Annotated in this window: 53 protein-coding genes and 1 tRNA gene (1 of these 54 running past the window's edge); 23 read left to right on the top strand and 31 right to left on the bottom strand. The window is 55.9% G+C overall.

Annotated elements, in window-relative coordinates:
• Both ACXAIA_RS12670 and ACXAIA_RS12665 read left to right on the top strand, forming a co-directional pair.
• Positions 1 to 11 carry the 3' portion of a FecCD family ABC transporter permease gene (locus tag ACXAIA_RS12670; protein WP_475349640.1) on the top strand. 1015 nt of this gene lie to the left of the window's left edge, so the window shows 11 of its 1026 coding nt (coding positions 1016-1026); the start codon falls outside the window, past its left edge; it ends in the stop codon at positions 9 to 11.
• Positions 8 to 1066: a FecCD family ABC transporter permease gene (locus ACXAIA_RS12665; protein WP_475349639.1), complete on the top strand. Its 1059-nt coding sequence runs from the start codon at positions 8 to 10 to the stop codon at positions 1064 to 1066. Before ACXAIA_RS12670 ends, ACXAIA_RS12665 begins: the two co-directional genes overlap by 4 nt.
• Before the next feature lie 28 nt (positions 1067 to 1094).
• On the opposite strand, the gene ACXAIA_RS12660 is transcribed toward ACXAIA_RS12665, so the two are convergent.
• Both ACXAIA_RS12660 and ACXAIA_RS12655 read right to left on the bottom strand, forming a co-directional pair.
• The gene (locus ACXAIA_RS12660; protein ID WP_475349638.1) at positions 1095 to 2069 is read right to left on the bottom strand and encodes an ABC transporter substrate-binding protein; all 975 of its coding nucleotides are present in this window, start codon (positions 2067 to 2069) and stop codon (positions 1095 to 1097) included.
• 101 nt (positions 2070 to 2170) lie between these two features.
• Entirely contained in the window at positions 2171 to 4240 is a 2070-nt protein-coding gene (locus ACXAIA_RS12655) for a TonB-dependent receptor (protein ID WP_475349637.1), read from the bottom strand.
• Between the two features lie 368 nt (positions 4241 to 4608).
• On the opposite strand from ACXAIA_RS12655, the gene ACXAIA_RS12650 reads away from it, so the two are divergent.
• On the top strand, positions 4609 to 5406 hold the full coding sequence (locus ACXAIA_RS12650) for an IclR family transcriptional regulator (RefSeq protein WP_475349636.1): 798 nt from the start codon (positions 4609 to 4611) through the stop codon (positions 5404 to 5406).
• Between the two features lie 83 nt (positions 5407 to 5489).
• Here the strand turns inward: ACXAIA_RS12650 and ACXAIA_RS12645 are convergent.
• Positions 5490 to 5575: transfer RNA gene (locus ACXAIA_RS12645), tRNA-Leu, on the bottom strand.
• Positions 5576 to 5791: 216 nt separating this feature from the next.
• Between ACXAIA_RS12645 and ACXAIA_RS12640 the strand changes: the two genes are divergently transcribed.
• From ACXAIA_RS12640 to ACXAIA_RS12625, 4 genes are all read left to right on the top strand, one after another.
• Complete coding sequence (locus tag ACXAIA_RS12640; RefSeq protein WP_475349635.1) at positions 5792 to 6379, top strand: YqaA family protein; 588 nt, start codon at positions 5792 to 5794, stop codon at positions 6377 to 6379.
• A 43-nt stretch (positions 6380 to 6422) separates the two neighbouring features.
• Positions 6423 to 6929 carry a disulfide bond formation protein B gene (locus ACXAIA_RS12635; RefSeq protein WP_475349634.1) on the top strand — a complete coding sequence of 169 codons (507 nt, stop codon included), beginning with the start codon at positions 6423 to 6425 and terminating at the stop codon, positions 6927 to 6929.
• A gap of 212 nt (positions 6930 to 7141) precedes the next feature.
• Positions 7142 to 8038, top strand: coding sequence for a helix-turn-helix domain-containing protein (locus tag ACXAIA_RS12630; protein WP_475349633.1), 897 nt, complete (start codon positions 7142 to 7144; stop codon positions 8036 to 8038).
• Between the two features lie 147 nt (positions 8039 to 8185).
• Positions 8186 to 10363, top strand: a complete 2178-nt coding sequence (locus tag ACXAIA_RS12625; protein ID WP_475349632.1) for a TonB-dependent siderophore receptor — start codon at positions 8186 to 8188, stop codon at positions 10361 to 10363.
• An 87-nt stretch (positions 10364 to 10450) separates the two neighbouring features.
• Here the strand turns inward: ACXAIA_RS12625 and ACXAIA_RS12620 are convergent, their stop codons facing one another.
• Positions 10451 to 11017, bottom strand: coding sequence for an HNH endonuclease (locus ACXAIA_RS12620; RefSeq protein ID WP_475344422.1), 567 nt, complete (start codon positions 11015 to 11017; stop codon positions 10451 to 10453).
• Between the two features lie 383 nt (positions 11018 to 11400).
• The gene (rpmB, locus tag ACXAIA_RS12615) at positions 11401 to 11694 is read right to left on the bottom strand and encodes a 50S ribosomal protein L28 (protein WP_008889909.1); all 294 of its coding nucleotides are present in this window, start codon (positions 11692 to 11694) and stop codon (positions 11401 to 11403) included.
• A gap of 452 nt (positions 11695 to 12146) precedes the next feature.
• Between rpmB and ACXAIA_RS12610 the strand changes: the two genes are divergently transcribed.
• Positions 12147 to 12335, top strand: coding sequence for a hypothetical protein (locus tag ACXAIA_RS12610; protein WP_475344415.1), 189 nt, complete (start codon positions 12147 to 12149; stop codon positions 12333 to 12335).
• A 95-nt stretch (positions 12336 to 12430) separates the two neighbouring features.
• Here the strand turns inward: ACXAIA_RS12610 and ACXAIA_RS12605 are convergent, their stop codons facing one another.
• From ACXAIA_RS12605 to ACXAIA_RS12585, 5 genes are all read right to left on the bottom strand, one after another.
• Entirely contained in the window at positions 12431 to 14497 is a 2067-nt protein-coding gene (locus ACXAIA_RS12605) for a putative bifunctional diguanylate cyclase/phosphodiesterase (RefSeq protein WP_475349631.1), read from the bottom strand.
• A gap of 126 nt (positions 14498 to 14623) precedes the next feature.
• Positions 14624 to 15463 carry a tRNA glutamyl-Q(34) synthetase GluQRS gene (gluQRS, locus tag ACXAIA_RS12600; protein ID WP_475349630.1) on the bottom strand — a complete coding sequence of 280 codons (840 nt, stop codon included), beginning with the start codon at positions 15461 to 15463 and terminating at the stop codon, positions 14624 to 14626.
• A 19-nt stretch (positions 15464 to 15482) separates the two neighbouring features.
• On the bottom strand, positions 15483 to 17408 hold the full coding sequence (gene cobT / locus ACXAIA_RS12595; RefSeq protein WP_475349629.1) for a cobaltochelatase subunit CobT: 1926 nt from the start codon (positions 17406 to 17408) through the stop codon (positions 15483 to 15485).
• Between the two features lie 51 nt (positions 17409 to 17459).
• Positions 17460 to 18467 carry a cobaltochelatase subunit CobS gene (cobS, locus tag ACXAIA_RS12590; RefSeq protein ID WP_475349628.1) on the bottom strand — a complete coding sequence of 336 codons (1008 nt, stop codon included), beginning with the start codon at positions 18465 to 18467 and terminating at the stop codon, positions 17460 to 17462.
• 212 nt (positions 18468 to 18679) lie between these two features.
• Entirely contained in the window at positions 18680 to 19330 is a 651-nt protein-coding gene (locus tag ACXAIA_RS12585; protein ID WP_475349627.1) for a DnaJ domain-containing protein, read from the bottom strand.
• A 160-nt stretch (positions 19331 to 19490) separates the two neighbouring features.
• On the opposite strand from ACXAIA_RS12585, the gene ACXAIA_RS12580 reads away from it, so the two are divergent.
• The 3 genes from ACXAIA_RS12580 to ACXAIA_RS12570 all read left to right on the top strand — a co-directional run bounded on the left by ACXAIA_RS12580 (position 19491) and on the right by ACXAIA_RS12570 (position 21815).
• Entirely contained in the window at positions 19491 to 19787 is a 297-nt protein-coding gene (locus ACXAIA_RS12580) for a BolA family protein (protein WP_475349626.1), read from the top strand.
• Positions 19788 to 19926: 139 nt separating this feature from the next.
• Entirely contained in the window at positions 19927 to 21180 is a 1254-nt protein-coding gene (locus ACXAIA_RS12575) for a PQQ-dependent sugar dehydrogenase (protein WP_475349625.1), read from the top strand.
• On the top strand, positions 21180 to 21815 hold the full coding sequence (locus tag ACXAIA_RS12570; RefSeq protein WP_475349624.1) for a c-type cytochrome: 636 nt from the start codon (positions 21180 to 21182) through the stop codon (positions 21813 to 21815). The genes ACXAIA_RS12575 and ACXAIA_RS12570 overlap by 1 nt, the downstream gene beginning before the upstream one ends.
• Before the next feature lie 30 nt (positions 21816 to 21845).
• Here the strand turns inward: ACXAIA_RS12570 and ACXAIA_RS12565 are convergent, their stop codons facing one another.
• The 6 genes from ACXAIA_RS12565 to ACXAIA_RS12540 all read right to left on the bottom strand — a co-directional run bounded on the left by ACXAIA_RS12565 (position 21846) and on the right by ACXAIA_RS12540 (position 27912).
• Positions 21846 to 23162 (bottom strand): transporter substrate-binding domain-containing protein, encoded by a 1317-nt coding sequence (locus ACXAIA_RS12565; protein ID WP_475349623.1) that lies wholly within the window; start codon positions 23160 to 23162, stop codon positions 21846 to 21848.
• 153 nt (positions 23163 to 23315) lie between these two features.
• On the bottom strand, positions 23316 to 23885 hold the full coding sequence (locus ACXAIA_RS12560; protein ID WP_475344388.1) for a DUF2889 domain-containing protein: 570 nt from the start codon (positions 23883 to 23885) through the stop codon (positions 23316 to 23318).
• Positions 23886 to 24071: 186 nt separating this feature from the next.
• A complete protein-coding gene (locus tag ACXAIA_RS12555; RefSeq protein ID WP_475349622.1) occupies positions 24072 to 24521 on the bottom strand; it encodes a CBS domain-containing protein in 450 nt (149 codons plus the stop codon).
• Positions 24522 to 24774: 253 nt separating this feature from the next.
• Complete coding sequence (locus tag ACXAIA_RS12550; RefSeq protein WP_475349621.1) at positions 24775 to 26049, bottom strand: HlyC/CorC family transporter; 1275 nt, start codon at positions 26047 to 26049, stop codon at positions 24775 to 24777.
• A gap of 131 nt (positions 26050 to 26180) precedes the next feature.
• Complete coding sequence (aroB, locus tag ACXAIA_RS12545) at positions 26181 to 27296, bottom strand: 3-dehydroquinate synthase (protein WP_475349620.1); 1116 nt, start codon at positions 27294 to 27296, stop codon at positions 26181 to 26183.
• A 4-nt stretch (positions 27297 to 27300) separates the two neighbouring features.
• Positions 27301 to 27912 carry a shikimate kinase gene (locus ACXAIA_RS12540; RefSeq protein ID WP_475349619.1) on the bottom strand — a complete coding sequence of 204 codons (612 nt, stop codon included), beginning with the start codon at positions 27910 to 27912 and terminating at the stop codon, positions 27301 to 27303.
• 400 nt (positions 27913 to 28312) lie between these two features.
• On the opposite strand from ACXAIA_RS12540, the gene ACXAIA_RS12535 reads away from it, so the two are divergent.
• The 6 genes from ACXAIA_RS12535 to ACXAIA_RS12510 all read left to right on the top strand — a co-directional run bounded on the left by ACXAIA_RS12535 (position 28313) and on the right by ACXAIA_RS12510 (position 34324).
• Positions 28313 to 28450, top strand: a complete 138-nt coding sequence (locus ACXAIA_RS12535; RefSeq protein WP_167722791.1) for a hypothetical protein — start codon at positions 28313 to 28315, stop codon at positions 28448 to 28450.
• 1 nt (position 28451) lies between these two features.
• Positions 28452 to 28727, top strand: a complete 276-nt coding sequence (locus tag ACXAIA_RS12530; protein ID WP_475349618.1) for a hypothetical protein — start codon at positions 28452 to 28454, stop codon at positions 28725 to 28727.
• Positions 28728 to 30794: an antifreeze glycopeptide gene (locus ACXAIA_RS12525; RefSeq protein WP_475349617.1), complete on the top strand. Its 2067-nt coding sequence runs from the start codon at positions 28728 to 28730 to the stop codon at positions 30792 to 30794.
• Positions 30795 to 30837: 43 nt separating this feature from the next.
• Positions 30838 to 31794, top strand: coding sequence for a site-specific tyrosine recombinase XerD (locus ACXAIA_RS12520; RefSeq protein WP_475349616.1), 957 nt, complete (start codon positions 30838 to 30840; stop codon positions 31792 to 31794).
• 252 nt (positions 31795 to 32046) lie between these two features.
• Positions 32047 to 33846, top strand: coding sequence for an EAL domain-containing protein (locus ACXAIA_RS12515; RefSeq protein ID WP_475349615.1), 1800 nt, complete (start codon positions 32047 to 32049; stop codon positions 33844 to 33846).
• Positions 33847 to 33973: 127 nt separating this feature from the next.
• On the top strand, positions 33974 to 34324 hold the full coding sequence (locus ACXAIA_RS12510) for a hypothetical protein (protein WP_475344369.1): 351 nt from the start codon (positions 33974 to 33976) through the stop codon (positions 34322 to 34324).
• Positions 34325 to 34337: 13 nt separating this feature from the next.
• Here ACXAIA_RS12510 and ACXAIA_RS12505 read toward each other — a convergent pair whose 3' ends face one another.
• Genes ACXAIA_RS12505 through ACXAIA_RS12485 form a run of 5 tightly spaced genes read right to left on the bottom strand, consistent with a single transcriptional unit; the run spans position 34338 to position 37928 of the window.
• Complete coding sequence (locus ACXAIA_RS12505; RefSeq protein ID WP_475349614.1) at positions 34338 to 34997, bottom strand: DUF459 domain-containing protein; 660 nt, start codon at positions 34995 to 34997, stop codon at positions 34338 to 34340.
• A complete protein-coding gene (locus ACXAIA_RS12500) occupies positions 34997 to 36352 on the bottom strand; it encodes a CCA tRNA nucleotidyltransferase (RefSeq protein WP_475349613.1) in 1356 nt (451 codons plus the stop codon). The genes ACXAIA_RS12505 and ACXAIA_RS12500 overlap by 1 nt, the downstream gene beginning before the upstream one ends.
• Positions 36353 to 36382: 30 nt before the next feature.
• On the bottom strand, positions 36383 to 36670 hold the full coding sequence (locus ACXAIA_RS12495; RefSeq protein WP_475344359.1) for a hypothetical protein: 288 nt from the start codon (positions 36668 to 36670) through the stop codon (positions 36383 to 36385).
• A gap of 35 nt (positions 36671 to 36705) precedes the next feature.
• The gene (locus ACXAIA_RS12490) at positions 36706 to 37350 is read right to left on the bottom strand and encodes a CoA pyrophosphatase (protein ID WP_475349612.1); all 645 of its coding nucleotides are present in this window, start codon (positions 37348 to 37350) and stop codon (positions 36706 to 36708) included.
• Complete coding sequence (locus ACXAIA_RS12485; protein WP_475349611.1) at positions 37347 to 37928, bottom strand: DUF1285 domain-containing protein; 582 nt, start codon at positions 37926 to 37928, stop codon at positions 37347 to 37349. The genes ACXAIA_RS12490 and ACXAIA_RS12485 overlap by 4 nt, the downstream gene beginning before the upstream one ends.
• Positions 37929 to 38041: 113 nt before the next feature.
• Here ACXAIA_RS12485 and ACXAIA_RS12480 point away from each other — a divergent pair, with 113 nt between their 5' ends.
• From ACXAIA_RS12480 to ACXAIA_RS12465, 4 genes are read left to right on the top strand one after another with little or no spacing between them, the layout of a single operon-like run.
• Entirely contained in the window at positions 38042 to 39082 is a 1041-nt protein-coding gene (locus ACXAIA_RS12480; protein WP_475349610.1) for an AAA family ATPase, read from the top strand.
• Entirely contained in the window at positions 39083 to 40036 is a 954-nt protein-coding gene (locus tag ACXAIA_RS12475) for a DUF58 domain-containing protein (RefSeq protein ID WP_475349609.1), read from the top strand.
• The gene (locus tag ACXAIA_RS12470) at positions 40033 to 42744 is read left to right on the top strand and encodes a DUF4159 domain-containing protein (protein ID WP_475349608.1); all 2712 of its coding nucleotides are present in this window, start codon (positions 40033 to 40035) and stop codon (positions 42742 to 42744) included. The genes ACXAIA_RS12475 and ACXAIA_RS12470 overlap by 4 nt, the downstream gene beginning before the upstream one ends.
• Positions 42741 to 44816 (top strand): hypothetical protein, encoded by a 2076-nt coding sequence (locus ACXAIA_RS12465; RefSeq protein WP_475349607.1) that lies wholly within the window; start codon positions 42741 to 42743, stop codon positions 44814 to 44816. Before ACXAIA_RS12470 ends, ACXAIA_RS12465 begins: the two co-directional genes overlap by 4 nt.
• A gap of 18 nt (positions 44817 to 44834) precedes the next feature.
• On the opposite strand, the gene ACXAIA_RS12460 is transcribed toward ACXAIA_RS12465, so the two are convergent.
• Complete coding sequence (locus ACXAIA_RS12460) at positions 44835 to 45800, bottom strand: LysR family transcriptional regulator (RefSeq protein ID WP_475349606.1); 966 nt, start codon at positions 45798 to 45800, stop codon at positions 44835 to 44837.
• A gap of 159 nt (positions 45801 to 45959) precedes the next feature.
• On the opposite strand from ACXAIA_RS12460, the gene ACXAIA_RS12455 reads away from it, so the two are divergent.
• Positions 45960 to 46919 carry a glutathione S-transferase family protein gene (locus ACXAIA_RS12455; protein WP_475349605.1) on the top strand — a complete coding sequence of 320 codons (960 nt, stop codon included), beginning with the start codon at positions 45960 to 45962 and terminating at the stop codon, positions 46917 to 46919.
• An 83-nt stretch (positions 46920 to 47002) separates the two neighbouring features.
• On the opposite strand, the gene ACXAIA_RS12450 is transcribed toward ACXAIA_RS12455, so the two are convergent.
• The 9 genes from ACXAIA_RS12450 to ACXAIA_RS12410 form a co-directional block, all read right to left on the bottom strand.
• Positions 47003 to 47506 (bottom strand): F0F1 ATP synthase subunit B family protein, encoded by a 504-nt coding sequence (locus tag ACXAIA_RS12450; RefSeq protein ID WP_475349604.1) that lies wholly within the window; start codon positions 47504 to 47506, stop codon positions 47003 to 47005.
• A gap of 4 nt (positions 47507 to 47510) precedes the next feature.
• Entirely contained in the window at positions 47511 to 47996 is a 486-nt protein-coding gene (locus ACXAIA_RS12445) for a F0F1 ATP synthase subunit B family protein (RefSeq protein WP_475349603.1), read from the bottom strand.
• Positions 47997 to 48070: 74 nt separating this feature from the next.
• On the bottom strand, positions 48071 to 48295 hold the full coding sequence (locus ACXAIA_RS12440) for an ATP synthase subunit C family protein (RefSeq protein WP_007089066.1): 225 nt from the start codon (positions 48293 to 48295) through the stop codon (positions 48071 to 48073).
• Between the two features lie 60 nt (positions 48296 to 48355).
• A complete protein-coding gene (locus tag ACXAIA_RS12435) occupies positions 48356 to 49078 on the bottom strand; it encodes a F0F1 ATP synthase subunit A (RefSeq protein ID WP_475344331.1) in 723 nt (240 codons plus the stop codon).
• Between the two features lie 21 nt (positions 49079 to 49099).
• Positions 49100 to 49465 (bottom strand): AtpZ/AtpI family protein, encoded by a 366-nt coding sequence (locus tag ACXAIA_RS12430; protein ID WP_044827151.1) that lies wholly within the window; start codon positions 49463 to 49465, stop codon positions 49100 to 49102.
• Positions 49466 to 49915: 450 nt separating this feature from the next.
• A complete protein-coding gene (locus ACXAIA_RS12425) occupies positions 49916 to 51247 on the bottom strand; it encodes a class I SAM-dependent methyltransferase (RefSeq protein WP_475349602.1) in 1332 nt (443 codons plus the stop codon).
• An 88-nt stretch (positions 51248 to 51335) separates the two neighbouring features.
• Complete coding sequence (smc, locus tag ACXAIA_RS12420; RefSeq protein WP_475349601.1) at positions 51336 to 54869, bottom strand: chromosome segregation protein SMC; 3534 nt, start codon at positions 54867 to 54869, stop codon at positions 51336 to 51338.
• A gap of 73 nt (positions 54870 to 54942) precedes the next feature.
• On the bottom strand, positions 54943 to 55539 hold the full coding sequence (locus ACXAIA_RS12415) for a thioredoxin domain-containing protein (protein WP_475344325.1): 597 nt from the start codon (positions 55537 to 55539) through the stop codon (positions 54943 to 54945).
• Positions 55540 to 55771: 232 nt separating this feature from the next.
• Positions 55772 to 56383 (bottom strand): DUF721 domain-containing protein, encoded by a 612-nt coding sequence (locus ACXAIA_RS12410; protein WP_475349600.1) that lies wholly within the window; start codon positions 56381 to 56383, stop codon positions 55772 to 55774.
• Positions 56384 to 56452: 69 nt separating this feature from the next.
• Here ACXAIA_RS12410 and mutY point away from each other — a divergent pair, with 69 nt between their 5' ends.
• Positions 56453 to 57532: an A/G-specific adenine glycosylase gene (mutY, locus tag ACXAIA_RS12405; protein ID WP_475349599.1), complete on the top strand. Its 1080-nt coding sequence runs from the start codon at positions 56453 to 56455 to the stop codon at positions 57530 to 57532.
• Positions 57533 to 57671 lie beyond the last annotated feature (139 nt).

Genomic DNA, 57671 nt, shown 5'->3' with positions numbered 1-57671 from the left:
GGGCGGCATGAAGCTTCACACCACACTGGGCGGACGCCGTGTCTTGCGTTTACCCACCGGTCAGGAAATACGCGCCGCCAATCTGGTATCTGTCGCGGGCTTGCTCACCCTCACATTGATCATTGCATTCCTGTCACTGCAGATCGGAACGACCGAGATTTCACTGGCATCGGTTTTTGATTTTCTCAGCGGGTCGGGGCGGCTTGAGGCGGATCAGGTTTTCGCCCTCGAAATTCGTATCCCGCGCATTATCCTTGGCTTTATGGCCGGGGCTTGTGTGGCCATGTCGGGTGCGCTTTTGCAGGCCCTGTCACGCAATCCATTGGCCGACCCGGGCCTGTTCGGGTTCGGGCAAGGGTCGATGGTGGTGATTATTCTGCTGCTGGTCTTTGTGCCGACAATCCCCAAATCGCTTGTCCCGATTGCCGCCCTTGCCGGCGGGATGCTTGTGGCCGGACTTTTGATCTGGCTATCGGGGGGCGGCCGGGCCAGTGGCCTTGCCATCCTTCTGATGGGGATTGCGATCGAAACCGTTTTGTCCTCGGTAACGGCAATCCTGATCCTTTATACGCCCGGCGAAATGTCGCTTGCGCTGGCCGACTGGCTGGCCGGATCGCTGTTTGATGCAAGCTGGCCGGTTATTCTTGCCTTTCTGCCCTGGTGCCTGTGTGGCTTGCTCGCCGCCATATTTCTCGGCAGGAGCGTTTCTGTCTATGAGTTGGGCGAGCATATGGCAATGGCCCTTGGCGAAACCGTCCAACGATCCCGCCCGATAATTCTGATATGTGCGGTTTTGTTGAATTCGGCTGCCGTGACCGTGGTTGGCCCGCTCGCATTTCTGGGTATGATCGCGCCCAATCTTTCGGGCTTTATCACCCAGGGCAATGATCGCTTCCGGCTGATCATTGCCGCGATGACGGGTGGGATTCTGGTGATGGCGGCAGATGGGTTGAGCCGGATGCTGTCAACCGAGATCGCCCTTCCGATCGGGCTTAGCCTGACACTGGTGGGCGTGCCGTTATTTATTGCCGCAATCCGGCTGCGCCATCTTCGCAACCGGGCTTAGGTCCGGCTCCGCCCCAACAAACCAAACCTTATTGCGCTGTGCACCACGCGGCATAGGCATCAAGGGTGTGGATCGCACTGGCAATTGATGGCGTTGCCACCATGGCGGAATCCAGAAACAGCAAACGGCCTTCGCGGGCGGGTTTCAAAAAACGATCCCAGCCGGGAATGATTTTATCAAGCTTGGCCCGAATGGCAGCTTCGCTACGCTCGCCATTGACATAACTGTTCATCACAATCAGCAAGTCCGGATCAAGGCGCCCGAACACTTCCGGACTGAGCGGCACGGAAAACGTCGCCCCCATGCCCTTGGTCACCCCGGTTGCCCCATCCAGATCCGCACGTTGGTAGCCGATATCCTCAATCGCCTGAATGGCACCGGACATATTGCCAACCAGGTTGAGCTGATCATGGATAATGACGGCGAGATATGTCGGGTCATCCCCACTCGGTGCAAACTCCGTCCGAACGGCCTCCAACCTTTGCTGATAAGTGCCAAGACGGTTCTGGTATTCACCCTGCAACCCCAGCAGTTCGGCCAAATCCTTTTCGACGCTAAAGCCATACGCTTCGCCGGCACTGACATGCTGCAGATAGACCGGCGCGACCTTGGAGAGTTGCGGCACCTGATCAACACTGTATTCCGTGCCAAGGATCAGATCCGGATCAAGTGCACGGAGCTTTTCGAGATCAATCTCGCCAAACGGCCCGATGCCGAGCGGCCTGGTTTCATGATCGCCCAGCACCGTTTCGATAAAATCGATTTTCGTCAGGCTATTGCCCGCATCATCGCGGCCATAAATACCGACAACCTGTGCCCCGACATCCATTGCCGGAATGCCCAGCAACGGTTCATGTAAAATCACAATCCGCTCGGCCGTTTCGGGAATGGCCACATCGCGGCCCGTATCATCGGTCACCATGTGACTGCGACTGAGACTGTCTGCGGCAAACGCCGGATTGATCACAAGCGCGGCAAAAAAGGCCAGAAGGAGATAACGCATGACACCCGTTTCCTTTGATAAGCACTTTACGTAAAGACAGAAAAGGCAAAACACCCTGCCCGCGCAAGCGGACAAGGTGTCATTTTCAAACATCTGTCAGATCAGAATGTGACCTTCATACCTGCGCCGAACATCCGCGGCTCTGTCATATACGCGCCGTAGCGGGCATGGAACTGGCTCGGTGTCCGTTCATCAAGAATGTTGTTCACATAGCCATACAGCGCAACATTATCCATGACATCATAGGTCAGGCGGGTGTTGATCAGACCAAAGCCCTTCACCCATAGTGACGATGTGTTGGCCGTATCCGAGTAATAGCCGTCGGTGTAACGCGCATCAACCGACCACAGCAGTTCCGGCATGATGTTGTAGTCAACGCCGGCACTGAAGTTATAGGCAGGCGCACGGTTGAAGTCGTTGCCTTCATAGGCCGAACGTTGGGAGAATTCTTCGACTTCGGTCTGCAACAGACCAAAGCCGGCCCGCATCCGCAGATTGTCGAGAACCTGATAGTCGGTGCTGACTTCAAGACCATAGGAATGGGCCTGTTCAGCATTCAGGACATAAACGTTTGTCGTCCCGCCGACTGTTTCCTGGAAATAACGCTGTGCATCGGAAATATCCATATAGAACAGGTTTGCATTCACATGCAGCTTGTCATCAAGCAGGCTGGCACGGGTGAACAGCTCGTAATCCCACAGGGTTTCTTCGTCAAACTTCAGATAGTCCTGACTTCCGGTGAAATCGAGACTGACACCACCCGGGTTATAGCCACGCTTGATCATGCCCCCAACCGTCACATTCGGGGTTACCTCATAGGCCAGTGACGCCTTTGGCAACAGCTGATTGAAGGTTTCATCATAATCAAGGTCCGAGCTTGCATAGTTCGAATACCCTTCACGTTCGATATGATCGCTTTCGAGGCGCAGCCCGCCGGTCAGCATCCAGCGATCGGCAAAGCGATAGTTGGCTTCGCCAAACAGTCCGATGTTGGTTTTGTTATCGTCATAGTAGGTATCACCGCTCAGGTTCAGTGTTTCTTCCGACGCGGTGTGAGACACATAATACCCCGCCAGCCCACTGACGGTGTCGGCAGCATGCCCGAAGGTCATGCGGGTTTCGGTGGAAACGTTATCCTGATCAAGCGTTGCTTCGCCGCGGTTGGCCGGAAACGTGTTTCGCTTGGTATCAAGGTTTGAATACTGGGTCTGGTTGAACAGGCTGACATCATTTGAAACATCGTAAGACACATCAAGAATATGGGTCGCTGTGCGCTGCTCGAAGTTCGGCATCGAAGTCGTGGTGTTGTCCAAGGCGTCATACGGGCGCACGGCAGCTTCAAGGCTTGGACGCGTGCTTTCGCTGAACGAGAAAGTGTATTTCGCTTCAAGGTCGGGCAACTGACTTGGCTGCCAGAGAAGCTTCATGCGGCCGGTCTGTGACTTGAAATCCAGATCAATATCACCGTTGTTAAACGACGAGTTGGTATAATCGATAAAGGTATCGCGACCGGCATGATCAAGGGCAATCCTGACAGCAAGGTCATTGCTGATCGGCCCGGAATACATCGCCGAGGCCCGGCGGGTGTTGTAATTGCCAATCTCTGCCTGGAACGCGCCCTCATGATAGAAAGTCGGATCCTTGGTCTTCATGACAATGGCACCCGCAATGCTGTTTGCGCCCTGGGATGAGGTCTGCGGTCCGCGGAAAACCTCGACCGTATCAAGGTCCCAGATGGACGCTGTGCCGAACACATATTCGTAATAGCCCTGATAATGGCCATCCAGATTGATGGTCGCACGCGGCACCGTGCCGCCGAAGAACGCAACGGCCCCGGTATTGGCCCCTTGGGTTGCCTGACCACGAATGACCGGAGCCCCGTCAACCGCACCGGTATAAAGCACGTTGGGAATATCAGCGATCAGGTCGGACACTTCGCTGTCATCTGGGTTCTTGGCAACGTCTTCTGCCGTGAACTGGGTGACCGAGGTTGCCGTGTCTTTGATGCTGCGATCAAATTTTTCACCAGTAATGATGATTGCTGGCAATTCCTGTTCACTCTGAACCGAGTCCTGAGTGGTTGATGCTTCCTGGGCTGTGGCCTGCGCCGCAATCATTGAGGTCAGCACAAGCAAACTTGCGCCGCGAAGCAATCTGGAAAATGAAGTCATCGGGGTGTTGTCCTTAGCGTTTTGGTGGCACCGCAGAGCGCAACGTCGAGCGGCCATTTTTCATCGCGCTCTTGGAGCCATGTCGCAAACTGCGTATGAGAATAAGTCTCAATATTGATTTGGTCCCACAATATGGAACGCATCCCGATTGTCAATCACCGATGACACATTTTTGCTGTTTTTGCTAAAATGGCATTGCGATCAGATACTTATTCGCGCACAAGGTGAGGATTAATGCCCTGACAAAGCAGATTGTCCCCCCGGCGCAATCAGCGCCGACTGGCCCTGATGCCGGTTTGGTGCAACAATCTGTGCTCGGGAAGACTGCTCACGCCTTTGAACAAAACGATAAAAGACAAACACCCAAGATGGATGATGATCGCAACAGTTCGGCAAAACGACCCGGTACAATTCAGTCGGTTTCGATCGCGGTGCGCTTTCTCAAGGTTCTTGCCGAGGCCAGCCGGCCGTTGGTGATGGGCGAAATCGCCCGCCGCGCAGACACAACCAGTTCAACCGCGCATCGCTATTTGCAGAGTCTCGTCGTTGAAGGCATGGCAACTCAGGACCCGGTCAGCGGCTTTTACAGCCTGGGTCCCCTGTCGCTTAATATCGGCATGGCAGCCCTCAGATTGGTCGACCCGCTTGAAGTCGCCGCCAAACACATGAAAGACCTTGCCGATACATCTGCGGCAAGTGCCGGGGTCGCCATCATGACCGATCGCGGCCCGGTTCTGGTTCACTGGTACCGGGGCGCCACATTTTCGATCAGCTCAGTCGGTATCGGCGATATCTTGCCACTTGATAACACGGCGTGTGGCTATGTCTTTCAGGCCTTCATGCCCGAAGGCCGCATTGAAGCCATTCGTCAGAACCAGCCCGACAGCTTTCGCGGAACACGCCCAGAGGATGCCGTTCTTGAAAAGGTGCGCGCTGAATGCTGGTCGAGCTTATCAAACCACCTTTTGCCCGACATTGTCGGCCAGGCCGTTCCGGTTTTTGACGCACAAGGTGAACTGGCCTGTGTCATGACCACGATCAATGACCTCAACCAGTCCAGCAAGGGTCTTGAAGCCAAAAGACTGATGGAAAAAGCAGAAATTGTCGCCCGGGAAACCGGCCGCGACAGCCTTCTCCGCGCCCCATCCGGCAGGAAGCAGCTTTAACCAAGCTGCTTCATTGCGATGCATTTAAAGCACCCACAAAAAAAACGAAACCCGACCGGAAACCGGACGGGTTTTCAAAGCGATGGTGCCCCCGGGGAGAATCGAACTCCCACTCACTAGGTGAAACAGATTTTGAGTCTGCCGCGTCTACCAATTCCGCCACAGGGGCAGGCAATACGGGTGCGTGTGCGCACCATCCATCGACGGGCGGGATAATAGCTGTAAATTTCGTCGGGTCAATGGGGCTTTGTGCAAAAATGCATCGCACGAAAGCCCGACAAACTGCGTCATTGCGATTGCTGGCAAAATGGGGTTTGATCTGGCCTGTTTTCAAGGCCAAGCGCCGCACACCAACCGCAAACTTTATCGATAAGGCGTCCTTGCCGTGATCCGCAGCCTCTATGACTGGACCATGACCCTTGCCGGCCACCGCCATGCTGGCTGGGCCTTGTTTTTCATCGCAGCCATCGAAAGCTCTGTCTTTCCGGTCCCGCCTGATATTCTGCTGATCCCGATGATTATTGCCGCCCCGACAAAGGCCTGGCGCTATGCGTTGATCTGCCTTGTCGGGTCGGTGCTGGGCGGTTTGGTCGGGTATGGTATCGGCTTCTTCCTGTTTGAAACGGTTGGCCGCCCGGTGCTGGAGCTTTATGGCTATGTCGGAAAGTTTGATCAGTTCCGCGATTATTATAATGAATGGGGTGCCTGGGCCGTCTTTATCGCTGGCGTGACGCCATTCCCTTATAAGGTGATCACCATTCTTTCGGGTGTGACCGCCCTTGATCCGATTGTCTTTACGGTCGCATCGATCCTAGCGCGCGGATTGCGGTTCTTTGTCATTGCTGCGCTCATCTGGAAATTCGGCCCGGTCATCCGCGACTTTATCGAAAAGCGACTGGGCCTCGTTTTCACCATATTTATCGTGGTTCTTGTCGGTGGGTTTGCCGCGCTTAAACTGATCCCGCATGGTTGACCCGATGCCTGATTCTTACGGAAGACGACAAACGGATTTGTTGATGTTCAAACTGCTGCGCCCCCGCTTCATCCCGGCCTTTCCGCCCCTTGCCCTGCTGCTGATTTCTGCAGGCAGTATCGGCTTTGCGTTTTATGCGCAATATGTCCAGAAGCTGCTGCCCTGTGTGCTCTGCCTGTATCAGCGTGTGCCGTTTTATGTCGTGGCCGGTCTTTCGGTGGTTGCGCTCCTGCTCATTCGGTTTCCGGCAGCGGCACGGGCCGTGGTTTACCTGTGTGCCGCGACGTTTGCAGTCGGCACGGTTATCGCGTTTTATCATGTCGGGGTTCAGGAACTGTGGTGGGAAGGGCCTGCCATGTGTGGTGGGGTGCAAAGCGGAGCCGGATCGATTGCCGATCTTAAGGCGCAGTTGATGGCCCAGCCGATCATTCGCTGTGACAAGATCGACTGGACCCTGTTTGGCGTTACCATGCCGACCGTGAATGTGTGTTTCTCTGCGGCACTGACTATTTTCTGCCTGATCGCGCCGTCGCGCTGGATGAAAAAGTAACAGCAAGCGACTTTGGTCCTGCTTACAAAACCCGTCTGACACGCCAGGCGGGTTTTGCTTTTGCGCGCCTCTCGCCGCGCGCGAACAACTGCTCAGAAATCCGACAATTCTTCGCATAGTAATGAGAATTATTATTGTTTGCATAAAAATCCCGGTTATATTGAGAGCCATTCGCACCACCAGACACCACCTGCATGAAGGACTCCGTTGTCATGACTTCCATGGCATTCCATCCACAAATGATCAGCAAGATCGAAGGGATTTCTCTTCTAGATGACTTGCGCTTTCGTCGCTGGAACGCAGCGATCACAGATTTGTGGCATGTCGAGTGCGCACAGGAAGCCGGGGGAACCTATATATCACGTGCACCTCTTCTGGTCGCGTTGCTTGATTGCGTTGGCGAAACACGGGTGAATGTCCGCACAGCAAGCGACATTGCGAAGACAGAGGACCGCAAGAATGGCTGCCTGTATTATGTGCCTGCCGGAATGGAAATATCATCCGAGATTTTCGGGAAGTGCCGTTTGCGTCATCTGGATGTTCATCTGGATGTCAACGCACTGGAAAGCAGCTTGGGGCATGAAATTAACCGTGATATTCTTGAGACGCCACGAATGGGTTTCTGCGATCAGCGCATTAACACATTGGCGCGGATGTTGGCGACTGATCTCGAAAATGGCGAGACAAGTCCCCAAATCTATGGCGAGAGTTTGGTAACAGCACTGACCGCCGCGCTGCTGAGCCCCACGCAATCCGACGAACCACAACGCAAACGCGGCAAACTTGCCCCCTACCATTTACGCAAGTCTGTCGACTATATCGAACAAAATTGCGGGCGCACCATTCGCCTCGATGAACTGGCACAACTGACCGGGCTGTCGCAATCCTATTTCTGTTCAGCCTTTCGTGAAAGTACCGGTATGCCACCGCAACAGTGGCAGATGAAAGCCCGGGTCGAACGAGCCAAGACCCTGCTTAAAGATGCCGACACGCCGCTTGCCTCGGTGGCCCTTCGGGTTGGCTTTGCCGATCAGGCACATCTGACGCGGGTCTTCCGCAAGATCGTTGGCACAACACCTGGCGCCTGGCGCAAAGAGCATTTTGCCTAACTTAAGCCAAATTCCGTTCAATACGGCGAAATCCGGTTCAATATCCCATCCCCTACTGCGTGATATCGAGTGTCCATCATCATAGATGGCCCGCCGGTTCCCGCCCGACAGGTCGTCGTCAAAGACAACCGATACAGGGAATCCCAAATGCGTTTTACAGGACAGAAACTGTCTTCGGCCCTATTACTGGGCACCGCAGTCGCACTTATCATTGCCTTGCCAAGTTACGCACTGGCGCAATCAGATACGAATACGAAAGCAACCGACAGCGAGACCACCGAAGGAACGGAAACGGCACCACTTGTGATCGAGGCAGACGCGGAGTTTGAAACCGCAACCTCACCGGTTGAGGGCTTCGTTGCAACCCAAAGTGCCACTGCGACCAAGACCGATACGCCAATTACCGAAACGCCACGATCAATGTCAGTTGTCGGCACCGATGAAATCAACACCCGGCAGGCCAGCACGGTGATGGAAGCGCTGAAATACTCAGCAGGGATTCAGCCTGACCAGTTCGGTTATGATACGCGTTATGACTGGTTCAAGGTACGTGGCTTCACACAGCAGGATATCGGTCTTTATCGAGATGGTCTCCAACTTCGCTCGTCAGGCTATGCATCCTTCCGTCAGGAGGCCTATGGTGCAGAGCGCATTGAACTGCTGCGCGGGCCGACCTCTGTGATGTACGGGCAAAATGCCCCTGGGGGACTTGTTAACGTCGTCACCAAACGTCCGCACGAAAACATGGTCAACGAAGTTGCGCTTGAAGCGGGTAGTTTCGATCATAAACAGGGTGCGTTTGATGTCGGCAGCAAGCTGATCGAGGATGGCAGTGTCCTGTATCGCCTAACCGGTCTTGTGCAAGATTCCGGAACCCAAACCAATATGGTCGATGATGACAGGATCTATATCGCACCGTCGTTAAAATGGGAAAATGACGATACATCCCTGACCATCCTTACCCATTACCAACACGACAAAACCGGCTCCGCCAATAACTGGCTACCGACCGTCGGGACAATCTACAGCGCACCCAACGGCGCAATTCCAGTTGATGTCTTCACCGGCGAACCGGGCTTTGAAGGATATGAACGTGTTCAGACATCCTTTGGCTATGAATTCAGCCATGATTTCAGCAATGATGTCACCTTCCGCCAGAATGCGCGTTATGCCTTTGTCGATGTCGATTATAAAACTGTTTACGGTAACGGTTGGTCGGATGTGAATGCAGGCACCCTGAAACGCAACGTCTTGCGGACGGATCAGAACGCGCACACAATCACCATTGATAATCAGCTTGAAACACGGTTTGAGACAGCCAATATCCACCATACACTGCTGACCGGGATGGATTATCAACATAACATTTATGACCGTTACGCCGCATATGGAAGCGCATCGGCATTAAATGTCTATAATCCGGTCTATGGCGGGACGATTAGTGCGCTATCGACTTGGTATGACGACGACATCACGCTTCGTCAGCTTGGGATCTATGCGCAAGACCAGATCGACTTTGACGAACACTGGACACTGACCCTTGGCGGTCGTCAGGACTGGTCGGATGAGGAAAAGCGGAACAACGCCAGCAATGGTGCAAAAAGTAGCACCAATGATCACGCTTTTTCCGGTCAAACCGGCCTTGTTTACAAAACCAACTTTGGTCTGGTTCCCTATTTCAGCTATTCGGAATCCTTCAATCCGGTTGCAAGCGAGGGTTCGCAGAACTTTGATCCAGAAACGGGTCAGCAGTTTGAAGTCGGAGCCAAGTACGAACCGCAAAGCTTCAATGGCCTGCTGACTGCTGCGCTATATGACCTGCGGCGCCAGAACGTCACCACAACCGATCCAAACAATAGCGCGCGCAAGGTTCAAACCGGTGAAGTTCGTTCACGTGGCCTCGAACTCGAAGGCACGATTGAGCCAATTGCAGGACTGGTTGCCAAAGCGGCCTATAGCTACAATGATGCCGAAGTCACCAAAAACAATGATGGAAATCAGGGCAAATCTCCCACCGGTGTGCCAGAACATACCGCATCTCTTTGGGCCGACTACACGTTGCAAAACGGGGCAATGAAGGGTTTTGGCTTTAATGGCGGGGTCCGATATCTTGGCAATCAGTATGGTGATGCATCAAACAGCTTCCAAATTCCGGCTACAACCTTGTTTGATGCCGGTATCCACTACGAAATTGATGGATATCTCCTGGCATTAAATGCAACCAACTTGGCTGACGAACGCTGGGTTGCGACCTGCTCAGGTTCAAATGCCTGTTATTACGGACAGGGCCGCACTATTCTGGCAACGGTCAAATATCGCTGGTAGGAGCAAGGCGGCTATACTGATCACGGAAAAAAGCACTGCAGTGAAAGGCAGTGCTTTTTTCTTTGCCGCAATAACGATAGCCAATGATCAGAAATCGTATTCCAGTTCGGTATCCCAGTATAAAAAATCCCGCCAACTTTCATGAAGATAGTTTGGCGGGAAACGGCGTCCTGTTGATTGCAGTTCGTGCATTGTGGGCTGTCCCGGCGTCCTGCGCAGTCGCAGGCCCGCTTCGCGCACCGATCGACTGCCCTTATAGAGGTTGCAGTCAGAACAGGCCGTGACGATGTTTTCCCAGTTGGTGCGCCCACCGCGTGCACGCGGAATGACATGGTCAAAGGTCAGCTCGTTGGTTGGCAGGCGATCGCCGCAATACTGACAGGAAAACTCATCACGCAGAAAGACGTTGAACCGGGTGAAGGCCGGGCTGCTTTTGAGCGGGACATATTCCTTGAGCGAGATGACGCTGGGCAGGCGCATTTTAAAGGAGGGAGAGCGTACTTCGCGGTCGTATTCGGACAGAACATCGACGCGTTCAAGAAAGACCGCCTTGAGCGTATCCTGCCAGGACCAAAGAGACAGAGGAAAGTAGCTCAACGGCCGAAAGTCGGCGTTAAGAACAAGTGCCGGACACGCATTGGGCGATAAATGCATATCATCCGCTCCACCGTGTTTACCGAGTCGCTTGCTTTGTTTAGCAGGTCCGGGAATCGCTGTTGATGAACATATCATGACGTTTCACCAAACCGGGCGACACGGCGACGTAAACCACTGATAGAGCAAAGTATAGAACAAATTTCCAAAAGCGCAAAGCCCGTGTTCCGCCGAGTCGCGTTTCTTCACGCAACATCGTTGCGCAACCCTTGGAACCCCTTGGCAAAGACGATCAAGCGCAGCACAAAAAAAGCCGCCAGACCCTGTCTGGCAGCATGCATTATGCGCCTCAACTAACGCAAACAATCACGGGACCGGAAAAACGAAAGGCCCGCTTATAAAGCGGGCCTTCGTAAATTCTGTCTGTAAAGCAGAAGCCTTGATTAGGCAGCTTTTGCTTCAACAGCTTTGGCGACCTGGCGTTTGATTTTCACCAAATCTGCCGGCAGCTTTGCATTTGCAGTGCTGAGCAGATATGCATCCAGACCACCACGTTTTTCGATGGTGCGGACAGCATTGGTGGTCAGACGCAGACGCACCGAACGACCGAGCGACTCACTAAGCAGCGAGGTCGGCTGCAGGTTCGGGAGGAAACGACGTTTGGTACGATTGTGGGCGTGGCTCACATTCATGCCGACCAAAACGCCTTTGCCGGATACCGGGCAGCGACGTGCCATGACCTGATCTCCTGGTCTATAAATTCGCAAAAGGACGCTTGGCCTGAACATGCAGGCCCGCGCTTGGAAGCGGGTTAATACTGCCTATGGCCTATGTCGTCAAGCCTTCATCAAGCGAAAACCGCGACAAAAACGCTTATCAGAGCGGTTTTGGCGATAATCCGTGGTTTGTGCCGATATTTGCCCAACTCAACCGCACGGAATCTGTGGCTTTTCAAACCGGGGCGACAATAACAAACAGCGCCTTGGCGGGCAATTGCGCCATTTCGGCCCATAGCTGCACACCGATTCTCCGTCCCTGTATTATATAATGTCAGGACGTGTTTCGTCGGCATACGGGCCTATGGTTTCAATCTGCATGCTTTATTGATACGGATCAAAACGCAGACGCGCACAGCATGGTAAATTCGACACCATGAGTTAAGAAATCCGTTTCGGGAGCATGACGGGACATGAAATCAGATAGCAAAGTTTCTCTGCCGCTTTTGGGCATTCTGCTGGTCGCTGTAATTGGCTTGGCACTTTATCTTGCCGGTTATGTTCTTGCCGCTCTGGGCATTCCTGTCGCTTCGTTCTGGATTTACGTTGCGCTGGCCCTTGTGCCGGTCAGCTTCCTTGTCCTGATTGATTTTAGCCGCTGATTCTGCCTCCCCCCGCAGAACAGTACTGAGACGGCCTGCCACATTTAGCGACAGGCCGTTTTTTTTATGCGCTTATGCCACCGGGAAAGGGCACCTCAGACAGGCTGATGGTGATCAGTTTGCCATCGGGTATCGCGACAGGGCATCTGACCGGGCCGGGCAAAGAAGTACCCCTGACAGGCATCAACCCCCATCGCCATCAGCTCATCATGCTGATGGGCGGTTTCGATCCCTTCGGCGATGACCTTAAGACCAAAGCGATGGGCAATCAGAATTGCTGCCTCGATCACGACGCGGGCATTTTCATCCATGGCCAGGACAAAGGACTTGTCGATCTTGACGGCATCGACCCGGATTTCGTGCAGGCGCGACAGGGACGAATAGCCGGTCCCGAAATCATCAATATAGATTTCAATGCCCATGTCATGGAGCTGACCGAGCACACTGGCGATCTGGGTGGTCTGACGTTTTTCAAAGATCGATTCCGTGACTTCGAGAACCAGTCGATTTGCAGCCAACCCGGTTTCGGCCAGAATTCGTGAGACCATACCGGCGAAATTCGGCATGACGATCTGGCGGATCGATACGTTGATCGCGATTTTTGTCGTCGCTGCAATTTCGCTGCTGTCTTGCAACGTCTGACAGGCCCGGCGCATACACCATTCGCCGATATCAACGATCAGGGCACTTTCCTCGGCAATTGGGATGAATTCGTCGGGCGGCACCACACCAAGCACCCCACTGTTCCAGCGTAAAAGCGCCTCATAGGCGATGATATCGCCGGTCACGGCATCAATGACCGGCTGGTATTCAATGTTGAACTCATCGGCACTCAGCGCACGCCGAAGGGCCTGTGTGACGCTGAGGCGGCGTTCCTGTTCGGTCAGCAGCATTTTGTCATAGTTATGCACACTGCCGCGTCCTGATCGTTTGACCTCGGCCGCGGCGAGGTCAGCCCAGTGGATCAATTCCGAAATTGACGGATTGCGGCCCGAGGAAAAGGCAACCCCGGTGCTAAAGCCGACATGCAGTGTATGCCCAACAATGTTGATCGGCTGGCTTACCGCATGCTGGGCCAGCTCGACCGTATATTCAACCAGCGGATGGAGTTCCTGATGCGGGGCGGCCAGAACGATCAGAAACTCGTCCCCGCCCCAGCGGCCCAGCGCATGATGTTCACCAACACATTCGCCCAGCCGCTCACTGACCGCGCGCAGGACTTCATCACCGATCGCATGACTGAGCCCGTCATTGATCTGCTTGAAGCGATCAAGATCGATAAACAGAACCGCGTAATCCAGTAACGCGTCCGATCGCTTTTTTTCCTCAAACCACGCAACGATCCCGTCGCGGTTATAGATGCCTGTCAGTGCATCATGCTCCACCAGATCGCGGAGCTCCTCGGTACGCTGTTCAACGCGGGCTTCAAGGGTCGCGTTCCAGTCCTCGGTAATCCGGTTTTTCTGTTTGAGATCTTCAATCAGCCGTTGGTTTTGATGTTTCAGCACAAAGGAGCGGAACAGAACGGCATGATTGTTGCGATGGGTGACCAGCATCACCAACAGGAACACCAGCGCCAAGACCGACAGGATATAGTTCGCATCCCCCATCACCGCCAGGATCACTGCCGGCGGCAACAGCAACGCACAAAGATAGAAGCGCCCAACGAGGAAGACCGGCGCCAGAATACCGGTCGCGCCCCCGGCCATGCCGGCAATAATGATCATGGTCAGGAACTGGCTTTCGCCCTGAACTGCGGGGATTTCAATCGCACCGACCAGTGACCATAACAGCCCGGTAACAATCACCCCGATTTGGTAACGAAAGCGCCATTTGCGAAGCTGATCAGAGGAGAGTTCGGTACTGTTTTCACGCGTCAGGTGGTAAAGGTATCCTCCCCAAAGCCGAATGCAGCAAATAACTGCGACGACCAGAAGCCAGATGACCGTTTCCGCGCGTAAATCACCTCGCAGCCAGAACATCGCAACCATGCTGGCACCAGCGGCCAGATTGACCAGAATGTTCGCCCAGTTATTGCGATAAGCCAGATCCAGCAGGTCGCGCTGAACCTTACCGGTCAAATCCTCGCCAGCATTAATTTCTATACCCGGGTCGAGAACGCGTTTACCGATCCTCCTGACCAAGCCAGCATTTTTTTCCATCTGGTCTTGCGCCTCTGACATCGTCGTATGATCAAATATATCCTATACGTAGGTACTAACCCACGACAATGGGAATATGATCTAACCGCGATATTGCTTTGGGATAATGCCGTAACGTCAAATTGATCAGGACAGGGTGGCCAGCTTGATGACGTCCTGGGACAAAAGCCCCTCTTCGCGCATGGATCTGAGCGTCTTGGATTTGTCGCGCTTGGCAAAGCGTTTCCCATCCGGGCCGGTCAGAAGCCCGTGATGGTGATATTCCGGCACGTCATAGCCCAGCAATTCCTGCAACAATCGATGCAGGTGGCAGGCAAAAAACAGGTCTTCCCCGCGCGTGACAAGGGTGATGCCCTGAAGGTTATCATCATGGGTGACCGAGACATGATAGCTGGTCGGTGTATCCTTGCGGGCGAGCACCACATCGCCAAAGATTTCAGGCGTCGCGATCTGCTTGCCAGCAGCCCGGTCAAACCAGGTCAGTTCGCGCCCCACCCGTTTGAGGGCCGCCCCCATATCAAGACGCAGCGCATAGCTTTCCCCCGCCGCAATACGATCCTGGCGCTCAGACACTGAACACTGCCGACAGGTGCCGGGATAAAGCGCGCCATCGGGTCCGTGCGGCGCATTGCCGATGCGCGCGATTTCCGCCTGAATGTCTTTACGGGTACAAAAACACGGATAGAGCAATTCCATATCTGACAGGCGATCAAGCACTGCCTGGTAGTCAGCAAAATGATCGGACTGCACCCGGACGGGCTGTTCCCATTGAAGGCCCAGCCAGGCGAGGTCTTCGTAGATCGCATCAAGATATTCCGGGCGACACCGGGTCTGGTCGATATCTTCGATCCGCAAAAGAAAACGGCCATCCGGCCCGGCCTGTTTTGCAGAAAACAGGGCCGAGGCCGCATGGCCAAGATGAAGATATCCGGTCGGGCTGGGTGCAAAGCGGGTGATGATATTCATCCTCGATACACCTTGGCCGTTACCAGCGGTCGCGGTCACCCGCGGCGTGATCACGGGCCTGCGCATTATCGGCCGGCACATGGCGCATCGGACGTTTTGGCTGACGCGCGCCTTCCTCGTCAAACAGATCGGAAAGTTCGCGCAGCATGGTGCCGCCAAGTTCTTCCGGATCGTTGATCGTCACTGCGCGGCGATAATAGCGCGTCACGTCATGACCAATACCAATCGCCAGCAATTCGACCGGCGATCTGGTTTCAATCCATTCGATCACTTCGCGCAAATGACGTTCCAGATAATTTCCGGAGTTGACCGACAGCGTTGAATCATCGACCGGTGCACCATCGGAAATCACCATCATGATCCGGCGTTGTTCGGTACGCGCCAGAAGACGTTCATGCGCCCAAAGCAGCGCTTCGCCGTCGATGTTTTCCTTAAGCAAACCTTCGCGCAGCATTAGACCAAGGTTCTTGCGCGCCCGACGCCACGGCGTATCGGCGGCCTTGTAGATGATGTGACGCAGATCGTTCAGACGACCGGGTTTAGGCGGCTTGCCAGCCTCGACCCAGTTTTCACGCGATTGACCACCTTTCCACTGACGGGTGGTGAAGCCGAGAATTTCGACCTTCACCCCGCAACGCTCCAGCGTGCGCGCCAGAATATCGGCCGACAGGGCCGCAATCGTGATCGGGCGGCCGCGCATGGAGCCGGAATTATCGATCAGAAGCGTCACCACCGTATCGCGGAAATCGGTATCCTGTTCCTGCTTGAAGGACAGCGAGGTCGACGGCGTTGCAACGATACGCGCAAGCTTCGCAGCATCGAGAATGCCTTCTTCAAGGTCGAAGTCCCAGCCACGGTTCTGCTGCGCCATCAGGCGGCGTTGCAGACGGTTGGCAAGGCGCGACACCACGTTTTGAAGGTTGGCGAGCTGCTTATCAAGCATCGCACGCAGGCGCGACAGTTCGAGGTTTTCACACAGGTCATCTGCGGTGACGACCTCGTCATATTCGCGGGTGAACGGCTCATACCCACGTTCGACCGGTTCGTTGCGGCCATCGAATTCAGGCTGCTCGCCAGGGCCGGCAGGCTTTTCTTCCTGCGACATGGCTTCAAGCTGCTGATCGTCGATATCGCCTTCGCCAGCCTCGGCTTCTTCGGAACCGGCATCAGATTGATCATCGCTGCCATCAGGTTCGGAATCGTCATTCTGGCCCTGCTGGCCACCCTGACTTTCCATGTCTTCCTGATCGGGGTCGTTTTCGCCTTCTTGCTGATCTTCGTCCTCGCCATCCTGTTCGGGCGGGGCATCGTCGAGGTCTTCTTCCAGCGACAGATGATCAAGCAATTTGCGCATACCGCGTGCAAAGGCTTCCTGATCATCCATGACATCACGCAGATCGGTCAGGTCAGCACCAGCATTTTCTTCGATGTGCGAACGCCATAGATCAATCAGCGGGCCTGCGGATTCAGGGGCCTTTTCACCGGTAAAGATTTCACGTGCCAGCATCCCGATCGCATCGGCAAACGGGGCATCATCACGCGATGTTACGCGGTGATAGTTTTTGGCGTGGCAATCCTGTTCGGCATGTTCACGCAGGTTTTTGCGTACACCGGGGAAATAGCGCGAACCAATCGCCTCAACACGCGCGGTTTCAAGCGCATCATAAACAGCCTGTGCCTCGGCCGTTTCGGGCATGCGTTTGGCGTGCAGGCCAGCATCGTGGTGGCGCATTTTAAGCGCCCAGCCATCGGCAACGCCGCGCAGATCGGCGACCTCATCCTTGGGCATGGCCTGTTTGGGCATCGGCAAACGCACATGTTCGCCGTAGCCCCCCGGGCGCCCGCCTTTGACAAAGCCGACTTCCAGATCATTGCGCCCGGCAAGCGCACGAAACGTCGCTGCCGTGCCGCGCAAGAAGCCGGAAAGAGCCTCATCATTCTTCATTGCACTACTCGCTTGTGGAACCAGTTCGCCAATCTGTTTGAGGGTCACGCCTTAGCGGACCATCACATTGATGGCTTCCTCGGGCAGTTCTTCGCCAAAGCAACGCTGGTAATATTCTGCCAGGATCGGACGTTCGACTTCATCGCAACGGTTCAGGAAGGTCACGCGGAAGGCATAGGAAACGTCGCCGAAAATCTTGGCGTTTTCAGCAAGCGTAATCACGGTACGCGGGCTCATGACGGTCGAAATATCACCAGCGACAAAGCCCTGACGGGTCAGGTTGGCAAGCGCCACCATGGCTTCGATCTTCTGGCGGCCTTCGGCGTTATCAAATGCCGGAACCTTGGCGGTGATGATGTTGGTTTCGTCTTCGACCGACAGATAGTTTAGCGTCGCAATGATCGACCAACGGTCCATCTGGGCCTGGTTGATCTGCTGGGTGCCGTGATAGAGGCCCGTGGTATCACCAAGACCAACCGTGTTTGACGTCGCAAACAGGCGGAAATGCGAATGCGGGTGGATGACCTTGTTCTGATCAAGCAGGGTCAGCTTGCCATCGACTTCCAAAACACGCTGGATGACGAACATCACGTCCGGGCGGCCGGCATCATATTCATCAAACACCATCGCGACCGGGCGTTTAAGCGCCCAGGGCAGAATGCCTTCGCGGAATTCGGTGATCTGTTTGCCATCGCGAAGCACAATCGCGTCCTTGCCGATCAGGTCGATACGGCTGATGTGGCTATCAAGGTTTACACGCACGCACGGCCAGTTCAGGCGCGATGCCACCTGTTCGATATGGGTCGATTTACCGGTGCCGTGATACCCCTGGATCATCACGCGGCGGTTATAGGCAAAGCCTGCCAGGATCGCCAGCGTGGTGTCGCGATCAAAACGATAGGTCGGGTCAACCGCCGGCACATGTTCGCTGCCCTGGCTAAAGGCCGGGACTTCCATATCAACATCGATCCCGAACGTTTCGCGCACGGAAATGGTGGTATCGGGTGTATCAAGCGGATGTTCTGCCGCTACACCGCTCGCTTCGTAACCTTGGCTCATAAGTACTCGCGCATTTGTCGGACCGGCGCTGGTGGCGCGGTCGTTTCGTTAAACTTGCTCATTAATAGCGGTTATGACGCATCACACAAAGGGAAGATGCGCAAAAAATCTCTATTATCGCAAAAGGTTTACTCGATAAGAGCTATCCGGTACGCAAACTGCGACCAAATAGACCGGTTTTCACCGAATTTCGCAGAAAATTAGCGGGAAACCTAAAGAGTCACCCGCGCTTCGAGATCGCGGATGTACTGGGTCAGCGATGTATAGGCCGCGCTGATGCGCTTGAAGCGTTCCTCGGCGGCCTTGTCGCCTCCATTGGCATCGGGGTGATACTTTTTCGAAAGCGCCTTGTATTTCGCCTTGAGCTCATCACGGGTGAACGGCCAGCCAAGATCAAGGGTTGCCATCGCCTGTTGCTGTTCGGTCGGCATGCCAAGTGCGCCTGCACGACGCTGGGCTTCTTCGCTTTTGCGTTTGCGTTCAGCCTTGGCCTTGTCTTCCGCACCGGGACCGTGATGGGTTTGATCGCCGTCTTCATTAAAGAAGCCGAACCCGTCCTTGAACTTGAAATTGAACGGCTTTTTCGAACCACGGATATGACCGAACTGCCAGGTCGGGCGTTGCCAATGGGTATCGCGGCGCATGTCGCTTTCGATATCCTCGGCCTTCATGCCGGCATAATAGTTCCACGACTTGTTGTATTCGCGGACATGTTCCAGACAGAACTTGTAATAGTCGCGCAACTTGCGATCCTTGGGCGCACGGAACTCCCCATGCCCGTCACAATCCGGCCAGTCACATTCCGGCAGAACGGGTTCGTCATGGTAGAGCGTCTTGCGCTTGTTGCGGTGTCCTCGGTTCATTTGCGTCTATATGTTCTGAAAGTTTGCGGCGCGCAATATCATAAGGGCGCTTTAAATGCGATAAAAGGCTTGAAAAGCGCCTAGCGCATGCCAGACCCTCTCAACCAGATTCGTTTTTGCAGCCATCTGCAAACATCACCAGAAAACAGAGGCCCTTATCATGCAGGTCGCCAACCAGATCCGTGACATCCTGACCGAACAGTTCGCCCCGGTCGAACTACAGATCAATGATGATTCATCCAAGCATGCCGGTCATGCCGGCGCAGACCCGCGGGGCGAGTCCCATTTTTCCGTCCTTGTCGTGTCCGAAAAGTTCGAAGGCGAGAACCGCGTGAACCGCCAGCGCCTTGTGTATGGGGCGCTTGATGAATTGCTCAAGGACCGGGTTCATGCGCTTGCACTGAAAACCATGACACCCGCGGAATACGAAACCGCCCTTGCCGCACGAAACAATTAATCACAATTCCATATCGTGAAATCAACCTATACGTTCATCCCGATTAGGCGCAATGCTTATGCACAAGCCGTGCGGAGTTCAAATCTGCGCGGCACGGATGCCGGTCAATGGCATCCGCTACAATCGGGAGGACTACGTAATGACGAAACGCCTTCTTATGGCGAGCATTGCGCTTGCCATGTCCGGAACCGCTTATGCGCAAGCACCTGCGCCGGACAATCTTGAAAAACTCTCAAGCTTCCAATCAACCGGGACGACAGAATTCACCGTCATCGAACAGGGCGGGGATTATGCCGAAGGGATCAAAAAGACCCTTGAACGCATCACGCTTCCAGACGGGTTCAAGATCGGCCTTTATGCCATCGTCCCCGATGCCCGCCATATTGCGGTCGGGCCGCAAGGGGTCGTGACCTTTGTCGGCACGCGCAAGGACAAGGTCTGGGCCGTCACCGACCGCAACAAGGACCGGGTCGCGGACGAGGTAAAGGACTTTGCCCCGTCGCTGCGCTTTGCCATTCCCAATGGTCCGTGCTTCTCGTCTGACGGGTTCTTGTATATCGCCGAACAGAACCGCGTTCTGGTATTCCCGGCCGCCGAGTTCTTCTATGAAAGCCCGGATGTCGCGGCCTTTAACGTCGTCAAGCAGGGCGATCTGATACCGCCCGCGGAGGAAAGCTATAACCACACCGCGCGTGTCTGCAAAATCGGCCCGGACGGGAAGCTTTATATCTCGCTCGGTCAGCCGTTTAACGTGGCGCCCGAAGACAAGCTTGATCTTTATCGCGAGTGGGGCATTGGCGGCATCATCCGCATCAATACCGATGGCACCGGCCGCGAAGTTTATACCTACGGGGTGCGTAATTCCGTCGGTCATGACTTCCACCCGGTCACCGGCGAACTGTGGTGGACGGATAACCAGGTTGATGGCATGGGTGATGATATCCCGCCCGGTGAAATCAACCATCAAACCGCCGCCGGCCAGCATTTCGGCCATCCGTGGTATGGCGGCGGTGATGTCCGCACCAATGAATATGCCGGACAGGAAGTGCCTTATGACGTTGTCATGCCCGCGGTAGAAACCGTGGCCCATGCCGCCGACCTTGGCATGAGCTTCTATACTGGCAAGATGTTCCCGGCCAAATACAAGAACGCGATCTTCTCGGCCCAGCACGGGTCGTGGAACCGCACAACGCCGGTGGGCGCGCGGGTGATGGTGACCTTCATTGATGACGAAGGCAATGCCAGCACCCAACCGTTTGCCGAAGGCTGGATTGACGAGAACGAGGAATATCTTGGTCGTCCGGTCGATGTTGCCCAATTGCGTGATGGGTCGATCATTGTTTCCGATGATCTGGCCGGTGCGCTGTATCGCATCTGGTATGAGGGCAATTGATGCGCACAGCTTTGATCGCACTCCTCGGCGGGCTTCTGTCCGCCGGGGTTCTTTCCATGCCGTCATCTGTGTCGGCCCAGGCCCCCTCCACGACTGATCCCGCCACGACTGATCCCGAAACGCTCAAGGATGGACGCAAGGTGGCGGGCATGTGCCGCACCTGTCACGGGCTTGATGGGCTGGCGCGCATTCCGATTGCCCCGCATATCGGCGGCGAGCCGGTTGATTACCTGATCGCACAGCTTCGGGCGTTCAAGACCGGCACGCGCGAACATGAAATGATGACGGTGGTCGCCGGCAGTCTGTCTGATGACCAGATCGAGGACGTCGCACACTGGTTTAATCATTTTACCGCCAGCGGCACCCTACCCGCCAACACGTCCGAGGATGACGCCCCGGAGCTTTGTATTGGCTGCCACAGCGCGAACGGGATTTCGACACTTGAAGATGCGCCCAATCTGGCGGGGGAAACCAATATCTATATCGAAACGCAGCTCAAGGCGTTTCGCACCGGCAAACGGGTGCATGACATCATGACACCGATTGCCAGGGAGCTGACGGATGCCGAAATGCAGGCCGCCGCAGACTGGTATAGCAATATCGAAATTGAAATCACCGAACCGTCCGGTAACTAGTCCGGACGGTTTCGGTTTTCACGGCCAATCTCAGCTATCGGGACGCAGTGCCGCAGAAACGTTAAGCCCGACGGTGAGTGCCGCAACTGTTCTGCCCGTATCCGGATCGACGACCGGCACGGTGATCTGCGACAGAAAAGCACGGGTTGAGGCGTCATAGCGGATATCCGTGATCAGGGCATGATCGCGGTTGATGCTTTCTGTCATCTGGAATTGCGCCTCGTCACTTTGGTCAAAATCCGATGTCAGGCGGCTCATGCCAATGATCTGGCCATGCAGGTCGAACACAAATGCCTCTGCGATCTGATCGCCAATGCCGGCCTGAAACGTGCGCAGATAATCCGACAAGTCATTGCCCAGAATTTCGGCCGCTGTCGCGCTGGATTGGCCGCGCCGAGACAAGGTTGTCCATTCCTCATCCGTCTGGCGTTTCTGATCTGCTGCCAGGCCTTTTCGTCCTTCGACCAGATCAAGAACATGGTCCTGAAGGGCCGGGGAATTGGCAAATTGCCGCACGATCGGCAACTGTTCGCGTTCAATGGCATCGCGTTCCCACGGCTCCAGACTCATCGGGCGGGTTTCGCAAAATTCCAGCACCCCGTTCAGCCGATCAAGCAGATCGGGAAAGGCGGCAACATAGCGCTTGGAAAAATAGACCACCAACGGTGCATAGCGTTCGAACTTAACAGCGAATTTGTCAGACCCGATTTCCAGCGACTTGCGCGCGATTTCAAAGCTGTGCTTGTCAACAAGCGCATACTCCACCCGGCCTGCTGCCACCTGCCCGACCAGCGATGCAATTGACGGGACGCGCATGATATCGCCATAGCCCTGCTCGCTTAGCCATTCGGCCTCGTTCGAGCCGAGTATCGCACCAACAGAGGCGAAATCGCCCGGTTTGGGCACACCGCTTACGCGGGGGTTATCGGACTGCTGCGTCGAGGAAACCCACACCCATTTTTCAAGCGCCAGCGGATTTGTCGCCACTGCATATTCATCCATGGTGTCGCTGATGCGCGCCAGAAAGAACCCGTCTGCCCGGCCATTTCGAACCATCTCCCGGTTACGCTGGCGCGGCGCAATGGCAAAGCCATACCCGACACCGATCCGCTCGAACACGCAGTTCAGGATGGCGACGGAATAGCCGCTTAGCATGCCGTTTTGCAGTTCCTGATATGGGGGATGCAGGTTGGTTTGCAGGATCAGAAAGCTGTCCTGGCCGTTAAAGTCGGCCTGTCCGGACTCAGCCGGGGATGACACAAGATCATGGGCCTGCGACGTCGATGTCGTCAGTCTCGCCGACCCCAGCAGAAATGAATAAAGCGCTGCTGTTGCCAAAGATCGCAAAACAGCATTCCGGCAGTTCTTGTTGTTTATTGTTTTATGGTTTCCATCCCAGCGCAACATGGCCACATACAACCTGACAAATACACGTTACGGACCATTTTGATATTGGACTGCGCGCATGTACTTGCAAGACGGCAAAAACGCGCAGAGCACCTATTCATCACCGGTGTAGAATTCAGGCGAGATGCGTTTCACAGCCGGCCCGTCACTGCGCCAGCCATGGCAGGTATTGATCAACGGATTGCGACGTGGCGGCTTGTCATCATTTTCATCGCGCATCTGCAGGGATTCCTTGGCCAGGATCGGAAAGACCGTCTGAAACGCGGTGGTCGCCACCGGCCCCATCAATTCATTGAGATGCGTACAGCCATGAACACCCCCCGTGCGGTCACGGATCTGCTTGCGCAGGCCCGGGCCAAGCTTCAAGCCAACCAGCTTTTCATAATTGGGCGCAATCGCGTCACAGGCGGCAAACGGGGCGTAGTCGGTGACGGCCTCGACCTCGCGGATAACAAGGTCATCGCCAATGGTCACCCGGATCCACATGCCGTGAACCGGCTCCCCCGCCGGGATTTCACCACGGTCGTGATTGGAAAAGCCGTATGTTTTGACATCCGTGATATGACCCTCGATATCCCACAGGCCGTCTTTGCGACGAAACCCCTGACAGGTCACGGTACGGGTATGGATATGTTCACGTTCGGCGGGGCGGGACAATGGCATGGGGCTCTCTCCTTTACGTAAACGTAAAAACGTTAACCTGCGCGCTGTCAAGTCGCAAAAGCGTTTGCTGCCATTCCGATCAGCCAGTCAGACAGCCCCGTAACATCGGAAATTTCACACAGGCCAAAGGCCCGAGGGAATTTTCCCTCAGGCCAATGACGCGTCTCACACCTGGAAGGCGTTGGTTCAGGCCACGCCGTAGTCAGAGCCGAAGATGAATTTTTCGCGCTCGCGGACATCTTCTTCGAGCTGGCGTTTGACCACGTTAAACAGGTCACGGATCGACACCATGCCGACAACCTTGACGCCATCCACCACCGGCAAGTGACGATATCGCCGCGCACTCATCAGATCGAGCGCACTCATGGCCGAGTCATCGGGACCAAGCGTATCGGGATCCGCTGTCATGACCTTGGATAACGGCACCGATGCCGCATCCAGACCCTTGGCGACCACGCGGTTGACAAGGTCACGCTCGGTAAAAATCCCGGCCAGTCTGGCCGTGTTGTCGACGATGATGACCGCGCCAATTTTGCGCTCACTCATCATGTTGACGGCGTCCATCACGGAATCGGCTGGGTTGAGTGTCGCGATGGATTGTTCCTGGACCACACCCGGTACAATTTTGGTATCCATGCATCTCTCTCTGCAGGTTGCTGTTGCCACATGCCCAAACCCGATCAGATCATCTGATCTCACACTGACAAACGTCAGATTGAATTGACGTTTCTGGATGACACAGTGTGACGGGCCCTTATTTGCAAGTGGCCCTGCAATCCTTTGGGTCAAGACCTTGATGCACAAGTTTAACCCATAAGTAGATAAAGCTGAAATTTTTTACGCGGGAATGGTTTTGACGCAACATACCGCAATGCGGGGATGCAGGCGTTTATTCCTGCTCTTCCCCGGCCGGATCGGTGACTGCGCGCAGACGCACACGGGTGATCTGGTTGCGGATACGGCGCAGCACTTCAAATTCAAACCCGTGGAAACGGAATTGCTGTCCGACATCGGGAATACGCCGGGTTTCATACAACAAAAGACCCGCCACGGTTGCGGCTTCCTCATCAGGCAGGCGCCAGCCAAAGCGACGGTTCAGGTCGCGAATGGTGACATCACCGCGCACAATGACCGAACCGTCAGCCTGGGGGTGAACACCGACCACTTCGACGTCGGTTTCATCTGAAATATCGCCAACGATTTCTTCAAGAATGTCTTCAAGCGACACCACACCTTCAAACGCGCCATATTCATCGACCACAATGGCGAAGTGTTCATGACGTTCCTTGAACGCCTTGAGCTGATCGGCAAGGGTGGTTGAGTCGGGAATAAACCAGGGTTCGGCACTCAGGTCACGGACATCCTCGGCGGTCGCCGGTTTGGCGCCGCGCACGATCGCCTTAAGGACTTCGCGCGCATGCAGAACACCGACGATGTTGTCCGGATCCTTTTCATAAATCGGAATACGGGTGTGCGGGCTTGCCAGCACCGTATCGAGGATTTCTTCCATAGGACGGGAAATATCGATCATCTGCACCTTGCGACGGTGCACCATGATTTCCCAGACACCCACGTCTTCAAGATCGAGCACCCCATGTAGCATGGTGCGTTCGGCATGGTGGTTGCCAACAACCACGTCGTCGGCATGCAGTTCAATCGCACCGCGCAATTCACGTTCGCTATCAAGCCCCGGGCCTTCGCCACTGCCAAACAGGCGCAAGGTGGCCTGCACGACAACCTGAATGGTCTGGGTGATCGGGGCAAATAGGACGACCAGCACGCCCATCGGGCGCGCAACGCGCAACGCCATGGTATCGGCATGCTGAAGCGCGTAGGTCTTTGGCAGAATTTCCGCAAAAATCAGAACAAGGGCGGTCATGACGGCGGTCGCATAGACCACGCCGTTTTCACCAAACAGTTCGATCATCACCGAGGTCGCGAGCGCAGAGGCCAGAATGTTGACCATGTTGTTGCCGAGCAAAATCGCGCCCAGCAACCGTTCCTGATACCGGCGCAGCCTGTTGACGATCCCGGCCCGCAGATCACCATCCTGTTCCTTGTGGTGCATGACCGGACGCGACGCCGCCGTCAGCGCGGTTTCCGAGCCAGAAAAGAATGCCGAAAGCATCAACAGGAAAAAAATCACGACAATCGTGACCGTCATTCAGGGCCGTCTCCAAGCGGTGAAATCGTTAGAACCAGTTTGTCCCGTGTTCATCTATAAGGTCAAATGGCGTTAAACAAGTTAACAACAACACATTGGCGCCGATCACAGCGCCAAATGTCGCAAAACCGTTACCCGCGGCAGGACCGCGTGATGGCCGCACGCATTTTTTCGACATCCATCGCCTTGGACGTAAAGGCCTTGCCGATGCCACGTGTCATGACAAAGGTAATCTCGCCGTCGCGGACCTTTTTATCGCGCGACATGTGACCAATCACCTTGTCGATATCCCAATGCATGCCGGTCACTTCGGATGCTGCCACCGGCAGACCAACCGACTTCAGATGGGCAGTAATCCGGTCTTTCTCGCCCGCCGGTGCCATACCCATGGCGCCGCACACGTCATGGGCAATGACCATACCCATGGCAACGGCTTCGCCGTGCAGAAGCTTTTCGCCATATCCGGTTTCGGCTTCGAGCGCGTGACCAAAAGTGTGACCCAGATTCAAAAGCGCGCGCTTGCCGCCTTCGCGTTCGTCCTCGGAAACAATGCGGGCCTTGGCAGCACAGCTTTTAATCACGGCCTGACGGCGTTCCGGACCATCTTGATCAAGAACCGCCTGCCCGTTTTCTTCAAGCCAGGTGAAGAATTCCGGATCATCGATCAGGCCGTATTTGGCAACCTCGGCATAGCCAGAGCGCAATTCACGTGCCGGCAGGGTATCAAGAACCGACGTATCGGCCAGAACCAGTCGCGGCTGATGAAACGCCCCGATCAGGTTTTTACCCGACTTGGAATTGATCCCGGTCTTGCCACCCACCGAACTGTCGACCTGTGAAAGCAACGTCGTCGGGATCTGAACGAAATCAAGCCCACGCAGAAGCGACGCGGCAACAAACCCGGCCAGATCACCAACCACGCCACCGCCCAATGCAATGATCAGGGTGGAGCGTTCGATGCCCATCGCCAAAATCTGTTCGACGACATCTTCGAACATGGCAAAGCTTTTGGACTTTTCACCCGACGGCACGACGACTTCGCGATGTGCGATCCCGGCCCCATCCAGCGAAGTCAGCACGGTCGGCAGGTGGTTGTCGGCCAGGGCCGCATCGCTGATCACGACGACACCGGCCTTCTTGACGAACGGGGCAATATATTTGGCGGTATCCGCCAAAAGGTTACTGCCAACAAGGATGTCATAGCTGCGCGCGCCAAGTTCAACGTGAAGGGTGTCGTGATTGCTCACTCTGTCAGGTTCCTGTCTTGATCAATTGACCGTCGTCATCAAAGGAATTGGCGAGCAGTTCAAGAACCGCATCACGGGTGGCTTCCTTTGAGGATTCATCACAGTCGAAGATAATGTCTGCCCCGGCATAGACCGGGTAACGTGTCTCGATCAGATCGGCCAGGATCTGCTTGGGATCACCGTTATTGAGCAACGGTCGATGGGTGCGCCCGCTGGTGCGGTGCATCAGCAGATCAAGGTCGGCACGAAGCCAGACCGATACGGATTTTTCGAGAATCAGTTCACGCGTACGTTCACGAATGAACGCACCACCACCTGTGGCCAACACGATCTGTTCGCCATCAAGCAAACGGGCAATTACACGTTCCTCGCCGTCGCGAAAAGCCTCTTCGCCATACAGCTTGAAGATATCGGCTATCGAGCAGCCAGCGGCTTCTTCGATCTCGCGGTCGGCATCGACAAAATCCAGATTGAGTTCCTTGGCGACCATGCGGCCGATGCAGCTTTTTCCTGCACCCATCAGTCCAATGAACACCAATGTGCGGCCCTTAAGGCCACTACGAATTCTGGCGATCACGTCTTCGTGCAAACCCGACTCGGCAATGTTGCTGTCCATGTTCGGTTTGCAGTCCTGTGGTTCAATCAAATGCGTTACAAATTACCCAATTCTTTAGGGCAGCTTGCCCCTGAACGCAAGCAAACCGCACAGCAAACACGACAAAAATGCAGCGTCAAATTACCGCTTTCGGTCACTTTGCGCATGCAAGGATGACATTTTGCCCAACCTTGTTGCGCGCAAACGTGGCGGAAGTTGCATTAACTCTCTGTGAGTAACAGGGACTTATACTGCCATGAAGTTGCCGAATTGGCGTGCGACCACCGCAATGCGATGAAAGGTTCAAGACAAGGAAACGAATGGCCAAAATGATTGGCGGTTCCGGTTCTTGCATCTTTGATTTTCGTCCGCATACTGGTATTCGCGTCCTTCGCTCAAACGCTTCGAAGTCTGGATTAAAATGAAGATCTTATCGCGCATCATCCTGTTGCTGGTTATCGCCGTGATTGCCGGCGGTGCAACCTTCCTGGTGACCTGGGACATCCCGGCCCCGACGGCCCAAATCGAAGAAACCATCCCGAATTCGAGGTTCAACTAAGATGACATTGCGTTCCCGTTTTTCAGAGCCTTTTGCACTTAATCTGGACCGTTTTGCCGGAGAAATCCGCCTGTCCAGCAAGGAAAAGGCCGCTGAGCGTAGCGGGGTTACGCGCAAGGTCTTTGACGCTGCGGGACAGGCAGATTTCCCGGCCCTTCGGGTTTGTGTTTGGCGGCGTTTTTCTTCGTTACACCGTTTGGCCGATGCTCCGCATCGCCCTGCACGCTGTGCCTTGCCAAACGGCTCGCCAAACACAAACAAAACCGGTGCAGATTAAATGCAAAAGGCTCTCGTACAGACCTGTTTACTGGCCATGATGACGGGAACGGGACTTGTGTCCGCCCCTGCACTTGCGCAAACGTCGGCCCCGGTGCCGCTGTTTTTAAAACAGGAAGCCGAACAGGACGCGGAGCGCCAGTCTGATCAGGGCCCGACCAATCCGGGAGCCTCATCGGCGCCGCTATCTGGTGGCTTTGGCAGCACAAATTCAAATACCAGCCAGACCGAGACATTCCCGTCTGATCCAAATGCGGTTCAGTCCTTAACACTTGGTGCGGTCGACGCCGAAGCAGTCGGGACCATTGATCGGTCGCGCGGCGGTCTTGGCATCGATATGTGGAACGGCACGACGCGACGGTCTGCAGCCAAGCTGATTTCCGAACTGCCGGCTACACCGGCCACCCATACTGCCCGCGATTTGCAGGAACGGATGTTGCTTTCGGCCGCCGCCCTGCCACAGGATTCTGCGGAGATCAGCCTGCTTGAAGCACGCGTTGCCAAGTTGATCGAAATGGGCGCACTTGATAACGCCATCGAACTTGTCCGCGCCGCCCCGCAAGGATCGCGCGGCTCCATGCTGGCACAGGCAGAAACCAACGCGCTTCTGATCGGTGCAGAGATCGATGCAGCTTGTGATGCCATTGAAAGTTACGGCACGAGTTACGACGAACTTTTCTGGCTGAAGGCCGCGGCTATGTGCGCGTTCTATGCCAATGATCCGACCTCGGCGGCCTTTTCGGTCGATCTGGTGCGTGAAATGGGCGGCGAAGGCGATGCGACCTTCTTTGGTCTGGTATCCGCAATCCGCAGCGGCAATGCCGCCGATCCTGAATTGCTGGACGAACTCCGCCCGCTTGATCTGGCGCTTTTGGCCATTGCCAAACAATCAATCCCGACCAGCCAACTTGAAACCGGCAATGCCGCGGCCATTATTGGCATCACCAATGCCGATGCCACGGCGACCGACGTCCGGCTTGAAGCCGCACGCAAGGCCGAAAAGCTTGGCCTGATCAGCCCGGCACAACTGGCAGACGTTTATCAGTCTGTGAATTTCGAAGCCGATGCGCTGGCGAACGTTCTGGATGATGCCAACGAGGGCATTCAGGCACGCCAATATGCCAAGCTTTATCAGGCCACTGCCCAAAGTGATGTTCCCGCAGCACGCGCCGAAATTCTTGCCGCCCTGTTTGAAGCGGCCGAGTTTGAAGGCGATTTCATGCAGGCCGCCCGCCTTTCGGCACCTTTGCTGGCCGATATTCCTGTTAATGGCGACTTTTCATGGTTCGCGGTCTCGGCCCTTAAGGCATCGATTGCCGCCAACAGTTTCGAGCGGGCAGAAAGCTGGCTTCAGGTTGCCCGTTCCTCGGCCAATGCATCAAATGACATTTCGTCGCGCCTAAGCCTGCTTTATCCGGTTCTGGCGATTTCGGGCCTTGAGGAAACCGGTGCGGTCAAACCGACCCAACCGGCTGTGAACGGGGAGAGCGGAAATGCGTCGCAGGGCTTCGGGACCGATACCCAATCAGCCCCGCAGCAGAACTTTGGCCTTGGCGGTGCGGTTGTGACCGATGCACCGACATCAAGTGGCGGCATGGCATCGGCAACCGTGATGCCCAATTCGGCATCCCCCGAAGATGTGCAAAGCGCATCAGAACGTGCCGCCGCCCTTGCCCGTCATCGTGCACGCATGATCGAATGGCAGGAAATGCAGGCCGCACGCGGTGATCAGGCGGCTGCAAGACGCTATAGCGAGCTGATCTTCAATCTGTTTGAAGGCTTTGGCATCGAAGTCCCTGATACCCTGTGGGACGGGCTTCTGACCGCTCCTTATGCGGAAGAACGCGTTACGACCAGCAGTGCGGTTTCCCATCATCTGGCTACTGCAGCGCGCGCCCAGCAAAAGGCAAAAACTGTCGCAATGGCTATTCAGGCCCAGCAGATCGCGGCATCTGAAAATGCCGATCCCAAAGTTCTGAGCGACACGGTCACGTCGCTTGAAGCGGTCAGACTGCACGGGGATGCGCGGCGTCTGGCGACAGAATTGCTGATGTCGTTCAACCACTAAGATGCTTGATAACCAAGTGTGTTAATCACTGGCGGAACCAGCCATGGCCAAAGCACTGACAAACTCGCTGATATCGGCCTTTCTGGAAATGATGGCGGCCGAACGCGGGGCCAGTGCGCATACGCTTGATGCCTATCGCCGCGATCTTGAGGATTATGCATCCTCGCTCGCGGCTGCGAAATCCGATCCGGTGGCGGCCCGTGATGTGGATGTCCGGCGTTATATGGCGGAACTGGGTGCCGCCGGGCTTGCCCCACGCACGCAGGCGCGGCGGTTGTCCGCCTTGCGGCAATTTCACAAGTTTCTGTATTCCGATGGCTATCGCAATGACGACCCGTCATCGAATATCGACAGCCCCCAGCAGGGCCAGACCCTGCCGAAATTCCTGTCGATTGAGGAAATCGACCGCCTGATCCTTGCGGCGACCAACCATCCGGGCATCAAGGGAAAACGCCTGCTTGCGATGGTGGAGCTGATGTATGCCACCGGCATGCGCGTATCCGAGCTGGTCGAGCTGCCCTTTGCCGCCGCCGCACGCGATCCGCAGATGCTGATTGTGCGCGGTAAGGGCAGCAAGGAACGGCTGGTGCCGCTTTCTGATCCGGCGCGCGATGCGCTGCGGGATTACCTAGATGTTCGCGATGCCTTCATTCCATCAGACAAATCAGATGGCCATGCCGACCGCCCCGGGCAATCCTCATACCTTTTTCCGTCGCGCGGGAAAACCGGGCATCTCACCCGTCAGATGTTTCTGAAAATGATCAAGGATCTGGCGATCGAGGCCGGCGTCCCGCCATCAAAGGTTTCGCCGCACGTCCTGCGCCATTCCTTTGCCAGTCATCTTCTGGCCAATGGGGCGGACTTGCGGTCCCTGCAAAAGATGCTGGGCCATTCGGATATCTCGACCACGCAGATTTATACCCATGTTCTCGAGTCACGGCTGCGCGGGCTGGTTCAGGAGCATCATCCGCTTGCCGGGCGGGCAATCGGACAGGTTTAAAGGGTATCGATTCCGTGAATTTGTCTAGCCCCTTTGTATAGGGTCGCGGCGGTTTTTTGACATAAAAGCGGATGTTTTCCGCGGATGTCACATATTCGTAATCCCACTGTCACGAACTTGTTGTCATATCTGAGATACCAGCAAACTCGGAACTTCTAATTCTTCTAATTTCCGGGAAATAAGACCATTTTGAAGATCGGGGTACTGCATTTGGATTCTGATGCAGATGAACAGTGGATATCCGACCGACCCATGACCCATCCGGTCATGCTGCGCAACTGGCAGCAGGTCGTCGAAAAAGTCGACTTCGCATTTCAACCCATTGTCAGCCCGCATACAGGCCATGTCTTTGGCTATGAGGCGCTGTTGCGCCGTTGGGAGGATGCCGGGTTCACGTCCATTCAGGCGCTGTTTGATACCGCCTGGGATACCGGCAACCTGCATAGTGTCGACATGATGCTGCGTGCCAAGGCGATCGAGAAATTCGCACGTTTCCCCGGCGCCAAGCGGCTCAAGCTGTTTTACAATTTCGACAATCGCGTTGTGAAAACCGAGGATTACCAGCCCGGTCAAACTGCTGCCCTGCTGAGCTATGCCGGACTGGAGCGCGACACGATCTTTCTCGAGATTTCCGAGCGCCACGATATTAGCAATGCCGGATACCTTAAGGACATCCTGGTGCGCTATCGCAGTCAGGGCTTCAAGATTGCCATTGATGATTACGGCAGCGGTTTCGCCCAGTTGCGCGCACTGTATGAATGCGAACCTGATATCATCAAGATCGACCGGTTCTTCATTGATGGCATCGACCGCGACCGCCGCAAGGAACTGTTCGTCACACAGATCACCGCCTTTGCCCATATGATCGCCGCACAGGTGGTTGCCGAAGGCGTTGAAACCCGCGAGGAATTCCAGTGTTGTCGTCGTCTCGGCTGTGATCTGGTACAGGGCTTCTTTATCGCCCGCCCCGCCCTTGAGATCCCCGAACAGACCGACCTTGTGAAAACCGCTGCTGATATCGCCGCCGATTCACGGCGCCAGTCAGATCGTGACGACGACGTTGTCAGGTCCTATTTGCTGGAAACGGCCGCCCTGCCAAGTGACATCAACCCGGTCGATATCCTGAGCTATTTTCAGCAGAACCCAGATATTTCGCTGGTGCCGGTCGTCAATCCGGATGGCGAGCCGCTGGGCATTGTCCGGGATTCCGAATTCAAGGCGTTCATCTATACGCCGTTTGGCCGCGAGTTGCTGCAAAACCCGGCCAACCGGGCCAATATCAAACGGTTCCTGCGCCGGTGCCCGATTGCCGATATTCGCACCAGCCTATCAGAACTGCTTGAAACCTTTGTCGCGACCGAGGCGCTTGATGGTGTGATCCTGACCGAGAACGGTCAATACCTTGGCGTGCTCGATCAAAGTGCGCTTTTGCGCGCGGTGAATGAGCGCAATACCCTGAATGCCCGTGATGAAAACCCGCTGACCCGATTGCCCGGCAACAGTGCGATTTACCGCTATGCCGCGCGGGCATTGGCCGAACCGCGCCGGCGCCGGTTTGCCGTCTATTTCGATTTTGATAATTTCAAACCGTTCAATGACAGCTATGGCTTCCGCCAAGGTGACCGGGCGATCCTGTTGTTCAAGGATATCCTGGGTAAGGTTCTAAGCCAGAATGACTGGTTTGTCGGCCATATCGGCGGTGATGATTTCTTTGCCTATGTTCAGTCGATTGATTTTGAAGATGCGGTCGAGGCGGTGAAACGTGTGCAGGCCATGTTCGATGCCCAGATCAAAAGTTTCTATGACCCGGAAACCCGTGAAAACGGCTATCTGATCGGCAAGGGTCGCGATGGCAAACCCGCACGTTTTGATCTGATGAGTGTCAGTGCTGCTTTGATCCGTCTTCCGGCCGAACGCACTGACATTACGCTGGACCATATTTCGGTCGAAGCGGCGAAACTTAAAGCGCTTGCAAAGACCAGTCCGAGCCGATTCGCGACCGGAATCTATGATGTAAACAGCAACAATGCCAGCGAGCCAAAATTACTTTAATTTGGTTTTCAAAGACTTGTCATTTTTGTCGCCCTGAAGGGCAAATTAGGGCTTCAAATCCGAGTCACTCTGGGTAATATTCCGCGCGAATTAAAAACACCAATCGGTTCAAACGAGCAGTTCCGTCATGGTCACTATTGCGCCCTTTTCTGATCTTCAGCAGTCGGCCCCGATCCGGCAGGCAAGCCCCATTGCACAGCAACGCGGCGATGAGCAGCGCTTTGCCGAGCAGAACCGGATTATTGACGGGACCCGTGCGTCCGTCCTGACATCGGATCAGGAAATTGAACGCGCCGTTCAGTCCTATGAACGCGACCGCAATGAACAGAAACAGTTCCTGAAAGACGGCGAGCAAAAGACGCAGTCCGACCAGTATGTCGAACAAATTTCCTCGCCGACCTACAGCCCGTCCGGCAATGCACAGAGCGCACTGGCAGCAGCAGGAAGCCGAGGTCAGTATTTCGACATTCTGACCTGATCTGCGAAGGTGCCTAGCCTTCGGCAGGTGTCAGTCCGACAGCCTGTTGAACGGCACCCCATTCCCAGATCAACTCTGCCAACCGGTCATAGCCGTGCTTATCGGGGTGGTAACCATCGCCGCGCCGCAAGGCCCGTTGCCATGTGTCATCGCTAAGGGTCGTTGCAAGCAGATCAAGGTAAGGCACATCAAAACCGCGCGCGGTTTCGAGATAAATCTGGTTCAGACCTTCAAGGCGTTGATTGATTTCCTGACTGGATTTGCTGCCATCAATCACGGCCTGTGGCCCGACCCAAAGGGTGGGTGCCAGTTTGGACGCAGCCCCGATGATCTCGGCCGCATTCGCCGCAGACTTGGCAGGTGACACCCGCATGGTGGTTTCTTCGCCGCGATCTTCGGCGTGGTTGGCATCATTCACCCCGAAACTGAAGATCAGAACTGTCGGGAATTCTTCGACCATGCGCAATTTGGCCTCAAATTCCCAGCGGGCTTTCAGCCCCTCGGACGTTTCAGCACGGATACCAAGATTATAGATGGTGACTTCGCGCCCGACCTCGTCGAAAAGACGCCGTCCGAGACGCATGGGCCAGCCGCCCTTTTCAGCGTCGCGCACACCATTGACCAGACTGTCGCCAAAACAGCAAACCCGATGTCCAATTGCGCCTGTCGTCATTACTTCTCCTCGTCGCCGGCCGCATTCTGGCGGGCGACATATTCCATCAATTCATCCGGGCCGGGTTTAAAATCCTGATCGAGCCAGTATTCCTCAGCCTGTTTTAAAAGCGCGCCGACACGCGGACCTGCGGGTGCAAGACCGGCTTTCAGGATATCGCGCCCTTGTATCGGCAATTTGACCGGCTGCCAATTTGCCGCCGCTTCAAGCAGGGCTTTCCATTCGTCATTTTCGGCCCGGGTGCAGCGTGGCGGGACCGCACCGCGCGCACTCCATGCCAGAAGCACCGCATCCCGAAAGGCCGCCGCCCCCATGCGATAAAGATCACGGCGCACGGTTTCCGGCGGCAATTTCGGATCAATCAACGGCGCATGGGCGACCATTTCGGCAAACCGGTCGGTTTCTTCGTTCGACAGGCGTAAGTTCCGGGCAAAACGTTCGGCTGCGGCCAGATTGTCTTCCTGATCATCGCTTTTGCGTTTATCGCCTTCGGGCGCAAACAGGGCCGCCAGACGGCGCAGCGGATCCGGCCGGACGGTGGGGTCAGCAAGGGCGGTGCTATCAAGCCACTGCATGATGCGCAGGCAATCGGTGTGGGTCAGTTCCGGCAGGATCGCGGGCAGGATGCCAAAACCGATCATGTCATTGATCGTGCCCGCCGGACTGGTTGCGCGCAGCAGTTTGAACATTTCATCGCGGATACGTTCGACCGAAATATCGTGAAGACCAATTACCGCCTTGCGGCAGGCTTCTGCGCCGATCGGATCAATTGGCGGGCGGCCAAACCATGCCTGAAAGCGGAAGAACCGCAAAATGCGCAGGAAATCTTCGGCAATGCGGTTTTCGGCCACCCCGATAAAGCGCACCCGCCCGTCGCGCAGATCGGTTTCGCCATCAAACGGGTCATAGATCGTGCCATTCAGATCGCAATAAATGGCGTTAAACGTAAAATCGCGGCGCTTGGCATCTTCAAGCCAGCTGTCGGTAAAGGCGACTTCGGCATGGCGGCCATCGGTCAGAACATCCACCCGAAGCGTGGTGATTTCATAGGCCCCGGCTTCGGTAATCGCGGTAACCGTGCCGTGTTTAAGCCCCGTCGGGATCACCCGAATGCCGGCCTTTTCAAGTGCTACTTGGGTTACCTCGGGCGCAAGGTCGCAAGCGATATCGACATCCACCAGGTCGCGTTTGAGCAACGCATCACGCACCACACCACCGACAAAGCGCGCGCAACCGCCTTGCTGCGCAATGGCATCAAAAACGCGGGCGGTATCATCGGCGACCATGATCCCGTATGGCCGCAATCTGCCGGTTACTTCGAGTGCTGTCATCGCTGCTTTGGTGCCACCTGTCATTCGAGCATTCCGACGGTGACTGGGCTGTGGCTATTCCTTGGGTTCGAAATAGCCCGGCTCGACCACGCCGTCACGCAATACCGGCGCATGATAAATGGAATCGGGCGGCGCACCAGTCCCAAGTGCGGTGAAAATCAGGATTGCCGCCGTCAGTGCCACGCCCAGACCAAATAACAACAGCCAGGGCCCCTTGCTCCAGGGTGGGACAATGTCGTGACCTTCGCGGATGGCCTTGGCGCGCGCCCACTTTAACCACAGCCCATACATCACAAAGGGCAGGATCAGGGGAAGGCCGATCTGGATGATTTGTCGCAACATAAGGCAGGTCCCAGTATTCGGATTAAGTAAACATGTTAGGCTTGCAGTGACGGCGCGTTGGCCCGGATGACTTCCGAGAAATTGACCAGCATCCCGGCCGTTGCCCCCCAGATGTAATATTCGCGGTACGGAATCGCAAAATAACGCCGGCGGGTGCCCTCGAACGTCACGGTTTGCAGTTTCTGGTTCCGTGGATCAAGGATGAAACTCAGCGGAACTTCAAAGACTTCGGCAACTTCATGATCATCGGGTTTCAGATCAAAGGGCGGGGTCACCAGACCAATCACCGGCGTCACCTGATAGCCAGTCACGGTGTAATAATCGTCAATCCGCCCGACCAGGTCGATATGACGGCGCGCAAGACCGATTTCCTCCTCGGTCTCGCGAAGGGCGGTTTCTTCAAGTGTGGCATCAACTTCTTCCTGTCGGCCCCCGGGGAAGCTGATCTGACCTGCATGGTCGCTTAGATGATCGGTGCGCCGGGTCAGGATGACATGCAGACCGGCATCGCGTTTGACCAGCGGCACCAGAACGGCCGCCGGGCGCGAGACCAGTTCGCCATCGGCAAAAGCCCGTGCGCGGGATTTGGAGCCCGGAAAATCGACAGCATGATCACCACGGCGCTGCAAAACATCGCCTGTCGGCGCGCGCAAGGCTGCAATGATGTCATCGGGTGTCATTCGGTGGCCTCCATACGACCGATCTCAAAGAATTGGCCATGACTATACACACCGATACGGATCATACCGTTATCAGGGTCACTTATTTCCTCGGCCAGTTCGACCAGCTGATAAAATACCGCCCGGTTCAGACGCGCTTCAAGACCGCGCTCCAACCCGACATAGGGAGATGGTTCATCGGTTTCTGGGTCATGTTCGACCCGAAGCGGATGGTCCTGATCAAGTTCCACCCACTGGTCGATATTGGTCCGAAAGCGGATCTTCTGATCCTTTCCTTCGCCTTCGTTTTGCATCTCGACTGCGATGAAGGCGACGTCTTCGACATCGATCCGGGCCATCTCGGCCGGGGTCACAAGCCAATGACCGCCTTCCTCGTCACGCTGCAGTACGGAAGAAAAAAGCTTCACCAGTTCGATTCGGCCAATCGGGCCACCTTGATAGAACCAGGTGCCATCCCGACCTATAGACATAGGGATATCGCCGCAGATTTGCGGATGCCGCCCGGTATCAGGCTTCTGCCCGCGCAAGCGCGTCCACAATTTTTCGGCGAGATCGACGGTTTTTTGGTTATCATTCATGCTGTAGAGTTGATCCTGAACCAGACGTTTTCCCGTTTCGCTTAACCGATTTCATCTGCGTTCTTTGGCCTGCCAGCGCCTGCACTGCAACATAGGAAGCACAGTCAACCGCCATGACAAACGCGCCACAATTCCCCGAAGAAATGGGTTTCTCCCAGGAAAGCAGTCTGGAACGCGATGCAGCTCGTCTGGACGAGTGTGTCGCACGGCTGGCCGAAGCCCGCAAAATGATTTCCTCTATTATATTTGGGCAGAATGATGCCGTAGAGCAAACACTTATCGGCATTTTATCGGGTGGACACGTGCTGATGGTCGGTGCGCCGGGCCTTGGCAAGTCCTTGCTGGCCCACACACTGGGCAAGGTTCTTGGCCTGCTTGATAAGCGTGTTCAGTTCACCCCCGATCTGATGCCAGCTGACATTCTGGGCTCCGAAGTGCTCGAAGAAGGGGCGGACGGCAAACGGGCCTTTCGCTTTATCAAGGGGCCGGTATTTTGCCAGCTTCTTCTGGCCGACGAGATCAACCGTGCCAGCCCGCGGACCCAGTCGGCCCTGTTACAGGCCATGCAGGAACGCGAAGTTTCGGTGGCCGGTTACAGCCACAAGCTGCCCGAACCGTTCCATGTTCTGGCCACCCAGAACCCACTGGAGCAGGAAGGTACCTATCCCCTGCCCGAAGCACAGCTTGACCGGTTCCTGCTTGAAGTGCGCCTGAGTTACCCGGATGCCGAGGAAGAACGCAAAATCGTGACCGAGACCACCGGGCGCTATCCTACACGTCCGCGTCAGGTTCTTCAGACCGATGATCTGGTTGAGGCACAGGACTTTGTTCGGCGTCTGCCGATGCCCGACCGGGTGCTTGATACCATCATCGCACTTTGCCGCGAATGCCGCCCGGAAAGCACATCGCTTGCCGATATCCGCGAAAACGTTGCCTGGGGTCCGGGTACACGTGCGGCACAGGCGCTGTCACTGGCGTGCCGGGCACGTGCGATGCTGTTTGGCCGCTTTGCGCCATCCATCGAGGATATCGAAGAACTTGCCGTTCCGGTCCTGCGCCATCGTTTTGGTCTGACCTATGGCGCACGCGCCGAAGGGTTTACCGCCAAGGGCCTGATTACCGATGCGCTGGCCCATTTGCAGGAGAACAGCTAATTGGCGAGCACTGCCGTGCATGATCATGTCGCCGCCGCCCGCGCCCTTGCGGCCCGACTGCCCCAGCTGATTGATGAGTCGCGCCGAACGGCCATCAGTCTGCGCAGTGGCCTGCATGGCAATCGCAAGGTCGGACCGGGCAGTGATTTCTGGCAGTTCCGACCGTATGTGCCGGGCGATCCGACCAACCAGATTGACTGGCGCCGGTCGGCACGCAGTGAACATACCTTCATCCGTCAGACCGAATGGCAGGCCAGTCACAATTACTGGATCTGGCCAGTTCTTTCACCTTCGACATACTGGTCATCAAAAGACAGCCTGCCATCCAAGGCCGAACGCACCCTGATCATTTCCATCGCGCTGGCCGATCTTTTGATCCGGAATGGCGAAACCGTCGGGACCTTTGATGGTGAACGCACACGCATCACATCGGCCGAACATCTTGAAAAACTGGCCCATGCGATGCTGGCCACCCCGCAAAGCATTTCCGATCAGGGGGCCAACATTCACCCGGGACGCAAACATTCGGTCCTGATCCTGGGCGACTTCCTTGAATTTGCCGATCAAACGGAAAAATCAACGCGCACCGTTCGCCGTCTCGGTCAGTATCAGAATGACGGTGCGCTGGTGCAGATCCTTGACCCTGCGGAAATCACCCCGCCCTATCAGGGGCGCGTAGATCTGTTTGATACCGGCGATCAGATGATTTTTCGCAGCGAAAAATTCGAAGACCTTGCCGATGGCTATCAAAAGCGCGCCCAGAAATGGCGGGCACTTGTCCGCGATGCCGCGCGCCAGAATGACTGGCTTTATGATCGCCATGTCACATCCGAAAGTGCCAGCCCGACATTACTCGCGCTTTATCAGCATCTGAGCGAACGGCAAAATCAAAGCGGGTCGAACGGCCGGGGACGGCCCAGCATGCACCGCCATAACACGCAGGAGATGTCATGAGCCTGTCGGCCATCACATTTCTGTATCCTGCGATGCTGGCCGGGCTGATGGTGTTGCCGATTGTCTGGCTTTTGATCCGATCAGCCCCCCGATCACCAAAGACCGTTACCTTCCCGGCCGCCCGCATCCTGCGCGGCCTTAAGAGCAAGCGCCGCGATATTCAGCGCGCCCCGATCTGGCAGACCATTCTGCGCTGCCTGATCCTGACCCTTCTGATCATTGCCGCGGCCCGCCCGGTAATGAACCGCAATGACTTTGCCGCCAATGATGGCGCGATTCTGATCATTGCCGATAATGGCTGGGACAGTGCTGCCAACTGGCGGCAATACCGCACGGCACTGGAACAGATCGCCAATCAGGCCCGGTTTGATCTGCAAACCATCTATGTTGCGCAAACAGCACCTGAGGCCGCCGGGGCGACCACATGGAAACTGCCCGACATTGTCGGGCCGGTATCGCCCAATGATACCAAAAGCCTGTTTGACCGCCTGCAACCGCGTCCCTGGCCGTCAGATTATGCCGCGCTATCCGATCTCATTTCCGAACGTCCGGACATGAGCCAGTCAATTGGCAGCATCCTGTGGCTGACCGGTGAGATGGACAATCCCGGCAAGGCCGAGATTGCCTCAGAGCTGCAAGATATAGCACCGATCACAACGATTTCGCCGACCATCACGGATCGCATCGCCATCCGATCGCTGAACCGGTCCGGTACGGGCATGGTGGCAACACTTACCCATAATCGCGTTGAACTGCCCCGCGAGGTCAACCTTCTGGCCCGTGGCGAACGCGGCAATGTCATTTTGCGTCATAGTGTTGAAATCGCCGCCGACACCGATAAAAGCGATATTGCGATCCTGCTGCCAAACGACATTTCAAATGCCATTCAGTCCGTCGGGGTCGAAGGGATCGAAAGTGCCGCGTCGGTCTTTCAGACCGGGGCGCGCTGGCAGCAACGCCGGGTTGGCGTAATCGTCAGTTCCGGCGATGGTCCGGGGGTATTGTCTGATCAGTATTTCTTCCTGGATCGTGCGCTGTCGCCCTACGCCGATGTGACCTTTGCGCCGCTGGGAACCTTATTGGAAAACGGGGTCGATGTTCTGGTTTCCGCCGGGCCGATATCGGGGCTTGGCAGCCAGTTTGATGCGCTGGAACGCTGGGTCAATGAAGGCGGCATGCTGGTCCGCTTTGCCGGGGACAGTTCGTCGCAGATCGGAAAGGACTTTTTGCCCGTCACGCTGCGCCTTGGTAACCGCGACTTTGGCGGATCAATGTCCTGGGAGAAGCCCAAAAGGTTGCTCGATTTTCCCGAAAACAGTCCGTTTCAGGGCATTGAAGTCCCGGGCGACATCACGGTTACCCGTCAACTCCTGGCCGAGCCGGACCCCGACATTGTCAGCAAGACCTGGGCACGTCTGACCGATGGCACGCCGCTAATTACCAGCACATCGCGCAATGCCGGGCGGATTGTACTGTTCCATGTAACACCATGGGCGGACTGGTCGAACCTGCCGATGTCGGGCCTGTTTGTCGAGCTGTGGCAAAAGCTGCTGCCGCTTGCCAGCCCAAGCAATCGCAGCGACGCCGAACTGCAAAGCAGCCTGCCCGCCCAGACCGTGCTTGACGGGTTTGGCCGCCCACATCAGCCCGATGCCCTTATCCTGCCGGTCCAGACACCGCTTCCGGTACCCAGCCCACGCCACCCGCCGGGCATTTATGGGGAAAACGGTCAGGCCGTTGCGTTGAACCTGGGCCCGTCACTCACGAACATCGGGCGTGATGTGATCTGGCCATCAGGGATCCGCACGCGCGAAATCACCGATCAAAGCCAGATTGATCTGGCTGCCCTTTGCCTGTTGGCGGCCCTTATGCTGGTTCTGCTTGATGCGCTGATCTTGCTTGCGCTTAACAATCTGTCCCTGCGGCGCAGCCGACGCAGCAATGCGCTGACATCAATCCTGTTGGCACTCGTTCTTGGCAGTGGGGTACTGTCAGCAGTCGCGTTGCCCTCAGTCGGCCATGCCGCGTCTCTGCCCGATGCCGCCTTGCAGCCCCGCCTGGCCTATCTTGAAACCGGTAATGCGCCGGTTGACCGGCTGAGCCGGGCGGGCATGACCGGACTGACCGAGATTTTGCGTCGGCGCAGTGCTGCGGAGCTCAACACGGTTGATGGTATCAATCCTGAAACCGACGAACTCAGTTTCTATCCACTGATCTATTGGCCGCTGGTCGATGGGCAGGAACCGTTTTCCGAACGCGCGCAGGATCGGTTGAACCGCTATCTCAATAACGGCGGGATGATCCTGATCGACAGTCGTGACCGCGAAGTCCAGCCGGCCCGTTTGCGCCGGCTTCTGGCCGGGTTGGAAGTGCCGCTTCTGGATCGTGCGCCCAGTGATCACATCCTGTTTCGCAGTTTCTATCTGCTTGATCATGCCTTTGGCCGGTTTTCCGAACCACTGTGGCTTGATGCCCGCCCGAGTCAGCGTCTGGACGGGGTGGCCTCGGTGCTGTTTGGTGGCAATGACTGGGCATCGGCATGGATCATCCCCGAAGGCCGTGATGATCTGCGCAGCGAAGACATATCGCCGCGCCAACGTGAAATGGCCTTCCGGTTTGGGGTTAATCTGGTGATGTATGCCCTGACCGGGAGTTACAAGGGCGATCAGGTGCATATCCCCGCCATCCTTGAAAGGTTGGGCCGATGAACCAGGGATGGCAAAACCTTCAGATCGCACCGCTTCTCGATATCACCATCCTGCAAGCACTCGCCGTTCTGTGCCTTGGCGCGGTGATTGTCTTTACCATATTCCGGCTGCGCGGCACGGTCTGGCGCGCTGTCGTCATGGTGCTGGTTCTTCTCGCACTTCTGGCACCGCAATTCACCGACCGCGAAAGTGAAAAACTAAGCGACATCGTCCTTGTTCTGGTCGACCGATCCGCAAGCCAGAATGTCGGCGACCGAACCGCACAGACCGATGCGGCAATTGCCGAATTGCAGGATCGCTTTGCTAATGATCCAACGGTCGAGCTTCGCTTTGAAGATGTTCCGGGCCAAACCGATACCCGCATGTTTGCCGTGCTTGACCGGTTGCTGGGCGGATTGCCACGCGAACGGCTGGGCGGGGTCATGATGATCACAGACGGACAGGTCCATGACGTGCCGGGGCGTCTTGACCTGAATGCACCATTGCATGTTCTGATCAGTGGCGGGCGCGATGAACGCGACCGTCGATTGGTCATTCGCCAAAGTGCGGATTACGGCATTGTCGGTAAGGATGCCGAATTCATGATCGAGGCGATCGATCCGCAATTGCCCGCCGGAACGGCCATTCCCGTTCGCATGTTGCTTGAAGACGGTACGGAACGCGAAATTGCCCTGCCCGCCAATGAACAACGCCGGGTCAGCATCCCCGTCCCTCATGCCGGGTCGGTGTTGGCCGAACTGCGCATGGATACCCTTGAAGAAGAAACCGACAAATCCAACAACCGCCTGATCCTTGAAACCACTGGTGTACGGGACCGGTTGCGCGTGTTGTTGTTATCGGGCGAACCCCATCCGGGCGAGCGCGCCTGGCGGAATTTGTTGCGGGCGGATCCGGGTGTGGATCTTGTGCATTTCACGATTTTGCGCCCGCCGGAAAAGGGCGATGACACGCCGATCAACGAACTGGCCCTGATCCCGTTTCCGATCCGTGATCTGTTTGAAGTGCGCTTGCGCCAGTTTGATCTGATCATTTTTGACCGCTATCAGATGCGCGGGGTTTTGCCGCCGCACTATCTGGAGAAGGTCGTTGATTTCGTGCGCTGGGGCGGCGCGGCACTAGTCGTCGCCGGGCCGGAATATGTCGGGCCGGACGGGCTTGCCAGCACGGCCTTGAATGATCTGATGCCAGCTACGCCAACCGGACGCATTGTCGAGCAGGCCTTTATCCCGCGCGTTAATCAGGCGGGCCGCCTGCACCCGGTTACAACCGCCATTGCCGGATCCCCCAACACACCGCCGAAATGGGGGCAATGGTATCGTCAGATTGAAACGCGGGTGTCGGACCCGGATGCCATGACGCTTCTGACCGGTGTTGATGACCTGCCGCTTCTGACCATGCAGCGGGTCGAGGAAGGCCGGGTCGCGATGCTGAGTTCCGATCAGATGTGGCTGTGGCAGCGCGGTCATGATGGCGGCGGCCCGGTGGCGGAATTGCTCAGGCGTCTTTCGCACTGGCTGATGAAGGAACCGGCATTGGATGAAAACACGGTGCGCACCGAACGCAGCCCGGATGGCGACAGCCTGATCCTTAACTGGCGCAAAATCGGTGCTGCCCCCGAGGCCGCCAGCGTGATCAACCCGGAAACCGGCGCGCAAATCAACGCCCCGTTCGAACAGCTGCCTGATCAGTCATGGCAGGCGACAGTACCGATCGAAACACGCGGTTTGATCCGCGTGCAGGTCCGTGATCAGGACAAGCGCAGCCAGACCAGCCTGCATGTTGATCGTGATGTCCTGACAGCCGAAACCCAGAATACCAATTCAACCCCCGACCTTCTGGCCGGGCTGGTGGCGGAAAATGATGGCTATATCGGTCGAATTGAGGATGGCCTACCCGATTTCCGCCATGTGCCCGATGATCGCATCTGGCATGGTAGCAACTGGGCCGGGTTTGTTCAGACTGACAGTTTCAAGACGGTGATTGGTGGCATTACCAATCTGCTGCCCATCCCGTTGGTGGCGCTTTTGATCGGGGCGATCTGTTTGCTGGGCTGGCGGGTGGAAAGCAAGTAATCCAAGTCACCCAAGTTATCAGGGTGTGGGGCGCTGGCGCCCACGGCCTTCGTGATATTCCACGCAGGCATCCTTGTGGAAGTTGCACAGACCACCTTTGAATTTCTCAACCAGGAAATCGATAAAGACGCGCACCTTGCTGGGCAGATGGCGACGTTCCGGATAGACCGCGTAAATGCCGCCACTGCTTAGCGGGTCGTAATCATGCAGGATGCGAACAAGGCGTCCTTCGCTGAGCGCCTCGGCAACGATGAATTCCGGTTCGCGTGCGATGCCTAGACCACGAATGGCGGCGACGGAGGTGAATTCACCGTTATTGCATGACATCACCGGATCGACGCGCACCGAGACCTGGCCTTCAGGCCCTTCGAAATCCCAGATATTGGGGCTTGGCACATTGGTGTAGGAAATCGTTTTATGGTCTGCCAGTTCCTGCGGGGTTTTGGGTTCCCCGTGTTCAGCAAGATAGCCTGGGGACGCCACGACGTGGCCGGTGAAATCGGCCAGCTTGCGCGCAATCAGACTTGAATCCTTAAGGCGCGTGATGCGGACCGCCATATCGATCCCCTCGGCCACCAGATCCACCATGTGATCGTCCAGATGGATATCGACATGCAGGCCCGGATACTTTTCCATGAATTCGGTGACCAGTTGCGGCAGATACATCTGCCCGAAGGTCAGCGGGGCAGAAATGCGCAAGGTGCCGCGCGGTGTGCCGCGCAAGTCGGTCAGGGCATGTTCAGCGGTTTCGATTTCTTCGACCACGCGCGCGCAATGCTGATAAAACGTCGATCCCGCATCGGTCAGGCTCAGCCGCCGTGTGGTGCGGTTCAAAAGCCGGATACCAAGGTTATCTTCAAGCTTGGTCACATGTTTGCTGACGGCCGATTTTGACATGCCAAGCTTGCGCGCCGCACCGGAAAAACTGCGTTCTTCAACAACACGGGCAAAGACGGTCATACCGTCAAGGTTTCCGATCAGCATTATGCGGCTCCTGGCTACATTTCTTGGGATACTGTTGCGCGATTGGAAACAAATTAATGTCACATCAGCGGATTGTCTTCAACGCGCAAATCAGGAGAATGAAGCCTAACCGAGGCAGGATGACTGCCCACACCGACGAACAGAATTTGGGAAACGGACATGGGATTACTTGTCGACGGAAAATGGCAAGACAAATGGTATGACACCAAAAGCACTGGCGGAAAATTCAAACGCCAGGATTCTGCTTTTCGCAACTGGGTGTCTGCCGATCAGAATGCCGAATTCCCGGCCGAAAAAGGCCGGTATCACCTGTATGTTTCCTATGCCTGCCCGTGGGCGCACCGCACCCTGATCTTCCGCGCGCTCAAGGGCCTGGAAGACATGATCAGTGTGTCTGTCGTGCATTGGCATATGGGCGAGAATGGCTGGGAATTTGACCGCGAAGCCGGCCTTCCCGATCATCTGGAAGATCGCGATTTCATGCATCAGGTCTATACCGATGCGATGGCTGATTATACCGGGCGCGTCACCGTGCCGGTGATCTGGGACAAGAAGACCAACAAACTTGTCAGCAATGAATCTGCTGAGATCATCCGCATGTTTAACAGTGCCTTTGATGATCTTGGCGCAACCGATGTCGATTTCTATCCCGAAGCGTTAAGGGCTGAGATCGACGCGGTCAACGAGCGCGTTTATCACGATGTGAATAACGGCGTGTACAAGTCGGGCTTTGCCACGACGCAGTCGGCCTATGAAGAAGCCGTCACGACCCTGTTTGACACGCTTGATTGGCTTGAAGAACGTCTGTCAAAGCAGCGCTATCTGGTGGGCAATCAGATTACCGAGGCCGACTGGCGCCTGTTTCCGACCCTTGTGCGCTTTGACTCAGTCTATCACGGGCATTTCAAATGCAATCTGCGCAAGCTCAATGAATATCCCAATCTCTGGGCCTATACGCGCGATCTGTATCAACAGCCCGGGATCAAGGAGACGGTGTGTATGGACCATATCAAGGGCCACTATTACGAAAGCCACCCGACGATCAACCCGTCCGGTGTGGTGCCGCTTGGCCCGGTCATGGACCTTGAAGCGCCGCATGGCCGCGAGAAACTGTCCTGATCACATCATTGATCCTCGGCATCAGATAACAAAAAACCCCGCAGCAATGCTGCGGGGTTTTTAATTTCCGAAAACCGGAAAAATCAGTTCAGACGACCTTTGATTTCCGCGATCGCGCTATCAACCAGCTCGTCTGCCTTTGCACCGGAGACCTTGTCAGAAACTAGGGCCGTGGTGGCCGCGGCTGCGATTTCGGCGACATGCGCACGAACTTCGGCGATAGCCTGGCTTTCGAGGTTGGAGATACGATCCAGGGCCTGCTGTTCACGGCGTTTAAGGGCCGCTTTGAGCTCTGCCTGGGCGCTCTCGAGCATGCGGTCGGCTTCTGCCTTGGCATGCGCGCGGATTTCGTCAGCTTCCTTGAGCGCTTCACGCTGTTTGGCCTGATAATTGGCCAGAAGCTCTTGGGCTTCTTCGCGAAGACGCTGTGCTTCATCCAGTTCGTCGGAGATCTTCTTGGCACGTTTATCAAGTGCGCCCGAGATACCCTTGACGGCTTTGAAACCGCCAAAACCGACGACCAGCACGAAAGAAAGCGTGGTCCAGGTGTATGGATCGGTAAGGAAAGTAACCTCTTGGGTTGCCATTGTCTTACTCTCCTACGATTGCCGAAACAGCCTTGTCGGCAGTTTTGGCCTGAACCTTGACACCGATAAGTTTGTCGGTTGCTTCACGGGCAATTTCCGATGCTGCTTCTGCAACACCAGTCATTGCATCCGCTTTCGCGTCCGCAATTGCCTTTTCGGCATCAGATGTCTTTTTAGACAGCTTCTTGACCATGGCATCGGTTTTCTTGGCTTGCTCTGCAGCAGCCTTTTCCGATGCTTCGCGAATGTCAGCCTGAGCAGCCTCACGAGCTTCTGCCAAAGCAGCCTCGTATTTCGCGATGGCGGCATCGGTTTCGTCTTTCAACGCCCGAGCCTTGCCAAGGTTGTCTTCGATGGTTTTTTGACGGCGTTCAAGAACTTCACCGACCTTCGGCAGCGCGATTTTCGACATCAGGAAATACAAGATGGCAAAAATAACGAACAGCCAGAAAATCTGTTCTGAGAACGTCGCAATATCAAACTGCGGCATAGCCTACTCCCGAATTCAACGAGACCGGCGAGGGGGTGCCTCGCCGGGCCGTGTATTCGCGCAAAAGGCGCCGATTAGCCGAACAGAACGATCAGCGCAACGACGAGTGCGAACAGTGCAATAGCTTCGGTAACAGCAAAGCCGATCCAGCCATACAGTTCAACGTCGCCTTTTGCAGCCGGGTTGCGGCCAACAGTCGCAATCAGGCTCGACCAGATGTTACCAACACCGATACCGGCACCAATCATGCCAATAGCAGCCAGGCCAGCACCGATCATCTTAGCAGCATCGAGTTCCATAACTTCACCCTTTCGAATTTCTTAAAGGCAATCAGAAGAGATCACACCAAACCACACACATCAGTGCATGTGGATTGCATCATGGAGATAGATGCAGGTGAGAATTGTGTAGACATAAGCCTGAAGCGCAGCAATGCCGAACTCCAGAACAGTAATCCCCGTCAGCAAAGCAAACGGAAGCACGCCGAGAATGCCAATCAGGCCAACGAACCCACCGATAACTTTCAGCATGATGTGGCCGACGGTCATGTTCGCAAACAGTCGGATCGCCAGGCTGAACGGACGAGAGAAATAGGAGATGATTTCGATCGGGATCAGAATGATCGCAGTCGCAATCGGCGCACCTTCAGGGAAGAACATCCGAAGGTAATGCGTACCATGACGCATGAAGCCGATGACCGTCACACCGAGGAAGATCACCAGAGCCATCGCAAAGGTTACAGCGATGTGGCTCGTAAAGGTAAAGCTGTGCGGGATCATGCCAAGCAGGTTCCCGAACAGAACAAACATAAACAGCGTAAAGACGAACGGGAAATATTTGCGACCTGCGCTTCCCACGTTGTCCTTGAGCATATTGGCGACGAATTCATACATCACCTCGGCAGCGCCCTGCCAGCGGCCCGGAACCAGCGCGCCGCGACGCATCGAAAGCGTCATGAAGCCCGTTACGAGAACGGCTGCGATCACCATCCAAAGTGCGGAGTTGGTGAAGGAAACATCAATGCCGGCAACCGAAAGTTCGGCCAAGGGCTTGATTTCAAACTGCTCTAGCGGTCCAGCCACCGTAATCCTCGCTCAATATTATCAGGGTTCGGATTGGTCCCCGTTCCCCTGCTTGCGCTCCCCCATCGCACGACCAAGTCCGACAGCACTGTCAAAACCCTTGGCAACGCGATAAGCGTTCAAACCTCCGGCACCTGCCCCGAGAAAAACAAACAGAACAAGCAGCCAAGGCGTCGTATCAAGCACCCGATCCAGCGCCCAGCCGATCAGCAAGCCAACAAGGACAGCAGCGATCATTTCCGCCGAAATCCTCATGCCAAGCGCCATCCCTTGGGATGGTTTGCCGGTCGCCCGGTTCGGGCTGTGCAGCTCTTCGCGTTTGCCTGTTACAGCTGCCAGTTTGCTTTCAAGCTCTGCTAATGAAGCGCGATCTTTATCATCGCTCATTGTCGTGAACCCCGCTGTGGCAGCCCTGCAGACGTCGCAAGGAAATGCGCGGGCAACATACTTAGCACCCCATGGGCTGTCAAGCTGTAAAACCCCGTCTTGCGCAGCCGACAAAAACCGGAATAATTCCAATTATTTCAGACATTTAACCCATGAAATGTGAAGGAAAACACTTTTAGAGTTAGGCAATAGTCGCAGTCACTAAAAATAACAGTGACTTGGCCCACTTGGCTGCAACCGGCGGTTTTCCTTGGTTCTTGCCGCTTTGAAGCACCTCAACAGCCCAAATGACAAAGTCGGGGATTTTCACGCTGACCGGACAATTTGCCAAAATCTGGACCGAATTTAGCCAGAACCATGAAATATCGATGGATTAAAGACGGTCAGTTGGCCCGATTCACCGATGCCGGGCAAAGCCAGCCCGCCAACCGTCTGAAACTCAAAAGCGGATTAAACCTTGCGCACGCGAAGGGTGCGTTCGCCATCCGTTTTCTGCCAGCCGTCCGGTTTGGCGGCCAGCATCCAGTCGAACTTGTGAAACAGCGCCCAAACAGCCCCCAGCGTATTGATCGCAATCGAATTCATATCAATCGGCTGGGTATCAAGGATCTCGTCGCGCAGGATGGCGACGATTTGGGCCACGGTGTTCTTGCCATCAAACACCGCCAACAGGCGCGCCAGATCCGGCCCACCGGTCAGATCAACCGCATTGCCACTGCCATCTTCTATCAGAACGGGCTGACCGGCGAGGGCAACCAGATCATCAAAGAAGGTCTTGTTGGGCGGTACAAAGAAATAGGGTGCCAGTTCGGCATCCGGCAACACCTCGGCCGTTTGGCCTTTATCCTCGCGCGTCAGATAAAAGGCATGCAGCGGCATCGCGCCACTGAACCGTTCACAGAAGGCCTGCTGATCGCGCAGTGGCTTGGCCGCCAATTCGCGTAGCAATCCCGGATCACGGACCAGATTTTCGATGTTGTAATGCGCCTTGCCGGTACCGCCAAAACCGAAGAAACCGGTAAAGGCCGCCACATGCAAAGCAGCAGACGCAGCAAAACGATACACCCCGTGCACATCATAGGCGCATTCGACGGGATGAAGCAGCAAATCGACGATTTCCGGATCGTTTTCAAGCAGACCTTTGATAAAGCCCGGACCACCGCCCATCTTGAGCAGCATATTGTCTTCTGGCAGGGCCGAAAGCAGCGTGCGCGTCATGGCAAGCTGTTGCTGCAGGTCTTTGCCTTCGAGCAAAGGCTCGATCATTTTGCGCCATTCGGTCACCGCCAGACGCCCATGTTCACCATACACCATAATGCCCATCGCACCATCGACCTTGAGCACGCTCGTCAGGTCACGCAGGCCTTCTTCGGGGTCTTCAAGGTGGTGCAAGACACCCGCGCAATTGATGTAATCAAAAGCTTCTGGCGCGGATTTGGCGAATTCCGAAATCGTCTGATTAACAAAGGTCACGTTGGTCAGGCCGCGGGCCTCGGTCCGGGCGCGGGCGATCTTGGTGCTTGCTTCAGACGGCTCAAGATACGTCACCGTCCCACCGACATCACGCAGCTGTTCGGCGAGCCATACCAGGGAATCACCGGTGCCGCCGCCCGCGACAAGGGCGCGAAAGGTGTCATCAAAGACCTTGGTCCCGCCAAAACAGTAATGATTAACCCGCGAGAGGGTATCAAGTGGCGGCATTAACAGACGGTCTTTTTCCTGCTGCGGATCGCGCAAAGGATAGGGAAACTGTTCATAGAGCTCGCGCACTTTTTGGGACATTCGGCCATCACCATCATTGAGTTTCAATGATGTGTAACATCGCCCGCCCTATCAGTTTATTAATGAGATGCTTATTAAGCAGCACGGATCAGTTGGTGAAGTCGAGCTCGGTCTGTTCTTTCTTGGAATAGACTTCTGCCTGATGCAGATCGACCGATACCAACGAGGAAACACCGCGTTCGGCCATGGTCACACCAAACAGACGGTTCATCCGGGCCATGGTCATACGGTGGTGGGTGATGACCAGGAAGCGCGTATTGGCATGACGGCCAATGGCCTCCAACAGCTTGCAGAAACGGTCAACGTTGGCGTCATCAAGCGGGGCGTCGACCTCATCAAGCACGCAGATCGGGGCCGGGTTGGTCAGGAAGACCGCAAACAGCAAGGCGACAGCGGTCAGGGCCTGTTCACCGCCCGAGAGCAGCGACAGATGCTGGAGCTTTTTGCCCGGCGGGGATGCCATGATCTCAAGCCCGGCTTCAAGCGGATCATCCGCCTCGGTCAGCATCAAATGCGCACCACCGCCCCCAAACAGGCGGACAAAAAGTTGCTGGAAGTGTTTGTCGACCTCGTCAAAGGCGGCTTTGAGGCGCGCACGGGCTTCGCGATTGAGCTGATTGATGCCATTGCGCAGCTTTTCAATGGCAGCAATCAAATCATCGCGTTCCGACACCATGGTGTCTTTCTGTTCCTGCATCTCGGCCAACTCGACCTCGGCGCGCAGGTTGACCGCACCCAGATTTTCACGTTCGCGGGTCTGGCGTTGCAGGCGGGCTTCGATATCTCCTTCGCTCGGCAATTCCTTGGTCAGATCAATCTGGCCCAGTTCAACCAGCTGATCGGGGGTGGCATTGACGCGTTCGCGGATACGTTCGATCAGATCGCGGCGATGTTGTTCGGCCTGCTCAAGCAGGGCTTCACAGCGCACGCGGCCTTCGCGGGCCTCGGCCAGTTTTTGTTCGGCTTCACGCAGATTCATGTCCGCTTCGCGTTGGGCATTTTCCGCGCGCTGCAACTCATCGGCGGTTTCTTTGCGGGTCGCGTCGGAAAACTCGATCCGGTCTGACAGGATGGCGCGGCGCTCTTCGATCTCTTCGGGCTTGAGTTCAAGCTCCTCGATCTCCATGCGGGCTTCTTCCTGACGTTCGCGCAGTTCGGCAACCCGTTCACCGGCCCCGGATGCCCGTTCGTTCCAGGTGGCGATTTCATTTTCAACAAATTCAAGGCGTTTGCGCCGGCCCGACATGGTGCTTTGCATGCGTTCAAGCTGGCTTCGGGCTTCCATCTGATCGGCGCGTGCATCAGCCAGATTGGCGCGTTTCTCGATCAGTTCGGCCTTGATTTCCATCAGGCCTTCGCTGCTTTCCTCTGGCAGGGCAGCAAGCTCTTCCTGTTCGGCGATCAGTTCATCAAGGTCCTGCTTGGCGCGTTTTTCGGCTTCTTCGGCGTTCTGAAGGCGGCTTTCGATGGCGCTAGCATCGCGTTTGATATTGGCGATTTCCTCACGCGCGGAGGACGCGGCATTTTCCGCATCGCGCACCGCGCGATGGGATTCCTGCTCCGCCGTTCGGGCCGCCTCGATTTCTTCGTCCAGGCGTTCGACATTTTCACTGGCGATCTCGGCACGCTCAGTTGCGGCTTCGACCACCGCATCGGCTTCTTCCAGTTCACCGCGGAGTTCTTCAAGGCGGTTACGCTGACGCAGGCGCACAGCAGCAGGCAATTCAGCCCCGGCAAGAATGCGATAGCCATCCCAACGCCAAAGTGCGCCTTCGCGCGAGACAAGGCGCTGACCAACCTTCAGGTTTTTGGCAAGGAAGTTCCCGGTCGCCTCGTCATCGACAATGCCAATCTGCCACAGACGACGGTTCAGAAGTGCGGGTGCCTCGACATATTTGGCAAGTGCCGTCACACCATCGGGCAAGGCCGGATCATCAGTCGCCGGATCAATGGTCGCCCAATGCATCGCCGCATCAATCGCATCCGGGGCATCAAGGTCCTCGCCAAGGGCGGCGGCCATGGCCAGTTCAAAACCGCCCTGCACCGTAATGTTTTCGATTACGCCCGGATATTTGTCGTCGTCACCGCCGCGAAGGAGACTTTCAAGTGCCTCAATCTCGGCGGTCAGGCGGGCCTTGCGGCTTTCGGCATCGCGCAGGGCATCGCGGGCATCGCTTTCAGCGGTTTTCAGACCGTCTTCGCGGTCACGCATTTCAGCCAGGCGCATTTCGGCCTCTTCGACCGCCATCTTGCGCTGCTCGACCAGTTCCTCGCACTCTTCAAGATGCATGCTGGCTTCTTCAAGTGCCTCGGAGAAGTCGGCTTCAATGCGGATATCATCAAGCTTGGCGACGGCTTCGTCATGGCGTTCGGTCAGGCGTGACCGGCGGGCATTAAGTTCGCTTAAACGCTGCTGAACCGATTTAAGGCGCGCCTCTTCCTCGGCAACCTTGTTGGTCATGGCATCGACATCGGTTTCAAGCTCTTCAACCCGAAGGGCCTTTTCGGATGCAACTTCGCGGGCTTCATCAAGCGCGTCGTCTTCGCCGCCTTGGGCTTCGCTCAGTTCTTCACGCTCGTCCTGAAGTTTTTTAAGAGCGCCTTCGGCGTCACTTGCCAGTTCCGCCTCACGCGCAAGGTCGGCATCAATCTGTTGAATGCGCCCGCGCAGCTGGCCCATCTGGGTTTCGATCTGCGCCTTGTCCTTATCCAAGCCTTCGCGTTCGATCAAAAGGCGCTGCAGGGCGGCGGCAGCCTCGGACTCTTTTTTGCGAAGATCAGGCAGGCTTGCGGCAACATGGGCCTGAACCGTTGTGGCCTCGGTCACTGATGAGGTCAGGTCACGCACGGCACTTTCGCCAGCGACCAGCAATTCCCGGGCGTCTTCCTGACGTTTCTGGGCGTCGGTCCAGCGGATATGGAACAGCAAGGCCTCGGTCTGGCGGACACTTTCCGAAAGCTTGCGATACCGTTCGGCCTGTCTTGCCTGTTTTTGCAGGGACGCGATCTGACCATCAAGCTGCAACAGAACGTCTTCAAGACGTTCCATATTCTGCTCAGCGTTCTTCAGACGCAGCTCTGCTTCGTGACGGCGTGAATGCAGGCCGGTGATGCCGGCGGCTTCTTCAAGGATCAGGCGACGCTGGATCGGTTTGGCGCCAATCAGGGCGCCAATTTTGCCCTGGGACACCATGGCGTTTGAGCGCGCACCGGTCGCGGCATCGGCAAACAGCAATTGCACATCACGGGCGCGGACGTCCTTGCCATTGACTCGATAGTTCGACCCGCCGCCGCGTTCAATACGGCGCGTGACTTCGAGCATATCGAAATCATTGAACATCGCGGGCGCCTTGCGCTCGCTATTATCAAGGGTAACGGATACTTCGGCGACGTTACGCGCAGGGCGGCTTGATGTGCCGCCAAAAATAACGTCGGACATGTCAGAACCACGCATCTGCTTGGCCGATGTTTCGCCCATCACCCAGCGCAGTGCTTCGACAAGATTGGATTTGCCACAGCCGTTCGGGCCGACAACACCGGTCAGCCCGTCTTCAACGAGTAGATCTGTTGAATCGACGAAGGACTTGAACCCCGTCAGCTTTAGCGATTTAAACTGGACCAATCATGTCCCCCGGTCCGACCCTGTCCCCTGTTGCCGAACACCGCAGGTGCGGTGTTCGGCAGAATTGTTTTGGTTAGTCGATAAGGTCTTCGACTTTTTCAATAAAGAATTCCGCATCGCGCGAACCGGCAATGGTGTCACCGTCCAGCACAAAGCTCGGCGTGGAATTGACGTTGAATTCCTGTTCACCGGTCATGCGCGAGCCAACGATACCGTCAATCAGTTCCTGATCGGCAATGCAGGCATCCACCGCGTCACCGGTCATGCCGGCAAAGCGTACCACTTCCTTGATGCTGCCAATCGGGTCCTGCGAACGTGCCCAGGTCAGCTGGGATTTGAACAGCATGCCCAGAACACCGAAATAGCGATCTTCGCCCGCGCACTGCGCGATGGCGGCGGCCCGCAGGGCAACACCATCAAGCGGATAGTCGCGGAAGATCAGCTTCAGCTTGCCGGTATCAATCAGCTTTTCCTTGATCTCAGGCAGAACCTCGGTGTGGAAGGACGCACAATGCGGGCAGGTCAAAGATGCATATTCAATCATCGTGACCGGCGCATTTGCATCTCCCATCACATGTTCTTTCCATTCAACTGCTTGTGCCTGTTGGGTGCTTGCCACACCAACCATCATCAAAAAAGCACCAGCAAGAAACTTAACTGCCTTTAGCAAGGAAACCTCCGTTAAAACAAAGTTTTGTGATTACAAGCCTGTTGCAGCGCGGGAGTCAACACACCCCCGAAAACGGCTATGCCACCAACGAGTCGCCAAGTTGGCGCGCAATTGCGGCAACTCCGTGATCGTTCATTTCAATAAACTGATTCGATTATCCCCGACGCACAAGACAACAGGCCGTGATCACGCAGCACGCGGTTAACAGCCCCGGCCAACCGTGGTGAATGCCTTATTTCTTGCCGGTTTTGGGGCGCAGCCCACCGCTTGCACCGGCGATATGACGGCCAAGTCGGGTCAAAACTTCGCGCAGGTGGGGATCTTCGATCTTTTCGAGGTCGGCCTGACTGGTGGGGCTGATGTCAGCTTCGGGTACTTCGGCCGGGCGTTTGACGGTGCGTTCCGGGCGTGAAATATCCCCCTGAAGCATTGTAATCTTGTTGATCGCGCGATAGCCGAAATAGCTGTTCACCCGCTCGATGATTTGCGGCATGCGATGTTGGAGCTCAAGCGCGACCGGGCCAACCACGCGGATCAGCAAGGTACCGCCAGCAATGCTTTCCTTGGGCGGCGGGCTATATTTCAGCGGCATGGTATATTGTTCAAGATCACGCCCGACGATCTCGGCCCAATGCAGGATAATCTCGGTCTGGAAAAAGCCGCGTTTGCGCACGAGTGGCCGGGTCAGATTACCCACAAGCGGGGCAACATTGCGAAGTCCCATGCGGCGTTCCGAACTGCCCAGCGGGGAAAATCCCTGCTTCTTTTTTGGTGCGACAGACTTCGATGCCTGATCCAGCATCGAGCCACTTTTCGTACCAGAACTATCTTTTTTCTTGCTCACGCCCGCTTCTTTCGTAGGGTCTGCATAACTTCGGACCAGATCCGTAAAACAACATAACACGGGATCGACGTGCATTTCACCCATCAGGACACCCAACGCCTCGCAGTAACCATGCTGGAATGGTATGACCGCCATCACCGCACCCTGCCCTGGCGATCAGAACCCGGCGAGACGCCCGATCCGTATCACGTCTGGCTCAGCGAAATCATGCTGCAACAAACCACCGTGCAAACGGTGGGACCCTATTTTGCGGCCTTTCTGAACCGCTGGCCAACGGTGACCGATCTTGCCAATGCCGAACTTGATGATGTTCTGCATGCCTGGCAGGGGCTTGGATACTATGCCCGTGCGCGCAACCTGCATAAATGCGCCAAGGTGGTGGCCACCGAGTATGACGGTGTTTTTCCCGATACCGAGGAAGGCTTGCTGAAACTGCCGGGCATTGGTCCCTATACCGCCTGCGCGGTTGCCGCCATTGCCTTTAACCGCCATGCCAGCCCGGTGGATGGCAATATCGAACGGGTGATTTCGCGTTTGTTTGCGCTGGAAACGCCGTTGCCCGACGTCAAACCGGAAATCAAGGAAAAGTCAGCCGCCCTGACGCCATCCGATCGCCCCGGCGATTACGCCCAGGCATTGATGGATTTGGGTGCGACGGTCTGCACCCCGCGCAATCCGGCATGTGGCATTTGTCCGTGGCAGGCCGATTGCGAAGGGCGTAAATCCGGCATCGCGCCCGACCTTCCCAAGAAACGCAAGAAAGAACCGAAACCGACCCGCGTCGGCTATGCCTTCTGGATCCGGCGCGAAGACGATGGCCGCATTCTGGTCCGTCGTCGTCCTGAAAAGGGATTGCTGGGCGGCCTTTACGAAGTGCCCGGCAGTGACTGGCGCGCGATCGAGGCACCTGATGATGTCATGCTCTCCGAGGCGCCGGTATCAGCGAAATGGTCGGAACTTGATGGTACGGTTGGCCATACCTTCACGCATTTTCATCTCAATGTCAGCGTACTGGCGACAAGCCTGCCCGCGCAGGAGGCCGATCAACTTGATGGCAGTTGGACAACCATTGACGGGCTTTCGGACTTTGCCCTGCCAACCGTGATGAAAAAGATCGTGCACCATGCCCTGAAATACGGGCCGGATTGATCGCAATTCTTTTGCGGCATAAAACCCGCGCAATTAACCAATGCAATTAAAAAGCAGCGGTGTTAAGTGTCAAGGACCGCTGCATGATATATGCGCATCCTTGCGTTTGCCCTTACAATGATTTTGCGCATGACGGCGA

Source organism: Thalassospira sp. ABL2_045 (genome assembly GCF_056161285.1).
This window is presented reverse-complemented; position numbering and strand designations above follow the sequence as displayed.

What these genes read in the sequence shown, in the direction of transcription:
- ACXAIA_RS12585 (WP_475349627.1), bottom strand. Translation starts at nt 19,330, where the DNA reads ATGAACCGAGGACACCGCAACAAGCGCAAGACGCTCTACCATGACGAA.
- ACXAIA_RS12535 (WP_167722791.1), top strand. Translation starts at nt 28,313, where the DNA reads ATGAAGATCTTATCGCGCATCATCCTGTTGCTGGTTATCGCCGTGATT.
- rpmB (WP_008889909.1), bottom strand. Translation starts at nt 11,694, where the DNA reads ATGGCACGTCGCTGCCCGGTATCCGGCAAAGGCGTTTTGGTCGGCATG.
- ACXAIA_RS12665 (WP_475349639.1), top strand. Translation starts at nt 8, where the DNA reads ATGAAGCTTCACACCACACTGGGCGGACGCCGTGTCTTGCGTTTACCC.
- ACXAIA_RS12495 (WP_475344359.1), bottom strand. Translation starts at nt 36,670, where the DNA reads ATGTTGCGACAAATCATCCAGATCGGCCTTCCCCTGATCCTGCCCTTT.
- ACXAIA_RS12660 (WP_475349638.1), bottom strand. Translation starts at nt 2,069, where the DNA reads ATGCGTTATCTCCTTCTGGCCTTTTTTGCCGCGCTTGTGATCAATCCG.
- ACXAIA_RS12485 (WP_475349611.1), bottom strand. Translation starts at nt 37,928, where the DNA reads ATGAATGATAACCAAAAAACCGTCGATCTCGCCGAAAAATTGTGGACG.
- gluQRS (WP_475349630.1), bottom strand. Translation starts at nt 15,463, where the DNA reads ATGAATATCATCACCCGCTTTGCACCCAGCCCGACCGGATATCTTCAT.
- ACXAIA_RS12580 (WP_475349626.1), top strand. Translation starts at nt 19,491, where the DNA reads ATGCAGGTCGCCAACCAGATCCGTGACATCCTGACCGAACAGTTCGCC.
- ACXAIA_RS12570 (WP_475349624.1), top strand. Translation starts at nt 21,180, where the DNA reads ATGCGCACAGCTTTGATCGCACTCCTCGGCGGGCTTCTGTCCGCCGGG.
- ACXAIA_RS12540 (WP_475349619.1), bottom strand. Translation starts at nt 27,912, where the DNA reads ATGGACAGCAACATTGCCGAGTCGGGTTTGCACGAAGACGTGATCGCC.
- ACXAIA_RS12550 (WP_475349621.1), bottom strand. Translation starts at nt 26,049, where the DNA reads ATGACGGTCACGATTGTCGTGATTTTTTTCCTGTTGATGCTTTCGGCA.
- cobS (WP_475349628.1), bottom strand. Translation starts at nt 18,467, where the DNA reads ATGAGCCAAGGTTACGAAGCGAGCGGTGTAGCGGCAGAACATCCGCTT.
- ACXAIA_RS12620 (WP_475344422.1), bottom strand. Translation starts at nt 11,017, where the DNA reads ATGCATTTATCGCCCAATGCGTGTCCGGCACTTGTTCTTAACGCCGAC.
- ACXAIA_RS12505 (WP_475349614.1), bottom strand. Translation starts at nt 34,997, where the DNA reads ATGACGACAGGCGCAATTGGACATCGGGTTTGCTGTTTTGGCGACAGT.
- ACXAIA_RS12575 (WP_475349625.1), top strand. Translation starts at nt 19,927, where the DNA reads ATGACGAAACGCCTTCTTATGGCGAGCATTGCGCTTGCCATGTCCGGA.
- ACXAIA_RS12450 (WP_475349604.1), bottom strand. Translation starts at nt 47,506, where the DNA reads ATGGCAACCCAAGAGGTTACTTTCCTTACCGATCCATACACCTGGACC.
- ACXAIA_RS12555 (WP_475349622.1), bottom strand. Translation starts at nt 24,521, where the DNA reads ATGGATACCAAAATTGTACCGGGTGTGGTCCAGGAACAATCCATCGCG.
- ACXAIA_RS12605 (WP_475349631.1), bottom strand. Translation starts at nt 14,497, where the DNA reads ATGGAAAAAAATGCTGGCTTGGTCAGGAGGATCGGTAAACGCGTTCTC.
- ACXAIA_RS12635 (WP_475349634.1), top strand. Translation starts at nt 6,423, where the DNA reads ATGTTCAAACTGCTGCGCCCCCGCTTCATCCCGGCCTTTCCGCCCCTT.
- ACXAIA_RS12520 (WP_475349616.1), top strand. Translation starts at nt 30,838, where the DNA reads ATGGCCAAAGCACTGACAAACTCGCTGATATCGGCCTTTCTGGAAATG.
- ACXAIA_RS12440 (WP_007089066.1), bottom strand. Translation starts at nt 48,295, where the DNA reads ATGGAACTCGATGCTGCTAAGATGATCGGTGCTGGCCTGGCTGCTATT.
- ACXAIA_RS12490 (WP_475349612.1), bottom strand. Translation starts at nt 37,350, where the DNA reads ATGACACCCGATGACATCATTGCAGCCTTGCGCGCGCCGACAGGCGAT.
- ACXAIA_RS12530 (WP_475349618.1), top strand. Translation starts at nt 28,452, where the DNA reads ATGACATTGCGTTCCCGTTTTTCAGAGCCTTTTGCACTTAATCTGGAC.
- cobT (WP_475349629.1), bottom strand. Translation starts at nt 17,408, where the DNA reads ATGAAGAATGATGAGGCTCTTTCCGGCTTCTTGCGCGGCACGGCAGCG.
- ACXAIA_RS12560 (WP_475344388.1), bottom strand. Translation starts at nt 23,885, where the DNA reads ATGCCATTGTCCCGCCCCGCCGAACGTGAACATATCCATACCCGTACC.
- ACXAIA_RS12480 (WP_475349610.1), top strand. Translation starts at nt 38,042, where the DNA reads ATGACAAACGCGCCACAATTCCCCGAAGAAATGGGTTTCTCCCAGGAA.
- ACXAIA_RS12610 (WP_475344415.1), top strand. Translation starts at nt 12,147, where the DNA reads ATGAAATCAGATAGCAAAGTTTCTCTGCCGCTTTTGGGCATTCTGCTG.
- ACXAIA_RS12445 (WP_475349603.1), bottom strand. Translation starts at nt 47,996, where the DNA reads ATGCCGCAGTTTGATATTGCGACGTTCTCAGAACAGATTTTCTGGCTG.
- ACXAIA_RS12460 (WP_475349606.1), bottom strand. Translation starts at nt 45,800, where the DNA reads ATGCTGATCGGAAACCTTGACGGTATGACCGTCTTTGCCCGTGTTGTT.
- ACXAIA_RS12500 (WP_475349613.1), bottom strand. Translation starts at nt 36,352, where the DNA reads ATGACAGGTGGCACCAAAGCAGCGATGACAGCACTCGAAGTAACCGGC.
- ACXAIA_RS12455 (WP_475349605.1), top strand. Translation starts at nt 45,960, where the DNA reads ATGGGATTACTTGTCGACGGAAAATGGCAAGACAAATGGTATGACACC.
- ACXAIA_RS12430 (WP_044827151.1), bottom strand. Translation starts at nt 49,465, where the DNA reads ATGAGCGATGATAAAGATCGCGCTTCATTAGCAGAGCTTGAAAGCAAA.
- ACXAIA_RS12515 (WP_475349615.1), top strand. Translation starts at nt 32,047, where the DNA reads ATGACCCATCCGGTCATGCTGCGCAACTGGCAGCAGGTCGTCGAAAAA.
- ACXAIA_RS12655 (WP_475349637.1), bottom strand. Translation starts at nt 4,240, where the DNA reads ATGACTTCATTTTCCAGATTGCTTCGCGGCGCAAGTTTGCTTGTGCTG.
- ACXAIA_RS12465 (WP_475349607.1), top strand. Translation starts at nt 42,741, where the DNA reads ATGAACCAGGGATGGCAAAACCTTCAGATCGCACCGCTTCTCGATATC.
- ACXAIA_RS12525 (WP_475349617.1), top strand. Translation starts at nt 28,728, where the DNA reads ATGCAAAAGGCTCTCGTACAGACCTGTTTACTGGCCATGATGACGGGA.
- ACXAIA_RS12650 (WP_475349636.1), top strand. Translation starts at nt 4,609, where the DNA reads ATGGATGATGATCGCAACAGTTCGGCAAAACGACCCGGTACAATTCAG.
- ACXAIA_RS12425 (WP_475349602.1), bottom strand. Translation starts at nt 51,247, where the DNA reads ATGTCCCAAAAAGTGCGCGAGCTCTATGAACAGTTTCCCTATCCTTTG.
- ACXAIA_RS12470 (WP_475349608.1), top strand. Translation starts at nt 40,033, where the DNA reads ATGAGCCTGTCGGCCATCACATTTCTGTATCCTGCGATGCTGGCCGGG.
- ACXAIA_RS12630 (WP_475349633.1), top strand. Translation starts at nt 7,142, where the DNA reads ATGACTTCCATGGCATTCCATCCACAAATGATCAGCAAGATCGAAGGG.
- ACXAIA_RS12625 (WP_475349632.1), top strand. Translation starts at nt 8,186, where the DNA reads ATGCGTTTTACAGGACAGAAACTGTCTTCGGCCCTATTACTGGGCACC.
- ACXAIA_RS12510 (WP_475344369.1), top strand. Translation starts at nt 33,974, where the DNA reads ATGGTCACTATTGCGCCCTTTTCTGATCTTCAGCAGTCGGCCCCGATC.